This is a genomic window from Shewanella sp. KX20019, assembly GCF_016757755.1.
Lineage (GTDB): Bacteria > Pseudomonadota > Gammaproteobacteria > Enterobacterales > Shewanellaceae > Shewanella.
The window spans coordinates 4,094,672-4,152,342 of the sequence record NZ_CP068437.1; the positions used below are offsets into that span (position 1 = coordinate 4,094,672).

At 44.6% G+C, this 57,671-nt stretch carries 45 protein-coding genes and 1 riboswitch (2 of these 46 running past the window's edge); of the genes, 22 read left to right on the top strand and 23 right to left on the bottom strand.

Annotated elements, in window-relative coordinates; all coding sequences use genetic code 11:
- A protein-coding gene (locus JK628_RS17745; RefSeq protein WP_202286267.1) for a hypothetical protein crosses the window boundary here: on the top strand, positions 1 to 1,576 show its 3' portion. It extends 290 nt beyond the left edge of the window; only the last 1,576 of its 1,866 coding nucleotides appear in the window; its start codon lies beyond the left edge, outside the window; it ends in the stop codon at positions 1,574 to 1,576.
- A gap of 149 nt (positions 1,577 to 1,725) precedes the next feature.
- Here the strand turns inward: JK628_RS17745 and JK628_RS17750 are convergent, their stop codons facing one another.
- Positions 1,726 to 2,403, bottom strand: a complete 678-nt coding sequence (locus JK628_RS17750) for a TorF family putative porin (RefSeq protein ID WP_202289866.1) — start codon at positions 2,401 to 2,403, stop codon at positions 1,726 to 1,728.
- Between the two features lie 551 nt (positions 2,404 to 2,954).
- Here JK628_RS17750 and nrfD point away from each other — a divergent pair.
- From nrfD to JK628_RS17765, 3 genes are read left to right on the top strand one after another with little or no spacing between them, the layout of a single operon-like run.
- Positions 2,955 to 3,851: an NrfD/PsrC family molybdoenzyme membrane anchor subunit gene (nrfD, locus tag JK628_RS17755; RefSeq protein WP_202286268.1), complete on the top strand. Its 897-nt coding sequence runs from the start codon at positions 2,955 to 2,957 to the stop codon at positions 3,849 to 3,851.
- Positions 3,852 to 3,860: 9 nt separating this feature from the next.
- Positions 3,861 to 4,577 carry a sulfate reduction electron transfer complex DsrMKJOP subunit DsrO gene (gene dsrO / locus JK628_RS17760; protein ID WP_202286269.1) on the top strand — a complete coding sequence of 239 codons (717 nt, stop codon included), beginning with the start codon at positions 3,861 to 3,863 and terminating at the stop codon, positions 4,575 to 4,577.
- A gap of 4 nt (positions 4,578 to 4,581) precedes the next feature.
- A complete protein-coding gene (locus JK628_RS17765) occupies positions 4,582 to 7,662 on the top strand; it encodes a molybdopterin-dependent oxidoreductase (RefSeq protein ID WP_202286270.1) in 3,081 nt (1,026 codons plus the stop codon).
- A gap of 177 nt (positions 7,663 to 7,839) precedes the next feature.
- On the opposite strand, the gene JK628_RS17770 is transcribed toward JK628_RS17765, so the two are convergent.
- The 3 genes from JK628_RS17770 to JK628_RS17780 all read right to left on the bottom strand — a co-directional run bounded on the left by JK628_RS17770 (position 7,840) and on the right by JK628_RS17780 (position 11,105).
- Positions 7,840 to 8,805 carry a LysR family transcriptional regulator gene (locus JK628_RS17770; protein WP_202286271.1) on the bottom strand — a complete coding sequence of 322 codons (966 nt, stop codon included), beginning with the start codon at positions 8,803 to 8,805 and terminating at the stop codon, positions 7,840 to 7,842.
- Positions 8,806 to 9,041: 236 nt separating this feature from the next.
- Positions 9,042 to 9,845: a cobalamin-binding protein gene (locus tag JK628_RS17775; RefSeq protein WP_202289867.1), complete on the bottom strand. Its 804-nt coding sequence runs from the start codon at positions 9,843 to 9,845 to the stop codon at positions 9,042 to 9,044.
- An 834-nt stretch (positions 9,846 to 10,679) separates the two neighbouring features.
- On the bottom strand, positions 10,680 to 11,105 hold the full coding sequence (locus tag JK628_RS17780; RefSeq protein WP_202286272.1) for a hypothetical protein: 426 nt from the start codon (positions 11,103 to 11,105) through the stop codon (positions 10,680 to 10,682).
- 481 nt (positions 11,106 to 11,586) lie between these two features.
- Here JK628_RS17780 and JK628_RS17785 point away from each other — a divergent pair, with 481 nt between their 5' ends.
- Complete coding sequence (locus JK628_RS17785; RefSeq protein WP_202286273.1) at positions 11,587 to 12,549, top strand: IS30 family transposase; 963 nt, start codon at positions 11,587 to 11,589, stop codon at positions 12,547 to 12,549.
- 194 nt (positions 12,550 to 12,743) lie between these two features.
- Here the strand turns inward: JK628_RS17785 and JK628_RS17790 are convergent, their stop codons facing one another.
- The 11 genes from JK628_RS17790 to JK628_RS17840 form a co-directional block, all read right to left on the bottom strand.
- A complete protein-coding gene (locus JK628_RS17790; RefSeq protein ID WP_202289868.1) occupies positions 12,744 to 13,721 on the bottom strand; it encodes a transposase in 978 nt (325 codons plus the stop codon).
- A gap of 215 nt (positions 13,722 to 13,936) precedes the next feature.
- Positions 13,937 to 14,470, bottom strand: coding sequence for a hypothetical protein (locus JK628_RS17795; protein ID WP_202286274.1), 534 nt, complete (start codon positions 14,468 to 14,470; stop codon positions 13,937 to 13,939).
- An 8-nt stretch (positions 14,471 to 14,478) separates the two neighbouring features.
- Positions 14,479 to 15,408, bottom strand: a complete 930-nt coding sequence (locus JK628_RS23340) for an RHS repeat domain-containing protein (protein ID WP_443019972.1) — start codon at positions 15,406 to 15,408, stop codon at positions 14,479 to 14,481.
- Positions 15,409 to 15,702: 294 nt separating this feature from the next.
- Positions 15,703 to 16,344: a cob(I)yrinic acid a,c-diamide adenosyltransferase gene (gene cobO / locus JK628_RS17805; RefSeq protein ID WP_202286275.1), complete on the bottom strand. Its 642-nt coding sequence runs from the start codon at positions 16,342 to 16,344 to the stop codon at positions 15,703 to 15,705.
- A gap of 50 nt (positions 16,345 to 16,394) precedes the next feature.
- The gene (locus JK628_RS17810; protein ID WP_202289869.1) at positions 16,395 to 17,951 is read right to left on the bottom strand and encodes a cobyric acid synthase; all 1,557 of its coding nucleotides are present in this window, start codon (positions 17,949 to 17,951) and stop codon (positions 16,395 to 16,397) included.
- Positions 17,952 to 18,008: 57 nt separating this feature from the next.
- The gene (gene cobU / locus JK628_RS17815; RefSeq protein ID WP_202286276.1) at positions 18,009 to 18,560 is read right to left on the bottom strand and encodes a bifunctional adenosylcobinamide kinase/adenosylcobinamide-phosphate guanylyltransferase; all 552 of its coding nucleotides are present in this window, start codon (positions 18,558 to 18,560) and stop codon (positions 18,009 to 18,011) included.
- Positions 18,557 to 19,336 carry an adenosylcobinamide-GDP ribazoletransferase gene (locus JK628_RS17820; RefSeq protein WP_202286277.1) on the bottom strand — a complete coding sequence of 260 codons (780 nt, stop codon included), beginning with the start codon at positions 19,334 to 19,336 and terminating at the stop codon, positions 18,557 to 18,559. Before JK628_RS17820 ends, cobU begins: the two co-directional genes overlap by 4 nt.
- A 480-nt stretch (positions 19,337 to 19,816) precedes the next feature.
- Entirely contained in the window at positions 19,817 to 20,845 is a 1,029-nt protein-coding gene (cobT, locus tag JK628_RS17825) for a nicotinate-nucleotide--dimethylbenzimidazole phosphoribosyltransferase (protein ID WP_202286278.1), read from the bottom strand.
- A 53-nt stretch (positions 20,846 to 20,898) separates the two neighbouring features.
- Positions 20,899 to 21,951, bottom strand: a complete 1,053-nt coding sequence (locus JK628_RS17830; protein ID WP_202286279.1) for a FecCD family ABC transporter permease — start codon at positions 21,949 to 21,951, stop codon at positions 20,899 to 20,901.
- Positions 21,944 to 22,822: an ABC transporter ATP-binding protein gene (locus JK628_RS17835; protein WP_202286280.1), complete on the bottom strand. Its 879-nt coding sequence runs from the start codon at positions 22,820 to 22,822 to the stop codon at positions 21,944 to 21,946. The genes JK628_RS17830 and JK628_RS17835 overlap by 8 nt, the downstream gene beginning before the upstream one ends.
- A gap of 87 nt (positions 22,823 to 22,909) precedes the next feature.
- A riboswitch (cobalamin riboswitch) is annotated at positions 22,910 to 23,062 on the bottom strand.
- 138 nt (positions 23,063 to 23,200) lie between these two features.
- Positions 23,201 to 23,836, bottom strand: coding sequence for a histidine phosphatase family protein (locus JK628_RS17840; protein WP_202286281.1), 636 nt, complete (start codon positions 23,834 to 23,836; stop codon positions 23,201 to 23,203).
- Between the two features lie 233 nt (positions 23,837 to 24,069).
- Here JK628_RS17840 and metH point away from each other — a divergent pair, with 233 nt between their 5' ends.
- Both metH and JK628_RS17850 read left to right on the top strand, forming a co-directional pair.
- Positions 24,070 to 27,840, top strand: a complete 3,771-nt coding sequence (gene metH / locus JK628_RS17845) for a methionine synthase (RefSeq protein ID WP_202286282.1) — start codon at positions 24,070 to 24,072, stop codon at positions 27,838 to 27,840.
- Between the two features lie 863 nt (positions 27,841 to 28,703).
- The gene (locus JK628_RS17850; RefSeq protein ID WP_443020016.1) at positions 28,704 to 29,906 is read left to right on the top strand and encodes a dicarboxylate/amino acid:cation symporter; all 1,203 of its coding nucleotides are present in this window, start codon (positions 28,704 to 28,706) and stop codon (positions 29,904 to 29,906) included.
- Between the two features lie 87 nt (positions 29,907 to 29,993).
- Here JK628_RS17850 and JK628_RS17855 read toward each other — a convergent pair whose 3' ends face one another.
- The 3 genes from JK628_RS17855 to JK628_RS17865 all read right to left on the bottom strand — a co-directional run bounded on the left by JK628_RS17855 (position 29,994) and on the right by JK628_RS17865 (position 34,154).
- Positions 29,994 to 31,265 (bottom strand): YeeE/YedE thiosulfate transporter family protein, encoded by a 1,272-nt coding sequence (locus tag JK628_RS17855; protein ID WP_202286283.1) that lies wholly within the window; start codon positions 31,263 to 31,265, stop codon positions 29,994 to 29,996.
- Positions 31,266 to 31,590: 325 nt separating this feature from the next.
- Positions 31,591 to 32,634 (bottom strand): flavin-containing monooxygenase, encoded by a 1,044-nt coding sequence (locus tag JK628_RS17860; protein WP_237524051.1) that lies wholly within the window; start codon positions 32,632 to 32,634, stop codon positions 31,591 to 31,593.
- 500 nt (positions 32,635 to 33,134) lie between these two features.
- Positions 33,135 to 34,154, bottom strand: coding sequence for an alpha/beta hydrolase (locus tag JK628_RS17865; RefSeq protein ID WP_237524052.1), 1,020 nt, complete (start codon positions 34,152 to 34,154; stop codon positions 33,135 to 33,137).
- A 131-nt stretch (positions 34,155 to 34,285) separates the two neighbouring features.
- Here JK628_RS17865 and JK628_RS17870 point away from each other — a divergent pair, with 131 nt between their 5' ends.
- The 3 genes from JK628_RS17870 (at position 34,286) to JK628_RS17880 (ending at position 40,053) form a co-directional block, all read left to right on the top strand.
- Entirely contained in the window at positions 34,286 to 35,992 is a 1,707-nt protein-coding gene (locus tag JK628_RS17870) for a sensor domain-containing diguanylate cyclase (protein WP_202286285.1), read from the top strand.
- A 582-nt stretch (positions 35,993 to 36,574) separates the two neighbouring features.
- On the top strand, positions 36,575 to 38,710 hold the full coding sequence (locus JK628_RS17875) for a bifunctional metallophosphatase/5'-nucleotidase (RefSeq protein WP_202286286.1): 2,136 nt from the start codon (positions 36,575 to 36,577) through the stop codon (positions 38,708 to 38,710).
- 125 nt (positions 38,711 to 38,835) lie between these two features.
- Positions 38,836 to 40,053 (top strand): YibE/F family protein, encoded by a 1,218-nt coding sequence (locus tag JK628_RS17880; RefSeq protein ID WP_202286287.1) that lies wholly within the window; start codon positions 38,836 to 38,838, stop codon positions 40,051 to 40,053.
- A gap of 118 nt (positions 40,054 to 40,171) precedes the next feature.
- On the opposite strand, the gene JK628_RS17885 is transcribed toward JK628_RS17880, so the two are convergent.
- On the bottom strand, positions 40,172 to 41,053 hold the full coding sequence (locus JK628_RS17885) for a LysR family transcriptional regulator (RefSeq protein WP_202286288.1): 882 nt from the start codon (positions 41,051 to 41,053) through the stop codon (positions 40,172 to 40,174).
- Positions 41,054 to 41,147: 94 nt separating this feature from the next.
- Here JK628_RS17885 and JK628_RS17890 point away from each other — a divergent pair, with 94 nt between their 5' ends.
- The 4 genes from JK628_RS17890 to JK628_RS17905 all read left to right on the top strand — a co-directional run bounded on the left by JK628_RS17890 (position 41,148) and on the right by JK628_RS17905 (position 44,282).
- Positions 41,148 to 41,582, top strand: a complete 435-nt coding sequence (locus JK628_RS17890; RefSeq protein WP_237524053.1) for a PACE efflux transporter — start codon at positions 41,148 to 41,150, stop codon at positions 41,580 to 41,582.
- Between the two features lie 588 nt (positions 41,583 to 42,170).
- Entirely contained in the window at positions 42,171 to 42,647 is a 477-nt protein-coding gene (locus JK628_RS17895) for a type II secretion system protein (protein ID WP_272931633.1), read from the top strand.
- Positions 42,648 to 42,708: 61 nt separating this feature from the next.
- Entirely contained in the window at positions 42,709 to 43,341 is a 633-nt protein-coding gene (catB, locus tag JK628_RS17900) for a type B chloramphenicol O-acetyltransferase (protein ID WP_202286290.1), read from the top strand.
- Positions 43,342 to 43,640: 299 nt separating this feature from the next.
- Complete coding sequence (locus tag JK628_RS17905) at positions 43,641 to 44,282, top strand: DUF1707 SHOCT-like domain-containing protein (protein WP_202286291.1); 642 nt, start codon at positions 43,641 to 43,643, stop codon at positions 44,280 to 44,282.
- A 201-nt stretch (positions 44,283 to 44,483) separates the two neighbouring features.
- On the opposite strand, the gene JK628_RS17910 is transcribed toward JK628_RS17905, so the two are convergent.
- The gene (locus JK628_RS17910) at positions 44,484 to 45,647 is read right to left on the bottom strand and encodes a saccharopine dehydrogenase family protein (protein WP_202286292.1); all 1,164 of its coding nucleotides are present in this window, start codon (positions 45,645 to 45,647) and stop codon (positions 44,484 to 44,486) included.
- A 55-nt stretch (positions 45,648 to 45,702) separates the two neighbouring features.
- A complete protein-coding gene (locus JK628_RS17915) occupies positions 45,703 to 46,782 on the bottom strand; it encodes a saccharopine dehydrogenase (RefSeq protein WP_202286293.1) in 1,080 nt (359 codons plus the stop codon).
- A 165-nt stretch (positions 46,783 to 46,947) separates the two neighbouring features.
- Here JK628_RS17915 and JK628_RS17920 point away from each other — a divergent pair, with 165 nt between their 5' ends.
- The 4 genes from JK628_RS17920 to JK628_RS17935 all read left to right on the top strand — a co-directional run bounded on the left by JK628_RS17920 (position 46,948) and on the right by JK628_RS17935 (position 52,070).
- Positions 46,948 to 49,323 (top strand): aminotransferase class III-fold pyridoxal phosphate-dependent enzyme, encoded by a 2,376-nt coding sequence (locus JK628_RS17920; RefSeq protein WP_202286294.1) that lies wholly within the window; start codon positions 46,948 to 46,950, stop codon positions 49,321 to 49,323.
- A gap of 146 nt (positions 49,324 to 49,469) precedes the next feature.
- Positions 49,470 to 50,999 carry a Na+/H+ antiporter NhaC gene (gene nhaC, locus JK628_RS17925; RefSeq protein ID WP_202286295.1) on the top strand — a complete coding sequence of 510 codons (1,530 nt, stop codon included), beginning with the start codon at positions 49,470 to 49,472 and terminating at the stop codon, positions 50,997 to 50,999.
- A gap of 172 nt (positions 51,000 to 51,171) precedes the next feature.
- Positions 51,172 to 51,420, top strand: coding sequence for a YdcH family protein (locus JK628_RS17930; protein ID WP_202286296.1), 249 nt, complete (start codon positions 51,172 to 51,174; stop codon positions 51,418 to 51,420).
- 305 nt (positions 51,421 to 51,725) lie between these two features.
- Positions 51,726 to 52,070 (top strand): TM2 domain-containing protein, encoded by a 345-nt coding sequence (locus JK628_RS17935; RefSeq protein ID WP_202286297.1) that lies wholly within the window; start codon positions 51,726 to 51,728, stop codon positions 52,068 to 52,070.
- Between the two features lie 162 nt (positions 52,071 to 52,232).
- Here the strand turns inward: JK628_RS17935 and JK628_RS17940 are convergent, their stop codons facing one another.
- A complete protein-coding gene (locus JK628_RS17940) occupies positions 52,233 to 53,456 on the bottom strand; it encodes a hypothetical protein (RefSeq protein ID WP_237524054.1) in 1,224 nt (407 codons plus the stop codon).
- A 203-nt stretch (positions 53,457 to 53,659) separates the two neighbouring features.
- Here JK628_RS17940 and JK628_RS17945 point away from each other — a divergent pair, with 203 nt between their 5' ends.
- The 4 genes from JK628_RS17945 to JK628_RS17960 all read left to right on the top strand — a co-directional run bounded on the left by JK628_RS17945 (position 53,660) and on the right by JK628_RS17960 (position 57,459).
- Complete coding sequence (locus JK628_RS17945) at positions 53,660 to 54,346, top strand: response regulator transcription factor (protein ID WP_202286298.1); 687 nt, start codon at positions 53,660 to 53,662, stop codon at positions 54,344 to 54,346.
- On the top strand, positions 54,339 to 55,721 hold the full coding sequence (locus JK628_RS17950) for a sensor histidine kinase (protein WP_202286299.1): 1,383 nt from the start codon (positions 54,339 to 54,341) through the stop codon (positions 55,719 to 55,721). Before JK628_RS17945 ends, JK628_RS17950 begins: the two co-directional genes overlap by 8 nt.
- Before the next feature lie 114 nt (positions 55,722 to 55,835).
- Positions 55,836 to 56,315 (top strand): YbaK/EbsC family protein, encoded by a 480-nt coding sequence (locus JK628_RS17955; protein WP_202286300.1) that lies wholly within the window; start codon positions 55,836 to 55,838, stop codon positions 56,313 to 56,315.
- Between the two features lie 103 nt (positions 56,316 to 56,418).
- Positions 56,419 to 57,459, top strand: coding sequence for a hypothetical protein (locus JK628_RS17960; RefSeq protein WP_202286301.1), 1,041 nt, complete (start codon positions 56,419 to 56,421; stop codon positions 57,457 to 57,459).
- Between the two features lie 181 nt (positions 57,460 to 57,640).
- On the opposite strand, the gene JK628_RS17965 is transcribed toward JK628_RS17960, so the two are convergent.
- Positions 57,641 to 57,671, bottom strand: the end of a protein-coding gene (locus JK628_RS17965; protein WP_202286302.1) for a helix-turn-helix domain-containing protein. Its footprint extends 182 nt past the window's final position; the window shows 31 of its 213 coding nt (coding positions 183-213); its start codon lies beyond the right edge, outside the window — the gene reads right to left on this strand; the stop codon is at positions 57,641 to 57,643.

Genomic DNA, 57,671 nt, shown 5'->3' on the forward strand with positions numbered 1-57,671 from the left:
CAGCTCAGAGGATAGCTCTTTCGATAGCGTGACCAAAGGTGATATCATGACCTTTCTGCAGCCAACGAGCTATAACCTAAACTACAAGCTCGCCGATGCTAACGACAAGCGCATTGTGACCCACACCGAAGCCGCTACCGCAGTTATTTTTCATCGTGATTCAGGCCAAGAGTCAATTCTAAACCCAGTTTATCAGCCTGAAGAGTTTTCAAAGTTTGCCACCTTTAGCAGTACCCTTTTCTTCTCTGCCATTGCCGCAATATCAGGGCTGTTTTTCGATCTTTATAACGCTGAAGCCGCTGGTGTTATTACCGCGCTACTCACCCTCTTCGGTTCAATCTATAGAATTAGTAGCAAAACCAAGACATTTGAAGCTGAAACCGCAAGATATGATGAAATCAAACGCACCGTCAAGCGGATCCTTGGCGTGTCAAACTCAGATATGGGCTATGATCGCCGCGGTCGAAAAGCCAAAAATGATGACGTGTACTGCATTAGTTGTGAACAGCTGATCAATAGTCACTATCATTATTGTCATTGTTGTGGTCAATCCCAGCTAAATGAAGCACCCGCTATATTCATTGAAGCAGCACCAAAGCTGGTATCCACTAGCGGCATCGAAAATGAGAGTACAAGCGCTGACTCTGAAACAACGACGGCAACCACTACTGATACCGGGCTAAGCAGCGAGCAGTCCCATGCTATGACTGCGACAAGTGATAATGTCACCCCGATCACCAGTGCTCCACGCCAACGTATGACTCGCCGCGACAAGATATTACAAGTGTGTGCGCCATTTTCTACTGTCGACAATACAGAGCATCAACACAAGCACCTCTTCGCCAAGAATTATCAATGCACGTTATCGACCTCATCGAGTATTGTCCGCGTCACCGATAAAGAGGTCGGCACCAGCGTCAGCGATGATACAAATGTCACCACTAGAACAACCCGTACTGATTACAGAAATGGTTACGGCAGTGTCCGCTCCGAATATAGAACAGAGACCTCTAGTCATAGACAAAGAAACTCCAACCTCTACGGTGAACTCACTGTGGAAACGCCCGAGGGCGAAGTGCAAAGCTTTAAAGCAGCTAGGTCGCTGCTAGGCTCTGCCGACATCGGTGATTGGATCTTGCTAGGCAGCAGCAAAGTTGAAGGGACAGCTTGCCGAACTGATTATGACGAGTTCTATTATAATATCAGTAAAGATAACCTGATTGAGCCAGAGTCGATGACTAGCTGGGGACGCATATCGGGTAAAAGCCAAACTATTGTCATATTACTGTTTGCGCTAGCCATTGGCAGTACGATTTACTTCCACGATGTGATGAACCTGCTTGCGCCGCTGGTGCCTAACGACGTATGGAATCTGGTGTTTGGCCTAACCAATTCACTCTCCTTGCCGATTAGCTATACACCTATGGTGTTATTTAGCCTGTTTTTTGTGGTTGTTTTAATTATCGCCAGAATGTGCCGCAACCACACCAAGAGAAAGTTGCAATTAGCGCTAAAACCACTACATGCAACACTTGAAAAGTGCCAACAAACACGAGAGTCCTTCGATAAAATTTAACTTTTATCATAAAAAATAGCGCCTAATAAGGCGCTATTTTTTTATGTTTCATTGAATTAGATTGCAAACGCTAGCAAAAACGCAATTAACCTGAAGTAACAATACTGCTTGCCACTCTCTTTTTGGATCTGACACTCTTGCGCGAAAGGTTAAAAGCTATACGCTAAACCCACCATGTAGTGATCATCGTTAAATTCGTGATAACTAGCTTCGAGCATAAGATCAAGTTGGGCTAGTAAAGGGTAGTTATAACGCAGTGCGATATCATAAGCAGTGTCAGCAACTTCACCATTATCATCAAACTCATAGGCTTCTGCATCAGTATACAGGCCTACGTGTGCTACCAAGCTACTGTCGTTAAATAGCGCGAATGAGTAGTTCAACTCTGTATACCAAGTTTCCAAATCCTGATCGTAGTTAGCCGCTAGATTCATTGCTTGATAATCAACAGATAAAGCATATTCTACAGTGTCGCCACCATCTCCATAAGTGTACTTCATGGCATTGAAGCCAAAGCCAAGATCGTCAGTGGCCATCAGATAATAACCAGCGTAGTAGTCAATCTCGTAATCCTTAACCACAGTATCCGCGTCCTCATAGCGATAGGTCTCAAATGAGGTTCCTAGATAAAAGCCACTATCATGTTCCACCATTAGATCGGCTTGCAGCGATGGCTTATCATCACTGATGGTTTGCCCACGCCAGAGATAGTTACTTAAAGCCATCATTTTACCAGATGCTGTAAATTGACTCTCTTCAGCAGCAACTGTCTGAGTGGCACTCATCGCTATTGCCATGATGCACGATGATAATAGTAATTTCTTCATCATTAACCCTTATTTTAAATAATACTATGTTGTAATGTTTGTTTCACATCAATTGTTATCAGTACTTACCTTACAATCTTTAGATTGTTTTTATTAAATTTAATTTCAAAAACACAGATATGATTGCAACTTTATATTCATTTGTGATTGCGGTTTTTATTTTCACATTATAATAAAGGCGTTTTTTATTTTTAGAGATATGGCCTTTATTATCACCTATATATTTTTAAATTTACAAAACAGCTAACAACAAAACGCCAAACCGATAATAAACAACGACTTACATTGAAAACCTGCTTTTCATAATTCATAAAAATGTATTTACTGAATTCATAAAAAAACGATTTAAGTCTAACAAATAGATCTTAAATACGCTTTTAATAAGTTGTGTGACTTAGCAGTTCTTTATATCTATTTATGTTCTGTATTATTTACCTCAAGATCTATTTTGATTTTTCTTTCGACATCGCTTCCTCGTCTTATTCATCCAATTTATTTTAAATAGGCTGAATACTTACAATGAAGTGATAACAATATACTAAGGGGTGTTTATGCACGAAGTTCATTGGGGGTTGTTAGTCGCAGCTTATCTATTTTTAGCTGGAGCTGGAGCTGGAGCACTTTTTATTAGTGGTTGCCTTGTGCTATCGAATAAAGTTCAAGTGCCGCATCACTTAAATACGGCAAAAATAAGTGCCATTGTGGGTACCTTGTTACTAATGCTTGGCACGGGAATGATCGTATTCGATCTAACCACATTCCAATACGGGATTGCTAATATTGATGTCGTTAAGTTTTTCCGATTCTATCGCCTGTTTATGACCATTGAGCCCAGCTCAATGATGAGCATCGGTACCTGGCTACTCACCTTGGCGATTATTTTTTCCTCGCTATTTTGTTTGTCATTTAGAGCTAAAGCTGATCAGCCGAGCTATAGCCGACCGTTTGCTGCGATCAATGTAATTTTTGCTGTCTGCATCGCTTCATATACCGCATTACTTATCGGTGATATCAACCATAACTTGGTTTGGTCAAACAGTATTTTAGTGGTGATTTTTTTAATGTCGGCACTTTCTTGTGGGGCAGCTGTAGTGTTAATCATTAAAACCCGCCTGAAGATCGCCGATGTTAATCACACTTTCGCTAAATCAGATTCTGCACTGTTAGCTCTCGAGGTTCTTACGGTCTGTGTGTTCGCCTATTCAATTTACAACATCAGTATATTCAACGGGATGGACAATCTTCTTTCACTTTCAAGCACTGCTGGTGCTATTTGGTGGGTTGGTGCCATTTTGATCGGATTAATCATGCCGTTACTGCTGAACTTTACATCAATTATTAGCAAGACCGCTGTGTCTCATAGCAAAGAATACTTGTTAGCTGTGTTGATATTAATGGGTGCATTTTGCTTGCGCTATTCGGTTCTACTCGCTGGTCAGTATTATTAGGAGTCTAGGATGTTAGATAGAAGAAGAGCCCTCCGTTTTTTAGCTGGCGGCGCAATTACGACAACTGGAGTTATGTTCATGCCTGCGGGCAGTGCCATAGCCTCAGTCCGTCAACAAGGGAAAAAGCGTCTGGCCATGGTGATAGATCTTAGCCGATGCAATGGTTGTAAAGCGTGTGTTGTCTCCTGTGGCATGGAGAATGGCACCAAACCCGATGAACATCGCACCCAGGTTATTCAAACCAGTGCGGAAATTGGCGACAAACAGTTCGCATTCAATTTGCCAATCATGTGTAACAACTGTGAAGACCCCTCATGCGTGTCTGTTTGTCCGACGGGCGCGACATTCAAGCGTGAAGAAGACGGCATCGTCGTCGTCGATTCTACGCTTTGCATAGGGTGTAACTACTGTATTCAGGCGTGCCCATACGGCGGGGTTCGTTTCACTAACTCGACAACCGGTACCGTAGATAAGTGTAACTTCTGCATTCAACGTACTTCCAGAGGCTTGCTGCCTGCGTGTGTCGAAACCTGTACCGGTGGTGCACGTGTCTTTGGTGATATTAACGATGTGAATAGTGAAATATCCAAACTGCTCAGCCAGAGTAACCCTATGGTACTGCAGGCGAGCAAGCAGACTTCACCTAATGTTTTTTATATTGGCTTGACGCAAGAAGAGAGCAACACCGCGTTCAGTATACATTATCCTCAATTGTGGCAGAGGTAGCACCATGGATCGTAGAAAATTTTTAAAGGCAGGTTCAGCTGCCGCTGTAGTGACTGCTGGTACCATCAGTACTCAAGTGTTGAGCTCGGCCCGCAGTAAAACCACTGATGCCGATATTAGCAGATATGCACCCACTTCATTAACGCCTGAATATCGCTTCGATGCGGACAATAAGATGATTGAAAACCAGGATCAGCGCTTCGCTTTTTCCAAGTGTTATGGTTGCTTCAATGTCTGTGGTGCGCGGTTAAGCATTGATAATAAGAGCGACAAGGTGTTACGCGCCGTGGGTAACCCTTACACCTTGACTAATAATGCTGGGCAGCCAATGACAATGGAAACATCGCCTAAGGATGCGATGTTCCAGCTATCTGCGGCCAGTGGCCTGAGTCAAAGTAATCGGGCTACGCTGTGTGGTCGTGGTAACGCGGTTCCCGATGCCTTTGATGATAAACACCGCATTACCTCTTGTATGAAGCGAGTCGGTAATCGTGGTGAAAACAAGTGGCAAACTATCTCCTATGAACAATTGCTGCAAGAGGTCGTTGATGGCGGTGATCTCTTCGGTGAGGGTCATGTCGAAGGGTTAAAGGCGATTCATACAAACCCTGCATTGGCTAATCCGGCTTACCCTGATTTTGGTCCGGTAAAAAACCAGTTGCTAGTTTCAACCTCATCAGAACAAGGTGCGCGCGCCGATTTTATGCACCGTTTCGTTGCTGAATCATGGGGAACACCCAATATAGGCACCAAGGATTCTTACTGTGGTCACCAACAGGTTGCAGGCTGTGCTTTAGGTTGTTTTGACGCTGTCGATGAGATGGCGCTGCCTCAAGCCGATTATGAAGAATCAAAGTTTGCAATCTTCATCGGCACGAACCCTGGCACCAGCGGCAATGGTTTGAATGTAGGCTCTCGTCGTTTATCTAAGGCGCGTAGCGATCGTGACGACTTTAAATATGTGGTCATCGATCCCATTCTGCGCTCATTAACCTCGGAAACTGATACCGCAAATGGTGAGTGGCTACCGATCAAATCCGGTGGTGACACTGCGTTAATGTTCGCTATGCTGCAGTACATCATTAATCATGATCGCTACCGCAGACATTATCTGGAAGCGCCCAGTCAGGCAAGTGCCGATGCCGTCGATGAGATGAATTACACCAACGCCACCTACCTAGTGGTAAAAGATAAAAAACACCCTCTTTATAACCAGTTCCTGACCGCAGAAGCTTGTGGATTAGGCGACGCAGACGTGAAGATGGTGATAGATAAGCAAAGCGGAAAACTGGTCACGGGTGATAGTGAACAGGCGGCAACACTATTCTATAATGACAGCGTCACCCTAGATGATGGTTCACTAGTACAGGTAGAAACGGCATTTTCACTGCTCAAACAACGCGTCAACAGCCATTCCATGCAAGAGCTTTCAAAGCGCTGTGAAATACCGGTGGCGAAGATAGAAGAGTTAGCCAAGGAGTTTACCTCTCATGGTCGCAGTGTTTCTATTGAAACCAATACCGGCTGTAATGCCACCGACGGCGGTCAGTTTGCCTTTGCGATGATCATGCTAGCGACTATGGTCGGCGCGCACAATGCTAAGGGTGGCATGATGCATATGGGCGGCGTGGGCTATGCCACCATGTATGATATCTATGACGGTCCTCTATATAACTTAATGGACTTTGAACACACTGAGGTGGTCGGATTTAATGCCGAGCGTTCCGGTGATTATGAACAGAGCCATGAATACCAGCAGAAAGTAGCGCAAGGACTGGATCCATATCCGGCAAATGAGGCATGGAACAACACCTTTGTGCAAGATAACAGTGGCGAGTTACTGGTAGCTCATGCCAATAAAAACCCGTTCAACTTTAAGGCATGGATCACCTGGTCTACCAACCCAATTTACGGTTGTTCAGGTCTACAAGATCAGGTTGAAGACTCCATCAAAGACCCTAAGCAGCTGGGCTTGATCATTGCGCTCGACCCTTATATCAACGAAACCAATGTTTTTGCGGATTATATTGTCCCGGATACGCTTCAATATGAAGCATGGGCAAGTTCACGTATGTGGGGCAGCGAATATATTGGTGATGTGGCTTGTGTACCGGTTGTCGAAGCGCAAACCGCAAAAACTGCCAAGGGTGAGCATGCCAATATGGAGCAGTTTATCATTGACGTCAGTAAAGCAATCGGCTTAAAGGGGTTTGGCGATAACGCATTTACCGATGTTGCAGGTAGATCATACCCGCTAAATACACCAGCTGACTTCTATGTCCCCCTGTTTGCAAACATAGCTCATACAGGCACGGTATTACCGACGCCAACGGCAGAAGACATTAAGTTTACCAGTGTCGATCGCGCTTTGCCGATGTTCGAGGCACGCTTAAAACCGCAAGAGATAGGGCCAACAGCATTCATGCTAACTCGTGGTGGACGTTATGAGCGTGTCGATGAGCGTTATGAAGGTGAGTTTTTCAACGCGGCAATGCGTATGGATACTCAATTCCAGATCTATAACGAATCATTAGCCAGAGTAAAAGACTCCTATAGCGGAGAGTACAATGATGGTCTGCCTGTCTATGATGTTGATAGATTCTGGGATGGTTCAGCAGTTAGAGAACACTGGAATGAGACAGACTATCCATTTAATTTCTCCACTTTTAAGTTACACCTACGTAGCCCTTATTCAGTCTCTCTGCCTCGCATCACAGCATTAGGAGATACAAACTATATTCAATTACATCAGGATGATGCGGCTAAATACAACCTGAAATCAGGCGATAAGGCACAAGTGCTTTCACCTAAGGGCAAGTATTTAGAAGGGATCGTTCAGGCGGATAAAACGGTTGCGCGTAATACTATTGTTATCGGCATGGGTTATGGCCATACCGCATTCGGTGCCAGTGCGGTTGAGGTGGACGGTATGGTTCGTCCAGGAATTAAAGAACGCGGTACAGGGATCTGCCCCAATGCGTTTAACGTAGTCGACCCAACTCGTAAAGGCGCCAGTCTTTATCGTGATAGAACCTTCGGTTCAACGGCGAGACACGGTGTTCCGGTAGGGCTCAAGAAAGTATAAAAGACAGTGCGATTCAGAGTGTCCGCTTATAAGTGCTGGACAGTGCTAGAAAGAGTGACTCGTTGGGGATTTAGCTGCTAGCAAGGTTATTGCCCTTCACACCTGCTCTACAGCATATTCTAATAACCTCTATTTACCTGATTAAAGGCTAAATAGAGGTTTTTTTATGTCTCTAAATTATTGAGGCTTCATAGCTTGGTACCACTCATCGCTAATGGCATTAAACAATTGCTGTTTGAGCCAGTGATGGGTCGCAGACTGATTAATTTCAGAGTAAATCAGATAATTACCGACTGTACGGCCCACATTGATGAGGCCAAGAAGTTGTTCTGTCAACTCTTGTGGCAGAGTGCAAGTTTGTATACCCGAAATCAAATCATAGAACTCACGGGTAAATACGTTGCAGCTCATCGAAATTGAACCCGTATCGATAATATGACGACTCAGTGCGGCGATGTTGTCTGTGGCCCCTGTTATATTAAGAGTCTTGCCTTGGTTTTTTGCCATCTGCGCCAGTAGTGGTGAGCAGAGGTCATTAAAGTTATCCAGCGCAAAATAACCATACTGACATAGGTTATCGAGAGTCAGTTCATTATTAAAAACCGGATGCCCAGCCTTGGCTATTAGAAAAAGCTCTTCGGTGGGGGAGAGCATTTTGCTGATGATTTTATGATCATTAAAGTTCTCATAGACCACGGCAAAATCTATTTCACCGTGTTCAATGGCTCGGACACAGTCACTGGACAGGGTTCTTATCTCGAAGGTTAAATTTGGCGCCTGGGGTAAAATTAACTCATTCACCACTTTATTGATCACATAGGTGAATTCGTTGAAGGCATAGATTTTAAAATGCCCCTTCGCTGTCAGCGGATTAAATTGGGTATGATTATGTTTGAGATCTTTATAACCACTTAAGAGCTGCTGAATGAAAGGTAAAACCTGAATCGCTTTTTCGGTTAATACAAAACCTTGAGCTCGACGAATAAATAAAACATCCTGAAAGATGTCTCTTAGTATGCCTAGGTGCCGACTCACCGATGAAATGCTCATGCCTAGTTCGTTAGCGACTAGCCCGGCATTGAGGTGGCGACTTACTGATTCAAAAACAATTAAAGAGCGATAGTCTAATTTTGCAACATCCATCTTCATCATCTCTTAAGTGTTAAAACATTATTATCAGTAGATAGATAATAAGCTGCAAATATACTGTCCAGTTTCGCGGCATAGACAGCATTTTTGCCCACTATTAGGCCTTTTTGTAGCTCAATAGCAACGGCCAATCGATGCCACTAGCGTATAAATACCGACGCCAAATAGTGGTGGTCGATCAGCCTAAACAATATCCGCTTAAATAACGAGAGCAAGCATGACCACTATGGCTAGCGCACTTTATCAAGTGCAGCACATAAGGCTTCAACACCGAGCAAAGCTCTCGGTGCAGCACGGTGCAGTAGGTCGGCATTGAGCTGATAAATATGTTGCTGTTTCACTGCGGGGATCTCAGGCCACTGGCTCCAATCAACACCCGAAATATTGCCCTCATCTTGGCTTTGTAAGATGACATCAGGCATTTTAAGCAATACCGTCTCTAAACTCACTTGTGGATAGTCACTGGCCGCATCAACAAAAACATTATCACCATGGCACACAGCAATAATCTGTTGGATCCAACTGTTTTGCGCCACAGTCATCAATGGTGTAGACCAGAGTTGATAGAAAACGCTCACCTCGATTTTAGCTGCATTGTCAGCGCGTAACTGTGTTAACGCTTGACGATAACCTGTTGCCACCTCAAGCGCCTGCGCTTGCTTACCCGTGAGTTCACCCAGAGCCTCTAACTCATCAGCAACCGCTTCGAGGGTTTTAGGGTTACTATTAAACACCTTGAAACCTAACTCTTTGATGCGGGTGATATCTTCCGCTTTATTACCGCCTTCCCACACCACAACCAAGTCTGGGTTTAGCTCAAGTATCCGCTCAATTTGAATACCATAATAACCACCAATACGGGGGATTTGCAGCGCAGCTTCAGGAAAATCAGCATGATCAGTGGTCGCCACAATCGACTCCCCCGCCCCAATGGCATAAAGCATCTCAACCGCATGCGGCGATAAGGCAATAATACGTTTAGCAGGCGCAGTATCAACGGCCGCATACGCCACGGACACCGTTGAAAAAGACATAATTGAAACACAACATACAGCCACAACAGCTAACAAAAATTTAAACACGATATTCATAAAATCCTTTTAAAAATGGATTAACGCTAAGACGGTAAAGGCTGATTGAAAGCTGAGTTAGTGCCGGTTTAAAGCAGAGACGATATAAAGCCGATAGAAGCCGGTTTGGTTTCTGCTTTAAATCGGCTTATTCCGGCTCTTAACCGTCTTGGCTTAGGTGGAAAAGTGCCGACAATAACGCTACAACAAAGAAGGCGAATGTCGCTGCAAGCATAACCTGACATAAGCACTATTCCATTTTCAATCACTTAGCTTAAAGGTATAACCATATTCTGACATAAAATATAACCATAAGCTGACAAATTTAGATAAGCATTAGCAACCTACTAGATATAGTATGTACTTTTATTACGACAACAAATATATCTAGTGGCACTGGGCAAAATGGTGCACGCTGCTGGTGAATAGGGAGCAGTTCTACTGGCAAACAGGGTTCGAGCTACTGGTAAAAAAGCGTTATGCGGGCAGAAAAAAGTCCCTCCCTTGATATCAAGGCGGGACTTATATTTATAGATAATACTAAAGATTAATTGTGGGTGGTCATGTTTTTTTGCTATTAACGATGCCTTCCATACTTGTTGTTAACGATGGGTGGCACTATTTGTATTCTACAAACATACTATGAATAAGCAATGTGAGTGGATGGGTATCATTAAACAGGAACCAATAGGCGAATAGGTCCGAAAAAGGTTGGATGAATTGACGCAAGCCTATCACGTCTGTCAGATTTGCTAAGGTCAACAATCAAACTAGATTGATAACCTAAACTCTTGTTAGCTAATCAGGTAAATATTGCCATATCACTTTAAGTAAAACATAGTGAACTGCAGCAAATAATAGCGCCACAAGTGGCACAGTGATGTGCTGCAGCATCGCTAAAGAGCAAAAAAGGAAAATAAATAGTTTTTCTAGAACACCACTGCTATGAGCCCACCCTGCAAAATGTCCATCGGAAAACATACAAAAAACACTAAAAAAATATAAGAAACTTAATGAAATACAAACGATGTCAAGTCTGGTTGAAGTTTGTAAAATTTTTTGAGTAAGCAAATAACCAGCGTAAAGAAAAGCGATTAAATACAGTATATCTGAGTTATGTGTAGACAAATCATTAATGAACTCATTCTTACTAGCTACACTAATTACCCAAACCATCCCTAAAGACGTTATTAAATGGCATATTACCCAATATGAATTGCGCATACATCTCCCTGATTAGCTAACGCCCTAATAATCTCTGCAAATCGCATCACAGTGTTTGTGAATCTTCACAATTTAGCTTATATGGACAATAAACTCACCTAATTACACATAAATCCTAAACAACTTAGCCAGCCATTGATAATCGTGATGTCACTCAATATTTTCACTGGTCTTGCCGCAAGCCTATTACTGTTTACAGATAGGAGAGAAATGCGTGAATTTTTGTATTGGTTCAGGAAAGGTAATGTTGAAGAAATCGCTTTAGAACTAGGCGAAGCTCATCGTAACGGCTCCTTAAATGTAAAGCAGTCTCTCAGAGGGTTAAGCTGGTTGATCTCAAAACTTAATTCAACTCGCCCCATGTCGAAGGCCGCGTTCAACATGCAAGTGCACCACCTGAGTTAACTTATTGAAGAGACAGTCATCCTGAAGCTTCTGCTAATGTTTATGTGCGACCATAACACAGCAGAGGAGCTCCAAGATGACCTACAACCACCTTAGCATGTATGAAAGAAAAGCGATCTATTACCGCTTTAACTCAGGTGAGAGTTTAAGATCCATCGGACGGCTTATAGGGCGTCACCATACGACGATTAGTCGAGAGATAAGTCGAAATAAGCCTCTGACATACACTTATTATGATAATGCCGCTCAAGAAAAAGCACTGGCTAGAAGGAAAATTCCCAGGCATCAAAAAAAATACTCAAATATAAAGCTTCGCACTACAGTTATTACGCTTTTAAAGCGGGGTTGGTCTCCAGAGGCTATCTCGGGTCGACTAAAGTTAGAACACCCTGACGATCCTCTTTTTCATGTTAGCCATGAGGCCATTTATCAATGGGTTATTAAAGACTTTAAGCACTCTGGAAACCTATATTGCTACTTAGCAAAAAGGCATAAAAACAGAAGAAAGCAAAGGAAATACGGTGACTTACGTGGTCAAATAAAAGGCAGGGTCAGCATTCATGATAGGCCTCCTGTCGTAGATACCCGCAGTCGTATCGGTGATTGGGAAGGTGACTTAGTTGAAGGAAAGAAGGGCTCTGGTTACTTTGTAACACACCTAGAAAGAAAGAGTAGATACCTAATTGCAAAGAAAATTGATGACAAAAAAGCGACATCATTTAACCGTGTTTCAATTGAAGCCTTTCAAGCACAACCTGAGGCGAAAAGACTCACGCTGACACTCGATAATGGTAAAGAGTTTAGTGCGTTTAAAGAGCTTGAAAGCGCAGTAGGGATCGATATTTACTTTGCAGATCCCTATAGCTCATGGCAAAGGGGAGCTAACGAACATGCCAACGGCCTTTTAAGGAGATACTTCCCTAAAGGAACTGACTTTTCAGTAGTTACGAGCGAACAACTAGAAACCATTGTAAACTTAATAAATAACAGGCCAAGAAAGATACTGAATTACCAAACACCAGCAGAAGTATTTAGATGATTTGAAGTGGTGCACTTAGATCTTGAATTCGGGCTCAGTGTCTTTCAAATCGTCAGATGAAATGCTTTCAATATTGCGGCTGCGAAATGTTGTGAAAAAGAAGGGGATTAAGAAGATTTAGTCAGTTTTAAGATGTTGAATATTAACTCTGTGAAATAGCAAAGGTAAGTGGTCTTGAGGTGAGCTGTTGGAGTCTAGTCTACTTGCATATACTGACAACTATTTGAAAAGTGCCGTCGGCGCTTACCTAAGTGTTCACAGTAGCTATCTAACTCCTGCAACGTACCCACTGGGCCGTGAAATAGTTGCCCAAATTCAGTGATGATTTTTACCCAGTTTTTAGTTGGAATGTTTAATCTGTTAAGGATTTTCTCTGCATTAGCTGATATTGCTCCTCGTTTATCATCGCGGATAACTCTTCCTGTTTCATCTACCAATTCAAGGTAATCTTTCAGCGAGAAAGCAATGCCTTTTGGTTGGTGCACTCGCTCGTTGCCGATGAAGGGCAAGAGCTTGCTGGGTTGCTTTCCTTTTAGCGCGGCGGTGACTCTTAGTTTTAAACTGGTGAAATCGGGTTGCTCTGGTGTTTTCGCCTTCTTGGCGCGAATTGGGTTTAGTTCGACATAAGCCATACAAGCTAGTAACGCTGCTTCATCTAACAAAGCTTGGGACTTAAAGCGCCCTTCCCAAAAATGGCCAGTGCAGTTATCTTCAAGGTTGGCCTGTCTGGCAATGGGTTCATTGAGACACCTCATGAACCATGAAATATCACTGAGTCGTGAGCGGTAAATCGCTATTTGATGTTTCAATTGAGCCACTAGGTGTTCATCTATCACTTCACCTTTAGCAAACTTTTGGGTAAGTGCTGTACCGTTAAAGCACTTGTGCCACTGTTCAACAACATCCCTATCTGACCATTGATTCACCTTGTCTACATCGATATACAGCACAATATGAAGATGATTATTCATCACTGCGTAAGCTGCGACATCAATAGCAAACACCTCAGTAAGCTTCAATATTTGCGTTTCAACCCAACCTCGACGGTGGTCATAGTTTTTCCCGGTGTACTTATCATCACCACACAAAAACGCTCGCCGCACTACTCGGCTACAGCAATGGTAATAAGGCGTGTCTTCGATGCTGATTAGTGTTCTTCTTGGACGGGGCATATTGAGCTCCTGCTGATACTCATCAATCAAGCTTAGTATCAGGTCCAAAAGTGTGCCATTAACTTTGGCTGTCTATGTAGTTACTGGTCAAGTTGACAACCTACAGGCAACAAAAAGCCCCAAAAAAATAGGGCTGATTAAGAGGGAGAGTCACTAGCTATTTAAGTCTGATTGACATGTCTGCCCATATAACTTGTTTCTGAGCCCTTTATTTCTTATTCTTCTGTATCAATTGCAATACCAACCTGATTCGATGACCAATACAAAATATCAGGTGCGCCAAAGCTTGAGAACATTAATAGTCCTTTGGTTTCTGAAAAGTAAAACCTTTGCTCCACCTTAGAGTTTTCAGAAATATTCATAGAATCTATTACATATACAACTTCATCTATACCAATAAGATGTAAACGGATTCTATTTCTAACTTCAAATAAAATTTCACTATCATCAAAAAACAAACTCCACTTTTCACCTACCTCCAGCTTCTTTTTTGGCATTGAAAACTTTAGTGACGGACTATTTATACAGAAAGATAAACTGTTCAAAATGCAGTTTTTTCCAAACTCAATCACATCAAAAGTTTTTATTACATATGAATTCAAGTCTATAGTCATAGGGATCGTATTGTATTCAGCAACCGGATCAGAATAAGTCCCTACGATTCCCTGATAGGAATACCTAGCCCCCTCTGCTTTTACAGCTAATGGAGCAAACAAAACTACAATAATATATAAAATAAAAAACTTCATAACTCTTCCTAATATATGTTTTCGTAATACCAATTCGGGTAATCGTCACCCATTTTGATTTGTCTCATATGAGAATTAGCTTTCCTTTCCATTTCTATACCAGTTAGATGGTTGCTTGGTGGCCTTCCAGGAAGTGAAGGTGCCCATATATTTATCTGGATCGTGTGACCTGCTTCATGAGAAATAACTTCAAGCATTCCGGCTTTCCCACCATGGAAGGTTTGCTTGTGATATTTCCAAGTTTGAGAAGTATTACTGTTCATTATCGCAATGCCTCTACGCCCAAAAATAACGGGATTTCTAGATTTATTACCATATGGGGTGTCTTGCCCTTCTAGTACATTTGTTGCAACAGCAACCACTCCACCTTGAACATCTGGATTGCTAGGATCATAAAACCAGTCAGTTCTTTCAAACTCACCAACAGCTTCATCATTCCTCATATTAGAAATTGCGATACGGTAGTCTTCAATTAAACTATCCAACTTGTGAATGAATTCAAGTTCTTCATCACTCAAGCTTTCAACATTACCATTCGATATTTTTCCATTTTCATCTCTTGAAATACTACCTGTTTCATCTCGTTCAACAATTTGAATATGTTTTAATTTGTTCTCATGGCTACCTATCTCATTAGCCTTAACATCTGTATTCTGAGTCGATTGTGACTTATTTGCACCTGAGTCGCTCTTGTTTTTCCTCCCCATTTCAGCTCTTGCCCCAAAAGCTGCACCATGAGCTCCAGTATATACACCTTTAATCCTAGAGCCAGTCATCGTCTCATCTTCAGCCGCATACCCCGTCGGATCTGTTCCACTTAGCGGATTATTCATAATATACGAATACGGATTAACACTTTGCGTCGATGTAGGCCTCTGGATCAAGGGATCAACACTCATAAATCGGCCCATATTATAATCGTACACCCGACCGTTCATATGAATGAGCTGCTGCTCATTGAGATGTTCATGGTCAGCATTAACTATGGCTGTCTATGTAGTTCTTACTTTTAAAAATGGATTAACGCTAAGACGGTAAAGGCTGATTGAAAGCTGAGTTAGTGCCGGTTTAAAGCAGAGACGATATAAAGCCGATAGAAGCCGGTTTGGTTTCTGCTTTAAATCGGCTTCTTACCGGCTCTTCATCATCTTGGCTTATTCCGGCTCTTAACCGTCTTTGCTTAGGTGGAAAAGTGCCGACAATAACGCTACAACAAACAACACGAAGAAAGATCAGTAGTCGAAGCCGGGTTGGGCTTTGACGCCTGCCTCAAACGCATGCTTTATCGGCTGCACTTCACTGACAGTATCGGCGATCTCAATGATGGCTCGATGGCATGCTCTGCCTGTCACAATCACATGTTGCATCTTAGGCCGGTTCAGCAACGCTTTAACCACTCGATCCACATCTAAATAGTGATAGCTCACCATGTAGGTCAGCTCATCTAGCATCACTAAATCGATGCTTTCATCTTGTAACAACTTCTCTGTAGCATCCCAAGCTTTTACGGCTGCTGCAGTGTCTTTTTCTCGGTCTTGGGTTTCCCAGGTAAAGCCAGTGCCCATCACGTGAAACTCCACACCTGCGCCCTCTAATAAAGTGCGCTCTCCGCACTCCCAGTTACCTTTAATAAACTGCACTACGGCGGCTTTTTTACCATGGCCTACAGAGCGCGCTACAGTGCCAAACCCTGAGGTCGATTTACCTTTACCATTACCGGTAAGCACTAGAAGAATGCCTTTCTCCTCTTGTGCTCTGGCGATCTTAGCATCAACGCCCTCTTTCAAGCGTTGCTGACGCGCTTTATGGCGCTCAGCTTTTGTTGCTTCAGCAGATTTGTTGTCGCCAGTTTCTGGCTGATTTGAATCGCTCATTACATATCCTTGTGTATAGGGTTACTTGTGCATTTCTAATCGCACATAACTTAAATTGATTTTTTCCATATGTCAGTCAACGCGTCGATATCCAAGTGCTGCTCTAGCACGTCGGCCAAACGGTTAAGCTGTTGCTCTCGTACTTGTTCTACATCAATGCTGTTAGCATCCTCCATTCCCGCCCACTGCAGTAACAGTTGGCAAGCCTGTGGTGAATCAAATAGACCATGCATATAGGTGCCCAAAACTTGATTATCAGCAGACAAGATACCTTCGCTCTGCCAACGTTTTGCTGATGCTAGCGAGGCTTCGCTTTGTTCGGCGTCTTTTTCTCGTCGCGTTAGTGTTAGTGGCTGATCTGCCTTCATAAGCAAGTTAGAGCGGCCACAGTGAATTTCATAACCTTTAACCTCTGCTTGCTTTCCTAGCAGCGACAACACGCCCTCGACTTGTAACAGCACCTTGTTACTTGTCAGTTCAGTGACCACTGGCAATAAGCCTAAGCCTTCGGTGCTACCTGCACTATCTTCAATTCCTTGAGGGTCATCAATCACATGACCGAGCATTTGATAACCACCACAAATACCCAATACCTTACCGCCATAACGTAAATGCTTTTCGATTTCACTATCCCAGCCCTGCTGTCGAATAAAGTCGAGATCGGCGCGAACATTCTTGCTTCCAGGTATGATAATTAAATCCGCTGGCGGCAAGCTAACGTGTGTGGTGTTGCTAGCATCTTGCGACTGAGCTTGAGTTTGCAGTGATACGTAGTTGAAGTCGATCTGAGGATTGAGTCGTAATGGGTCAAAATCGGTGTGGTTACTGATGCGAGGTAATACCAGCACCAGCACTTTTAATTTTGTTTGGGCGTTTTTTTCAGGCGCTGCAATAAGTGCATCTTCGGCATCTAAATGCAGGTCGTGCAGATAGGGGAGCACGCCTAACACCGGCTTTTTGGTGTACTCTTCTAGCCAGTCTAAGCCCGGCTGCAACAGGCTAACATCTCCACGAAAACGGTTGATCACAAAGCCTTTTACCCGAGCCTGCTCCGATTCACTGAGTAGTGCTAGTGTTCCGACTAAGTGAGCAAACACACCGCCTTTGTCGATATCAGCAATGATAATCACTGGGCAATCGACCTCTTCGGCAAAGCCCATATTAGCGATATCACCTTCACGAAGATTGATCTCCGCCGGACTGCCAGCCCCTTCGACAAACAGCACCTCATAATCATGACATAAGCGCTGATATGACTGCTTAACAGCAGCCATGGCTTTGACTCGATAACCTTCGGCATTTTTGCCAAAGTAATCTTCGGCCTCCATCTTCATCAAGGCCTTACCGTGCACGATCACTTGAGAGCCAGTATCGGAGCTAGGTTTTAACAAAATAGGGTTAAAATCGATTTGAGGTTCGAGATTACAGGCAACCGCTTGCAACGCTTGTGCGCGGCCAATTTCTCCGCCATCAATGGTCACCGCGCTATTTAGCGCCATATTTTGCGGCTTAAACGGTGCCACTTTGTGGCCAGCCCTAACAAACAGGCGGCACAAACCAGCAACTAAAGTACTCTTACCTGCATCCGACGTTGTTCCTTGCACCATCAATACATTGGCTTTATTGTTATTTTTTTTATCTAGTGACGCCACAACACTTATCTCCTAGCCTTTTAAACGCTGCGGTAAACCCGCCGTTACCAAAGTCACTCTATCTGCAATAGCCGCGATGTCTTGATGCAACCAACCCGCTTCATCGACAAAGCGGCGACTTATCTCCCCCATGGGCACAATACCGCAGCCCACTTCGTTACTGACTAAGATAACCTCTGCGGGTAGCCCACTTATCACCTGTAAAAATTCTGCTTTAGTCGCTTGCCAATCGCTACTCGATTGCAACAAATGGTTGCTCAGCCACAACGTTAAGCAATCAACCAATACAATGCTATTGCCCTTTGCATTGGCTTTTAGTGCCGCAGAAAGAGCCAGTGGAGACTCAATCGTGCTCCAGGCTATGGCATCACCGTTACGCTGGGATTGATGCTGCACAATACGCTCTTTCATCTCATCATCGAGCGCCTCTGCTGTAGCAAAATAGAGACATTCAAGCTCTGTGGCATTTTCATCAGACTGACTCGCGACGAGACGCTCTATAACTTGCGATTCAGCGAAGCGGCTTTTGCCACTGCGAGCACCGCCTAATACCAAATGGATCACCAAGAGGCTCCTAAGATTAACAGCATTAGATAACACGCCAGCTCTGCCACTTGCTGAGCGGCACCTAGCGTATCGCCGGTATAGCCACCAATCTGCTTTCTAAATAATCGCGCTAAACCGAAACGCACGATAATGAGCCCGCAGACTAGCACCACTGCTTGTATGAATGTGACCAGTAACAGTAAAACAGCGCCGCTCGCCAATAAAACAGACAGCTCATTGACGCTTTGATGCATTGCCAATGGTTTACTTTTACTGCTGGCATCATCAGAAACGTACTGCTCAGAGAAAATAAAGCTGGCCGCGGCAACTCGGCTTAAAGTATGTCCGATAATGAGCGCTAAGCTGACGCTACTTGGGTCAAACAGTGCCAATTCACTCAGCAGCTGCCACTTGAGTAACAGTGCCAATACCAACGCGAGTGCACCGTAACTGCCAAGGCGAGAGTCTTTCATGATGTTGAGTTTTGCTTCAACCGTCCAGCCACCGCCTAAACCATCGGCAGTATCAGCCAAGCCATCTTCATGGAAACCACCAGTAAGTAAAACACTGGCAATCATGGCAAATACAATCGCAATCGTCGGTGACACCCAATAGAGCATCACGCTATAGACTAATGCACTAAGCGCCCCGATTAAGCTGCCAACCACACCAAAATAGCGACTGGCCTGATTTAATTTATCTGCGTCCACCTCAATCCATTTTGGCATTGGGATCCGAGTAAAAAATCCCATCGCAATAAAAAATAGATTGAGCTGTTGTTGCCAAGGTCGCATTTTAAATCTCCGTAAAAAATAACCGAATGGCTGAAAGCCGGTTAGGAGCTGGTTAGGAGCCGGGAAAGCTGAGACGGATAAAAGCCGAATAAAGCAAAGACGAATACAGCAAAAACGGACGGTCTTCGACCTAACGAAAAAGCCGAACAATCTCAGCTTCTACCGTCTCTGCCTGTACCGTCTTTAAACCGGCATTTAACCGTCTTAGTTTTTATCGGCTTTAAATCGGCATTTAACCGTCTTAGTTTTTATCGGCTTTAAATCGGCATTTAACCGTCTTAGTTTTTGTCGGCTTTAAACCGGCATTTAACCGTCTTAGTTTTTATCGGCTTTAAACCGGCATTTAACCGTCTTAGTTTTTATCGGCTTTAAATCGGCATTTAACCGTCTTAGTTTTTGTCGGCTTTAAACCGGCATTTAACCGTCTTAGTTTTGTCGGCATTTAAACCGGCATTTATCCTTCTCAGCTTGTCCCGTCTCTTAAATCTCTATCCCTGCATCTTCAAAGCTGGCCATTTCGTTGTAAAAATTCACGGCTGCTTGGATCAACGGAAAGGCTAAGGCAGCGCCCGTGCCCTCACCCAGTTTCATACCGAGTTTGAGCAAAGGCTTGGCCTGCAAATACTCCAACATCAAATAGTGGCCTTTCTCATCAGATTGATGCGAGAAGATCATATAGTCACGGCAATCGACATTGATGCTAATAGCCACTAATGCCGCTGCAGTGGCAATAAAGCCATCAATAACCACTAACATGCCGCGCTCAGCGGCGGCTAGAATAGCCCCTGTCATCTGCACAATTTCAAAGCCACCAATGCAGGCTAAAATCTGCAATGGATCGTCAAGCTCGCTATGATGCAGTAACAATGCCTGCTCAACCAGCATCTGCTTGCGTCTAAAGGTTGCAGCGTCAATGCCTGTACCGCGTCCCACGCAATCAGTCACTGGAATAGCGGTGATCACCGACATAATGGCCGCTGCAGAAGAGGTATTGCCTATGCCCATTTCACCAAGCGCGATTAAGTTACAACCATCTTTATGGTGCAGCTCAATGCGAGCCGTCACCATATCGAAGCCTTGCTTCACTGCACCCAGCGTCATAGCCGCACGTTTATGAATCGGTCCAGTCCCCGCACCTAAGCGCTGGTCGATAACACCACTTTCGCTATCAAATGGCTGCAAAACACCACAATCAATCACCTCTAGGTCTAGGCCCACTTGGCGAGTAAATACATTAATAGCCGCACCGCCTGCCATAAAGTTTCTCACCATTTGGCCAGTCACTTCACTCGGTGCAATAGAGACACCAGAGTCTGCAATACCATGGTCGGCTGCAAACACGATTAACTTAGGATTGCTAATCTTAGGTCCTTCTTTACCGAGCACTTGTGCTATCTGTAACGCTAGTGTCTCTATGTCTCCAAGTGCCCCAAGGGGTTTAGTCTTTGTATCAATTCTATGTTGAATTTCATCATCAAACTCTGAACTCAATGGCCTAATATTAAACATCTAACCTTATGCTCCCAACATCCTAAACAAGGACAATTAAAATAACGACCCGCTTAAATCCGCTTTGCACTGCGGCCGCCTAAAATAAATAAGAAAAATACGCTGCCCATCACCGAGGTGATAATCCCCACAGGTAGCTCTTGGTAACTCAACAAAGTGCGGGCGAGTACATCAACCCACACCATAAATAGGCCGCCCACAGCTGCCGTCAGCAACAGTGGGTATCTTCCAGGAAAAAGTAATCGTACTGTATGTGGCACCATCAAACCGATAAAGCCAATACCGCCACAATTTGCGACTAATATTGCCGTGATAAGTGAACACAGTAACAACATAGATAAACGTAATCGTCCAACGTTAATACCCAAGGTGTGCGCGGTCTCATCCCCAGCTCGCATGGCCACAATTTGACGTTTAAACAGCAGAATAATCAGGGTACATAACGACACTATTATCGCCGGTAATATCAACCCACTCCAGCTGGCTTTAGCAAAACTGCCTAAGCTCCAAAACAGCACAGAGGCGGCTGCTTGTGGACTTGAAAAATACAGTAACAGGCTTGCCATGGCGCCAAACATAAAGGATATCGCCACCCCTGAGAGCAACATACGCTCAACCTGAGTAGCTAAATTACGACCACATAAACTCAGTACCATTAATACCGATAGACTGGCGCCGATAAATGCCCCCAACGGCAAACTCAACCACAAAAGACTCTGACTAAAGAGAGTTAATGCCACCACAGCGCCAAATGAAGCGCCAGAGGAGATCCCAAACAGGTAAGGATCGGCTAACGGATTGCGCGTCACGGTTTGCAGTACGCTACCGGCAACAGATAAACCAGCGCCCGCTATAAAGGCCAGTATCACTCGCGGTAACCTGAGCTCCCAAATAATGCGCTCAGTCACCCCCATGGACTCACCCAGCCCCAAAAACTTGTGGCTGAAGACCTGCAAAACGTCACTACTGCTAATTGTTGCAGCACCAAAACTGGTGGCTGCAAACGGCGTGATAAGTCCAAGTAACAGCAAGCCAAAAAGTAGCAGTAGATCGAGCGGCTGTTTCCAAGGCGTGGTCTGCCCAGTGACAGATGATGTATTAGACATCTGTCGCCCCCTTTTCTGCTGCCACGGTGCAGGCCGCTGAAGTAGCATCAACAGCAGCTTGATGCACCGCCTTTTCTCGCAAGTTATAGCCATAAAAATAACTGATTAACGGGTTGCCGTGCTGCGGATGAGCTTTAACCTCGCAGCACACATCAAACACTTCAGCAATACGTTGCTCAGTCAGTACCTGTTTCGGCGTGCCTTTAGCTAAACAACGGCCTTTATCGAGCAGCAATAACTCATCACACAGCGCACTGGCAAGGTTGAGGTCATGGATTGAGGTGATCACGGTAATATTTAGCGTATGCAGCAGTTCTAGCGTTTGAATTTGATAACGAATATCGAGGTGATTGGTCGGCTCATCTAAGATCAACAGTTGCGGCCGCTGTACTATCGCACGGGCGATTAACGCCCGTTGCTTTTCGCCGCCAGACAGACTTTCATAGGCTTGATTCGCTTTATCGGCTAAGCCGACTTTAACCAGCGCCTGCGCCACCACTTGACGATCGTTTGCATTAGTAAATTCAAATGCGCCTTTGTGCGGTGTTAAGCCAAGACTGACCAGCTGAGTGGTGGTCATTTCAAAGTGATGTGGCGTATCTTGCAGTACCACGGCAATTTGCTTGGCAAATGCTTTGGCGGATAACGCCGAAATATCTTCGCCAAACAGCTGGATTTGCCCTGTTGTTGGTTTAACAAAACGATATAAGCAGCGCAGAAGGCTCGACTTACCCGCACCATTAGGGCCAATAATGCCCAGCATCTGCCCCTTAGCTAGGCTAAAGTCGATGTCTGCCAATATGGCTAGGCCATTTAACTGCCAGCCTAAACCGTTCACTGCCAGTACCGTTGTTAATGCCTGCTTAGACATTCAATAAACCATAAAACATCATTTAATAAACTCCCTTGAGACGCCCGCTCAAGTGTTATGTATTGTGAAACGTATCGCTATCAACGTTTATCTATCCAAAGTTAGGCTGGTATCTGACTTGAGAACTAAAGCCATGCTTTAGTGCCCATACAGTTGCGGGTACAGTCCGGACTCATTAGCTTTGTTTTCGCTACCGGTTCCCAATTTGTGCTGTTAAGCACCTAACTTAATGATCTATTCGACAAGTCACGATGTTCTGTCGCGTTATATTAAACGCTTGCACACCATTACAGCGCAGTTTACCACGCTAATCGCTGCGGATTATAACAACTATTGCGATCGCTATTCACTTGAGAGCCTCCTATTTATAGCCGCGTGCTATTCAAGTCCCCAATTAAGGCTTAAGTATTGTTGTTGGCCGTCATCTAATATATCAATGACCACCGTCGCGGCGTAAGGCAACTTCAATGCGCTATAGATCCCCGCGCACTGTTTTAATCCTAAAGACTTAGCCATTAAGTGTCTCATCACACCACCGTGAGTCAGTAATAAAATCACCTTACCTCGGTGCTGCTCAACCAAAGACTGCCACGCTGTATCGATTCGGTCCTCAAAGGCCTGCATCGTCTCGCCATTGGGCGGAGCATGTCGCCAAGGATCTGCCCAATAAGCATCTAACGCCTTGCCATGCTGCTGATAAAGCGCGTTAAAAGATTGGCCATCCCAGGCACCAAAATTAAGCTCCATAAACGCAGATTGCTCAACGAAATCGATATCATATTGCTCTGCAAGCGCCTTAGCAGGAATAGCGCAACGCAATAGAGAGGAACTCACCACTAAATCGGCTATCTTGTTTTGCGCTGCTAAACAGGTTTTGCTCTCTAAAAGTGTCGAAAGAGCCATATTTAGCTGCTCTTTTCCGGCAAAACTCAGCATAACGTCCGTATGACCGCGCAAAATATTTCCGCCCTCACAGGCACCGTGCCGCAGTAAGATCACTCTGGTATTCTGCATTGTAACACCTCTCACATTATATTTATCAGGTACTTAGAGGTAAATAATGTTCTATTTAAAATGAAAAAGTATCAGCTTTTAGTGCTTGCACTTTTGACATCGACTCACGTATTATGGACGTCTATACGTATGAATGTCCAAACAAATAAGATCTCATGAGTATGGCGAGATACAACGGACGACGTTTACTAAAATTTATGTTTTTGCGACCCTGTAATTGGTAGGAATATTCTATGGCAACACGTACCCCAACACATGCCCTAAGCCCAACGCCGCATACTCAAGACACTGCAACAAAAGTGCTAGCGGTACTAACCCAAAAATTACAGCATGAGATCCTTCTGCTTGATGGTGCAATGGGCACCATGATCCAAGATCGCAAATTTGAAGAGCAAGACTTTCGCGGTGAACAGTTCAAAGACTGGCATTGCGATGTAAAGGGCAATAACGACATGTTGGTGCTGACTCAACCTGCCGCGATTAAACAAATTCATAAAGATTATTTATTGGCTGGTTCCGACATCATTGAAACCAATACTTTCAATGCCACTCGTATCGCCATGGCCGACTACGACATGCAGGAGCATTCAGCCGCGATTAACCTCGAAGGTGCGCGCCTTGCTCGACAAGCTGCCAACGAAGTTGCAGCACAAACTGGCCGCAGCTGTTTTGTGGCAGGTGTACTCGGCCCCACCAACCGCACTTGCTCTATCAGTCCTGACGTGAATGACCCTGGCTTTCGTAATGTCAGTTTTGACGAACTTGTTGAAGCTTATATTGAGTCCATTAACGCACTAATAGCTGGCGGCGCCGACATCATCATGGTTGAGACCATTTTCGATACGCTTAACGCTAAAGCGGCACTGTTTGCCATTGAAACCGTATACGACAGTCAAGGTTTCCGCCTACCGATTATGATCTCCGGCACCATCACCGATGCCTCTGGCCGTACCTTAACCGGACAAACTACCGAAGCCTTCTATAACTCACTGCGCCATGTTAAGCCCTTGTCGATTGGTCTTAACTGTGCATTAGGACCAAAGGAGCTACGGCCATATGTTGAGGAGCTATCAAAAATCTCTGAGTGTTATGTGTCGGCCCACCCAAATGCAGGTCTTCCAAATGAATTTGGCGGCTACGATGAAACCCCAGAGCAGATGTCTGAGATCATCGAAGAGTGGGCTGACGAAGGTTTTTTGAATATCATTGGTGGTTGCTGTGGTAGCACCCCGCAGCATATCCGCGCTATCCGCGATGCCGTGACTCGCCATGATGCGCGCGTATTGCCCGATATTCCAGTGGCTTGCCGTTTGTCAGGGCTAGAACCACTTACCATTGATGAAAACTCACTATTTTTAAACGTCGGTGAACGTACTAACGTGACAGGTTCTGCCAAGTTTTTACGGCTGATTAAAACTGGTGAATATGAAGAAGCGCTTAGTGTCGCCCGAGATCAAGTAGAAAACGGCGCACAGATCATCGATATCAACATGGATGAAGGTATGCTCGACGGTGCCGAAACCATGCACAAGTTCCTTAACTTAATCGCCTCAGAGCCGGATATCTCACGGGTGCCGATTATGATCGACTCCTCTAAATGGGAGGTTATCGAAGCCGGGCTAAAATGTATTCAAGGTAAAGGCATCGTTAACTCCATTTCGCTCAAAGAGGGCGAAGAGAAGTTTATCGAGCAAGCCACACTGGTTAAGCGATACGGCGCCGCGGCGATTGTAATGGCGTTTGATGAACAGGGCCAAGCCGATACCAAGGCGCGTAAAATAGAAATATGCACTCGTGCTTATAACGTGCTGGTCGACAAAGTCGGTTTTCCGCCAGAAGATATTATCTTCGACCCTAATATCTTTGCCATCGCTACCGGTATTGAAGAGCATGACAACTATGCGGTCGACTTTATCGAGGCCACCCGTGAAATAAAACGCACCCTGCCCCACGCGATGATCTCTGGCGGTGTGTCGAATGTGTCGTTCTCATTCCGGGGTAACAACCCAGTGCGTGAAGCCATTCATGCCGTGTTCCTTTATCACGCGATTCAGGCGGGTATGGATATGGGTATTGTTAACGCGGGGCAATTGGCGATATATGATGATATTGATGCCGAACTTAAAGAGCGCGTTGAAGCCATTGTGCAAAACCTACCTTGCACTGCGGTTACTAGCAAAGGGGAAGAGACCAATAACACCGAACTGCTGCTTGAAGTAGCCGAGAAGTTTCGTGGTGATGGCTCTCAAGCCAATAAGAAGGAAGATTTAGAGTGGCGTAGCAAGCCGGTTAATGAGCGCTTAGCCCACGCACTGGTTAAAGGCATTACCGACTTTATCGACCAAGATACCGAAGAAGCCCGCGCGGCAGCCACTCGGCCACTGGATGTGATTGAAGGGCCGTTAATGGATGGAATGAACATTGTTGGTGACCTATTCGGCTCAGGCAAGATGTTTCTGCCACAAGTGGTAAAATCCGCTCGGGTAATGAAAAAAGCCGTGGCATACCTCAACCCCTATATTGAACTCGAAAAGACCCCCGGCCAATCCAACGGTAAGATCTTAATGGTCACGGTAAAAGGTGACGTCCACGATATCGGCAAGAACATTGTTGGTGTGGTACTGGCCTGTAACGGCTATGAGGTGATTGATCTTGGCGTGATGGTACCGGTTGAGAAGATCATCGAGGTGGCTAAAGCGGAAAATGTCGATATCATCGGCATGTCAGGGCTTATCACCCCAAGCCTTGATGAGATGGTGCATAACGTTAAGTCATTCCATAAGGCAGGCTTAACCATTCCGTCAATTATTGGCGGCGCAACCTGCTCAAAAATTCACACTGCAGTGAAAATCGCCCCGCATTCGCCGACGGGCGCAATCTATATTGCCGACGCCTCACGCGCTGTGCCTATGGTGTCGAAGCTAATTAATAATGACACTCGCCAAGCGACGATTGATGAAGCCTATGCCGAATACGATGTGATGCGTGAAAAACGCCTGTCGCAGACCAAGCGCAAAATCATCACCTCAATTGAAGCTGCGCGTGAAAACCGCTGCCAGCATGACTGGGAAAGCTACACCCCATTTGTACCAAATCAATTGGGCCGCCAAGTATTTGATGACTATCCGCTAGAGGATTTAGTCGAACGCATAGACTGGACGCCATTTTTCCGCAGCTGGGAGCTACACGGGCATTTCCCGCGTATTTTAGACGATGAAGTCGTGGGCGAAGAGGCGCGTAAGCTGTTTAATGATGGTAAAGCCATGCTTAAGAAGATCATCGATGAAAAATGGCTCACAGCTAAAGCGGTGATCGGCTTGTTCCCGGCCAATACTGTTAACCATGATGATATAGAGCTGTACACCGATGAGACGCGTAGCGAACTTGAGCTTACGACCCATCACCTGCGGATGCAGATAGAACGCGTAGGTAACGACAACTTCTGCCTAGCAGATTTTGTCGCGCCTAAAGACAGTGGCGTCGCCGATTACATGGGCGGCTTTGCCGTCACTGCGGGTCATGGCATCGACGAGCATGTTGCACGCTTTGAAGCAGACCACGATGACTATAGCGCCATTATGCTCAAATGCTTAGCCGACCGCTTAGCCGAAGCGTTTGCCGAGCGTATGCATGAGCGAGTGCGTAAAGAGTTCTGGGGTTATGCCAGTGATGAGGTACTCGATAACGAGGCACTAATTCGTGAAAAATACAAGGGTATTCGCCCTGCACCTGGTTACCCCGCTTGCCCAGATCATACCGAAAAAGGCTTGCTGTGGGACTTACTAAAGCCTGACGAGACTATCAACCTTAATATCACCGAAAGCTACGCCATGTTCCCCACCGCCGCGGTATCGGGTTGGTACTTCGCCCATCCTAAATCACGCTACTTTGGCGTGACCAATATTGGCCGTGATCAGGTTGAGGATTACGCCGAGCGTAAGGGAATGAGTATTGAGGATACTGAAAGGTGGTTGGCACCGGTTTTGGATTATGATCCAGAGTAGGCAGCCCCTGTGAAGTAAAGAGTCCAGCCCTGAGCGGGAGAGTAAACTTGTTTGCTCGGTGACCACAGGTCTAAATGAAAGAATCCAGCCTTGAGCGGGAGAGTAAACTTGTTTGCTTGGTGACCGCAGGTCTAAATGAAAGAATCCAGCCCTGAGCGGGAGAGTAAACTTGTTTACTCGGTGACCGCAGGTCTAAAGCAAAGAATCCAGCCTTGAGCGGGAGAGTAAACTTGTTTACTCGGTGACCGCAGGTCTAAAGCAAAGAGTCATCAGAAGTAATTACGCTAGTCGCAGACATTGGTCACTTTTAGGATTAAGTGGTTCCAATTGCCTGTGGCAAGCAAATGTGCAGATACTAGCGTGACACGCCGTAAGTACGCCTGACCTGCTGGGATGGAGGGAATGCCAAATTCAGTATGGAACAGAATTAGCCCTGTAGGCTCAGCCATGACAAATAGCATCTATGCCTCTCGTTCGTAAGCTTGATAACTTTGTTATCTCTTACCAGAACATGGACGCTCATTGCAGAAGCTAAAAAGACATGCCTGTTCCATCTCTTCCTTTTTATTTTTGCTTTAAAACATGCCCTACCAAGCGGTTAAATAAAAAGCGGTAACTGCATATATCGAAATAAGCGCGACTAATTCCGACTTAACTTTAACGGTTTACTACATTTTACCTATACTTTTTAAAGATAACTCAATGATAGTTTGATTTGTTTGAAGAAGGGTGAGATTAGCTCCTATTGAAGTGCTGTTTCACAGTGCCAAATATACTTGTGTGATAACTTTAGCCCCCTTCAGCAAAAGCTAATAAATCAGTTCAACAACGGAGTTAACGTGGGAATTCGAGATAAAAAATTAATGCACAACATAGGCCTTCAGGTGGTCATCGCCATGATAATTGGTGCATTAGTCGGTTTTTTCATGGGAGAAGACGCCGCCATATTTGGGCCGCTTGGCACCATATTTATTCATCTAGTTAAAATGCTCGTCATCCCCTTAGTCGTGGTCTCCATTATTGCGGGTGCAGCCAGCTTAGGTAACAGCCCCTCGGCTGGTAAGATAGGTATTGGTACCTTTACCTTCTTTATTATCACCTCGGGCATTGCCGTTACACTTGCTCTGGTCATGGGCAATATATTCAAGCCAGGAGCTGGAGTGGACTTTACTGCTCACAGCCAATCACTAACCCAAATCACCGCAGAGCAAGGAGCACTGCCTAGTGCGATGGATACTCTGATTGGCATGATCCCAACCAATGTATTCGAATCTATGACCTCGGGGAATATCTTGCAGATCTTAGTCTTCTGCATCTTCTTCGGTATCGCCTTGAGTAAAGTGAAAGGCGATGGCGCCAAACCCTTTATCAATGGCCTCAACACTGTCGTTGAAGCCTTTATATGGATGATCAACTGCGTGATGATCATCGCACCTTTAGGTGTATTCGGTCTGATGGCTGAATCAGTAGGCTCGTTTGGATTTCAGGCTTTAGAAGTGGTCTTGAAGTTATTCGTGGTGTTTGTGGTGGCGATTCTTATCTACGCCTTCATCTTCTTTCCGTTGATCGTTAAGTTTTTCTCAAACGTCCCAGCGATGAAGTTTGTCTCGGCGATGAAAAAGCCACAAGCGATGGCGCTGTCTACCGCCTCCTCTATGGCCACTTTGCCCGTCACCATGGAAACCTGTGAACAGGAGCTCAATGTTTCGAAGGCAACGGCCGCTTTTGTATTACCATTGGGTGCAACCATTAACATGACAGGTAACGCCATCTACTATGGCTTGGTCGCCATGTTCTTTGCCCAGATGTATCAAATCGACTTAACCATGACAGCCTATGTCGCCATTATCTTCACGTCGACCCTAGGTGCCATCGGTCAAGCGGGTGTACCGGGCCCCTCTTTCTTGGTCGTTGCTGTGCTGCTTGCTGCTGGGATCCCGATTGACGGGCTGCCACTGTTGTTCGCCCTAGACCGTATATTTGACATGATCCGTACCTCACTGAACATTACCGGCGACGCCGTCTGTGCTGTGGTGATGGATAAGTTCAACCCTGAGCACAAATAGCTGATGGCTTAACAGTGCAGGATCCCATCCTGCACTGGCTACATGGGTAAAGCGCTTAGTTTGGCGTCAATATGCGTAATATTGACGTTACTTCATCACCGCTTGTTGGAAACGATTACCTGCGATAGCACCGCCAATCAATACCAGTAAATACACCCATCCCGATAATGAGAAATTAGCGATAGGGGTGAACAATGCCCCCACATTACAGCCATTAGCAAAGCGAGTACCCAATCCCATTAATAATCCCCCTAGAGCAAAAAGCGCTAACTGTTTAGCTGAGTGGTTAATGGCAAATAAAAACTTAAATTTCCCCATAAACAACACCGCGATTAAGGCGCCTAAGGCGATAGCAAGGTTTTGCACCGACACACCGTGTTCAAAAAAGGGGGTGGTAAACATCGCTGCTGGTCGCTGGCTTATCTCGGTAATGGTGTTTAACTCAACCCCGAAGAACATCAAGCCCTTAGCAAACCAAATACCAAAGGGTGTCGACGCTCCCCAGCCTGAGCCAGTGCTTGCCATCATGATGCCAAAAATAACCGCTATGACTAACGCGGTAGTGCGCATTTGCCAGAGGCTGGCAAACCAATTTTGATATGTTTCGCGGCTGAATAATCTGAAGGGGGTTTCTGCACTGTCTTGATTGCTTTGGCGTTGAATATTTTGACGTACAATCTCACCAGAGACACCCAAATATGAGCCATTGCGGCGGCGATAGTTTTCATACTTTTTGGCAATAACCACCACGATTAAGGCAAATGTTAGCGTCAATAATATCGACATGAAATAACCATTAAGCGGCGTACCAGCAAACAAGTCCGGTAAGAAGACGCCTTTACCTTGATAGCTTGCAGATGAAAACCACGAATCAGTTATCCAGCTTTGACTACTTTGTAATGGAAAGCCAAAGAAGACACCAGCCCCAAAAAACAGCAATGTAGTCGCAGCTCTTGGAACATCACTAACAAACTCTACCATCACGCCTGTTGCGCAGCAGCTTGATAAGCTCATACCTGCGCCAAACATGATGCCACCGATGAGCAGTCCGGCATTAATGGGGTTAATCCATAAATCATAATGCTGGCTGTCAGAGTTAAGCAGTAAACCTGCATTGATGGCAGCTGTGACGACAAACATAAACATAAGGGTTTGTAGTAACTGCGTTGAACCACGGCGGTAGGCCCGATTAATACTGCCTGCAAAACCAATGGCTCCTTTGACTAAAGCAAAGCCTAAACTGAGGCCTAATAACATCCGCAAAAAGAGCCCATCATTAGCCAATTGCGTTGCGCCAACCACTAACGACAACAGTAAAATTATTACGGCCATCACCGCTTGATTCTTATTTATAACCACAACATCTACCAACTACATTTAGTAACAAATCACAAACATAAAACAAACAAAACGTTATATTTTTCAAACGCTTTATCGCTCCAGTCATTTAGGTTGGAGATTGTGGTGAATCAGTCTGTTTCTGTCTATCGCTATAGCTTGTTTTAGATAGACCCCTTTGTAATAACTCATGCGGTTGTGGTCATTGCAGTAATAACAGACAGTAAAAGACAGGACAGCCGTCACCTTTGGTATCACCACCACAGGGCATTTTCAGTCTGTTGATTTATGTCTAATCTTTTCCCGTGAGCGCAGCGCTCTGTGAGTAAAGCGTTCGTCTTCGCCGTTATCTGTTTTCTTGGATATGGCTCATCAGGTATTTGGCATCTTTCCATACGCCGCCGAGGGTGGCTGAACCGCGGGTGTATAGCCAAGGCAGGCCGATGAAATATAATCCATCGACATCTTTACTAACCCCGCGATAATTACTTGGGTAGTTCATTTCATCAAAAGAGATATCTTCAATCCAAAAGAAGTTGGGCTTAAAACCCGTAGCCCAAATGACATTTTTGATGCTGCTGATACTGCCTTTTTGAAACTTGATACTGCTTTCATCGGCTGACAATGTTCTGCCCATATGAATCACATTCTCTTTTGCCAACAGTGACTTTACATCAGTACCAATCACTGGCTGTACGCCGTTGCTTAACCATTTGCCTATTTTGCTAAAACGGGTAACCGATAAAAAGCCAATCTTAGTGAACCACCACCATAAGGTTTTACCTAAAAATGATTGTGGGATAGAGGCAATTTTATCGGTACCAGAGAAGTGTACCTTACGTCCGGTATCGGCAATTTCTGATAGAATTTGCACCCCAGAATCACCAGCACCAACCACCAAACAATCCCCCTCTTGCAACTGTGCAGGGCTTTTATAGTTTTCACTGTGTAGTTGGGTAATATCTGCTGCGATATCGACATGGCAAGCGGGAGTATAGGGAGTATGAAAGGGGCCAGTTGCTATAATCAGCTGCTTGGCTTGATAGCTTGCCGTGCCGCTGGTTATCTCAAAAATACCATCTACTTTCTTTACTGAGGTGATTCTTTGATTGAATTCAATCGGCATCGAAAATTTTTCAACGTAACTTTTTAAGTAGTCTGCCACTTCATATTTATTGGGATAATAGCCTTTAGGAAACGGGAACGGCATACCTGGAAGATGGTTGTATTCGGTGGGGGTGAAGAGCTTTAAAGAATCCCAGCGCTTTAGCCAAGGGGCGCCAATGTGTTCGTTGGCATCTAAAATTAAGTAGTCTTTGTTATTTTTGGATAAGTTATAAGCCATAGACAGTCCAGACTGACCTGCGCCGATAATGATAAATTCTTTCATGGTTCCCAAATGCGTACATATTGTTATTATTTTGCGCAGCATTCTAACAGATTACGACATTGAATCTGACGAATGCTAAAAATGATTAACAGTGATAGTGTAAAGTCTGCTGTATCGCTTAAGGTAAACAAGAGCTTATGCACACTTAAATATACGGAGGTTCAACCTGCGAACACACTATTAGCCCTGTCTCTTAGTTACATCTTTATGCTCTAAAATATGCACAAATCAACCATTTATTGAATAGGTACGCACCGCGCTGATCTTGCCTTAATATTTACTGCTTGTTTTACAGCCAAGATTAAGGTGTAAAGCTAACTTATCGACTATATGGATCACCTTGAAGTCCCTGTTCAGCCGTGCTTTCGGATTTGTGTAGAAGAGTCAGCTATTAGCCTGTGCAAATGCCCTCATTGGGATTAGCACCACAATTAAAAAATCGATACCGGAAGGCTGATAAGGTTTTTCAAGATAGTGGTTATTCGTCCTTCCCCCTGATTTCAATCCTGTTTTTTATCCTCTACTTCACCCTCTTTAAGCTGCTCTGATATTGAGTTACCGATATATTGATGGCTGTTTAAAAGAATAGAGAAATGATTTTCGCCAACCACTTTTTGCAGTCTGCTAAGCGCATTTCTTGGCGGATTAGCCTCGGCAAAGGCGATGACTTTCTTGGCATCGAAGGCTTCGTCTTTGTCACCTATCCATAAATCGTAACCTTGCAGCTGTGTTAGTTGTTCATCAGGCGCTGTAGGCGTCAGCGCATTAGACATATTGACAGTATTAAACGATACGATCTTGGGATTATCATCTAAGACCTGTTGCGGAAAATGATACTGCACCGCCTTTGAATGTCCCATGAGTAACCCGCCACTCATCGCATTGGTCACAAAAGATGATACGCTGACCGTGGTAAACGAAAACGGCTTGGGTTCATCGTGTTCTGTCTCCGAACGGTAGCCAAAATAGGGGGCAACAAAAAAATAACCATCAGCAGAGTAGTGTTGCTTCCAGCTTGAATAATTGAGTATTAACCCCGAACCCGATGAATGACCGGCCATATACAGTGGCAAGCTAGGGTAGCGCTGGCGTGCATATTCAATGACACTATTGATATCTTGCCACACCTGCTCCTTATCGGGTGCGTCGCCCCTAGGACCTGATGATGAGCCGTGACCACGAATATCAGGTGTGAATACCGCAATGTTAAACTCATCCCGCAATCCGGCGCCAATATGGGGGTAAATGAGGCCACTATGGGCACCAGCACCATGATAGAAGATAACTATCGCTTTCGGTTCGCTGGGTAAGTAAGCCCGTAGCGCTAGCGTTTCACCATCGCTAGCAGTGATATAGTCGAGCGCGGGGAGAGATGCTAAAGGCGCTGTTTTTATTTCACTAAGAGAGAAAAAATTGCTCGGTGCGTTATCGGCTACAACAGTAGCGCTGTCGCCTGCTAAAGCGGGACTAGCACAGTGTATAAGGCTAGCGAACATTAGCTTGAAGGTCATTTTTTTCATATTGTTTTCCTGAACAAAGAAATATAACGGCCCCACCCTGTCAATGAAACTTCGTTTGTCTTTAAACACTATTTTGTACTTGTGCATCTATGTTAATGTTACCGCATAAACAATTGCAACAAATGGATAACATGAAAATCAACAGTGTCTCGGCATTAATGTTGCTTTGGATGGTGACTTTTTCAAGCTTTGCTGAGTTTGAAACCCAGCTTACAGACACCATCGATGTTGCCATCCAAGACATCAAAATTTGGCGTAAAATCGATATTGAGCCAGACTCACCTCCAGCATCGCTTGCTGCGCTTAAACATTTATATCGTGCATCAGCCTCTAGCAATACCTCATTGGTTAACCATTCTGGTGCCTATGTCGCCCGACTAAAACTAAATAGTTCAGCCCCACAGGAAGCTAGCTGGTTTGTTAGAATAAATGCCAACTTTGTTGATCAGGGCCTTAGCTTTTGGGAGTCAGAACAATACGTCAATAAGCATCCGATTAACTTTTCACAACATGGAGATATAAACACTCCTAAGTTAATGCATACCCAAGCTTTTGGATTACACTTACAACAACAAGAAAGTGGCTACCTTTGGCTTTATATTAAAGCTGAGCATTATGCGCTGCCACTAACGGTTGAGATCATTAACAGCGCCCGTTTTTACCACAAGCAGTTTATCACCAATACGGTGACACTCTTTTCTATTGCGGCTATGCTCACACTGGCCGCTATTGCTTTAATCCTATATATCAAAACACGTTTAACAGTCACTCTTGCCTGCTCTGCTTATATTGGCTTACACGGTTTTGGTTGGGCAGCAGCCTCTGGATTAATCGATGATATTTTTAATATCCAGAGTATTAACACCACTTATCTTGGCATGATGCTGTTTCCATTTGCCATCGCTTCGGCCAGCCAATTTACTAAGTTATTATTCGACTTAGATCCTTTACATACCCGACTGGCGAAATTCTTTAATGGGCTGTCTATTGTTTGCCTGATTGCGGGTTTGCTGATGCCTCTATTAGCCTTTTCAACCTCTTTTGTTATTTCCCATATTATTGCGCTAATCTGGGTGCCGCTTGCCATTATTGTCGGTTGGAAAATGCTGTCCCATAGTAATTTCAGGGCCAAGTATTATCTGTTCGGCAATCTTCTATATGGCCTGTCTATGCTTTACTATATTTTGTCTCATAGCGCCGTGTTTACCGAACAACAACATGCCGAGCTTGTCGTTATGTTGGCGTTAACCGGTGATTGCTTTTTCATACTGCTCTCGCTAGCCGCTTGGTTACAACAAAAAAAGCAGGATTACTCTCGCAGCTACTATCAGGCTAGAATCGATCCCTTAACTCATATAGGCAACCGCTATGCTCTAAGTGAAGCGTTAACCAAAGTCGATGACAAATACATTATTGCCTTTATCGATTATGACGGGATTAAACAGGTTAACGATAAGCTCGGTCATAATCAGGGCGACGCCTTATTGCGCTATGGTGCTAAAACCATGGCAAATGCCCTTGATAGTAACGGTGAAGTATTTCGTACTGGCGGTGATGAGTTTGTTTGGCTACTCAACAGCCAATTGTTTAGCCATTTCCCGGAAGCGAGAAAGGAAATTGAGCTGATGATGGTTCAATGCCAAAGTGCAATACAGTCGAAATGGCCACAATCAGGGATAAGCTATGGAGTCGCCCACGCAGAGGAAAGCATCAATCAATCTGAATGCCTTGCCCTCGCCGATAAACGTATGTACCAACACAAGCGCAGCAAAGATAAACATCCGGTAGCCGATAACATAACGGATAAAAATACAGAATCGTCAACTTCAGCCAGCTAAGCATAAATTGCTGAGCCGCGATATGTATCTATATACCGACAATTTTAGCGACCAATATATTCCCCATTAATGAACAACACATCCCGCAATCAATATTAGCCATTCAAAATGATCACCTAATTACAATTAACATAAAACATTTCCAATACAACTCAAATCCAGCTTATATCTAGCTTGCAAATATTCAGTATCAGTTATTCAGTAGAAAAACACGTTCTTTTATAACTTAGATGTCTCATTTTGTAACGTATTATGTGTGAACCTGATCACCGCTATTAATATTAAAGCCGATACAATTCATAACAGTTAATTAAAAGTTACTACAAAGTAGCTAATTAACCATTTAGTAATTTACTAAAAACCTAGGGCGCTTTATTAAAATTTATGACACAACATAGTGTAGCGGACTATTTAGACATTCCTTATTAATAGAATGTTTATATATTTTACCAATAGTACTTTACCTAAACTTTAATAATTTATTGAGATTGGTTCTTAATCACAACATTAAAGCTAGTCACAACTCGCCTTAGTCAATATAGGTGCAAATAATGCACCGTTAAAATTAATACGGGGTTGAACATGAAAAAAACTACTCGCAGCGTACTGTGTTTAGCGGTACTCGCGGCTTTAGCTGGTTGCAACGATGATGAGACAATTATTAATACCGACAGTGGCTATGCACCTGTGGTCACGCAAGGTAAAACACTCACCAATACGCCAGACATCATCATAAAGAGTCAAAACGAAGTCGATGAAGTCACCATCACTATCGGCGCAACATCGGATCTCCATGGCCGTATCTTTGGCTATGACTACGCACTCGATGCGGTAGATTCTGATGCTGGTTTAACACGTATATCTACCTTGCTTGAAACTGCAAAAGCAAACAATCCAAACATGATTTTGATTGATATCGGTGACACCGTTCAAGGCAACTCGGCGCAACTGTTTAACGATGATCCAACTCATCCTGTGGTATCTACCTTAAACTCACTTGATTTCGATCTCTGGGTTCCAGGTAACCATGAATTTAACTTTGAACGCAGCTTTATCGATCGCAACCTGAATCACTTCAATGGTGCGGTAGTATCAAACAATATCAAGTGGGAAGAGAACGACGCTAACTACATTCGTGCTTTCCAGGTTTTCGAAGTCGATGGTGCTAAAGTGGCAGTCGTCGGTGTGAGCCCATCAAATATCCCCAACTGGGAAGCTTCTGCACCAGGACACTTTGCCGGTCTTAAGTTTGATGAAGAGCTAGCATCTACTCGTACAGCAGTCGATGAGCTAATCGAAAAACACCATCCAGATGTCATCATTGGTGCATTCCATTTAGGGCGTAGCGCTGAAGGTGGATCGGGGGTTTACAAGATTGCCGCTGAAATGGCTGATAAATTTGATGTCATCCTAGCCGGCCACGAACACGCGACTTATATCGAAAGCATTAACAAAGCGGTTGAAGGTGAAGAGATTACTTCAACCGATATCTCTATTGAAGGTGGTGATACTGCTGAAGATAAGACTGTTTCAGGCACTTATAACGAAGCCAATCGCGCTCAGAGTGTGAAGATCATCGAACCCGGCAAATGGGGTTGGGCGCTAGCTCAGGCAGAGATTAAGCTTAAAAAGAACAGCGATGACAAGTGGGAGATGGTTGATACAACACTGAGCAACATCACCTCTAAAGATATCGTAGAAAGCCCTATTACAAGCTCACAGTTCCAATATGTTCATGACATGTCTAAGGCCGATGCTCAACTGGTTCTGGGTTTAGTCGGCGGTGACTTCACCCCGGGTACTGGCGCCGACGAAGCAGTACATGAAGATTTCAATCAAGAAGCGGGTCGTCTCTATTCAACGATTCATACCGCTAAAGTCATGGATACACCCTTGATGGATTTCATCAATCAGATCCAACTTGAGAAGTCTGCAGCAGTAGTTTCAGCGGCCTCTCTGTTCTCTGATAGCTCTAACCTCATTGATGGTCAAGAGTACGCCAAGAAAGACTCCACTAACCTATACAAATATGACAATACCCTTATCGGTATCAATATGACCGGTGCCAATCTTAAGCGTTATATGGAGTGGTCTTACACCTACTTTAACACCTATAAAGACGGTGACATTACCGTGTCGTTTACCAAAGGTGCTAAAGCGTACATGTATGATCAGTTCGACGGTAAGATTGACTTTGTTGTCGATTTAACTGGCGATTCACTGACTATGGATGAAAACAATACGGTCACCAATGAAGGTAACCGTATCGAGATCATTGAAATTGATGGTAAGCCATTTGATGCAACCGCCACATATAAGGTTGCCTTAAATAGCTATCGCTGGGGCTCAAATATTAAGAAGTTTGGCTGGGCAACTGCTGAAGATGTTTATTATGACTCGGTCAACGAGCCTGTTTACGCTATTCGTGACATGCTGACTGAATATGTAGCAGACAACAAAGGCGTTAATGCTAGCGATTTCACCAACCCTAACTGGGAAATTAAACAGTACCAGGATAATGGCGCTATCACCTTGCTACGCACAGACAATGGCGCTGGTCAGGCATTGTGGAATAGGCTGATTAGCAAAGAAATTTGTGTCAACATCGACCCGGATAACCCTAAGTACCCAGGGATTTTAGACGCGGTAAATGTCAATGATGTGAGCTCATACTCTGTCAATCCGACTCAAGATTATGCCGGTTGTGTCACTGAATAGATAACACTCTATAAAGGCCTGGAAACAGGCCTTTTCTATTGAGGCTAGTCTGTAGTGATCAAAACTAACCGATCTGTTAGCCAAGCTTAAGATACTTTTTTACTCACTTTAGTTATAGATAACCTATGTTAAAAGAATATCGCTTTACCCTATTTATCGCCCTAGTCTCGACTTTGATTTTCTATATATCTCCCAGCTTGAGCGACAGCTTAAAACCGAAGACAGCGCTACAGCAGGAGTTTGTCGAAGCGCGCGTAGTCTCTGTTATCTCCAATAATCTGGCGCCCGATGCTAGAGTGCCATCGATACTGACAGGCCTACAAGTGATCACAGCTGAGATTTTAGAGGGAGATGAAAGCGGTAAAGTGGTTGAAGTACAAAATCCCCTTAGCAGGCAACATAATGTGCTGGTCGGCGAAGGCGACATCTTCATTATGATGATAAGAGATACCCCAAACGGCACGGTATATTGGGCTTACAACCACAAACGCTCGACCGCTATCTATTGGATGTGCTTTGCCTTCCTATTATTGCTGCTCTCTTTTGGCAAGAGAGAGGGGTTGAACTCTGTGGTCTCGCTCTACTTTACCGCGGCACTGATCATCGGCGTGTTAATCCCAGCTATTTTTGCGGGATGGAGCCCCGTGCTTGTCACCATCATTCTGATGGGATTAAAGATTGTAGTTAATTTTATTCTAGTATCTGGCTATAACCGCAAGAGCTTTTGCGCCATGGGCGGCACCTTGCTAGGTGTCATAGCGGCCGGCATAATGGCGCAGGTATTCGGTGAGTTTGCCAACCTTTCGGGGATCTATTTAGATAAAGGCGAAGACGTTATCTATTTGGCGACCCAACCGATTCAGATCCGCTGGCTAATGTTTGTCGCCATCATGATTTCGGCCCTAGGCGCAGTGATGGATGTAGCCATATCGATTGCATCTGCCTACAATGAACTGAAAATTACCGATCCTAAGCTCAGTCCAACGCAGCTGATGAAAGCCAGCATGAATATCGGACGAGATATCATGGGCACCATGACCAACACATTAATATTGGCCTTTGCCGGTAGCTCTTTAACCACCATTATGATGGTTTGGGGTCTGGACATGCCACTGACTCAGTTTATCAATACCCCGATTATCGCCCTGAGCATCATTCATGCGCTGGCGGGCAGTGTCGGCATCGTACTCACTATTCCGCTTACGGCTTGGCTCGCGCGCTATATGCTCAATGAGCCCAACCCCATTGCTGAAGCATCTCAATCAACAACAGATAAAGCAACCACTGAACCATCACTGACAAATCAGCCTGCTACGGCTAGTTCGATCACTGTCGATATTTAACAGAGCGATCTGCAGGACTCTATTGGGCAGTCGATAAGTTAGACTTGATTCGGATATTTGATATGGCAAAGTAAAGGTTAGCAGAGCAAGCTTTTGCTCCTACCAGCTTAGAGTAGCCCTACTCATCATCTAACAAGTTGACGAGCGTATCAGCCAGCCACAATAAGGCTGGCCCCTTGGCCTTTTGTTTTGCCATTACACGATCAATTGGCACTCGCCACGGCTTGTGGTCAAAGCTAAGCGTCATTCGAACCATGTCGCCATGGCGCTGGTATTTCTCTGCCATATGTGCAGGAATATAACCCCACCCTAGCCCCTCTTTTACCATGGCATTAACGGCATTAAAGCTATTTCCCCACCAGATATGTGAAGAGATACTAGGGCAATGTGCCAATTCCTGCCCATCAAGACCACGGATCAACAATTGACGATGCGGGATCAAATCAGCAACTGTGACTAAATCCATTTTTGCCAATGGGTGCGCTGGACTGACTACGCCGTTAAACGGCAAGCTACCGACGTAACATAAATCCACATCTTGGGGAAACTCACTGCTGGCAAACATCAAGCCTAAATCAGCGCGGCCAGTATGTACCAGGTTTAATACGTCAGGTGTTGATACGGCGTAAAGCTCCAACAGGGTACCAGGGAAACGCGTTGCAAACGTATTGAGTATGCTCGTTGTTACTGGAAGTAACGCATCATCCACCGCCATTTTTATCTGGGTTTCATGGGATAAATTTAACGCATTGCTCACTAAATCCAACTCATAAGTCTGCTGTAAAATAGCTTGAGCAAACGGCAGTAATCGTTCCCCATGGGCGGTTAATGAAGGTTTTCGGCTGGTACGGTCAAACAGTGTGGTGTTGAGCTCAATTTCAAGGTTAGCGATCCCCTGACTCACCGCCGACTGCACCTTGCCCAACCGACGAGCACAGGCGGAAAATGAGCCCGATTGCGCCGTTTCAACAAACATTCTTAGCTGTTCTAAGTTATACATATCACTTTTCCTGATAGTAACTAACTATCTTCTTTCGCCAATATTGATGATTATAGCAATCAAGACGCACTGAACAACACAAATGAGACCGACCATGAACACCAAAGAACGAATTTTTCACAGCATATTATTTGAAGCGATAGCGTTAATATTTGTGATCACCGCAGCGACCGTCTTTACCGATGCAGGCGCAAAGTCGGCCACCGGATTAGCGGTCGGACTGTCGTTAATCGCTATGTGCTGGAATTACGTATACAACCTGGGATTTGACCGCGTATTTGGCGATAACCGCATTGAGCGTTCATTTAAAATGCGTATCGGCCACGGACTCGGTTTTGAGCTGGGTATGGTTTTCACCACACTCCCATTGATGATGTGGGTGCTACAACTAGACTTTGTCACCGTATTTATTATGGATATCGGCGTGGTTATTTTCTTCTTGGTGTATGCCATTATCTACAACTGGGCTTATGACCTGCTCCGCGAACGTATCATCTCTAGCAGTTGCAACTCTTTAAAACCAAGCTGAAGTAACGTTTATCCACGAGAAGCTTGTCACACTTGTTGTAAACATATTAGATTGAAAACTCAATGACTTATACCTATGTTAACGTTACGAACTTATTGAGGCATCGAACTCGTAATACACTGATAGATAACAAGGCAAGTCTAGCAATGAATATCGCAAACAGCAGCAGGCCACAATCTCGCAACTCAGGCTTCACTCTAATATCAATTCCACTAAAGATGTGATCAATTCAGAGCTTTCTCAGGGCTTTCAATTCAAGGCGCATTGTGGAAGAAATGGTTATTCCCTTTTAAGACAATGTAACGCAGCAGTGAATGTCCTGAGAAGCTCACTGCGTGCGGCTGATGTTTAAGGCATGGGAAAACCCCTTAATACAGCGCATGTGGCTTTCGATATACGACCGAATAGTCTATTTTGTTCCATACAAAATAAGACATTTCCACCCTCCTTGGCGGTCAGATTCAGGAGGTAGAGTGAAGCAGGATGCCAGAGCCGAGAATAACTATTAGCTACAGCCCACGTGCTTGTCTAAAGTGATTTAAATTCCCGCTGAATGAGCAACTATTTAATGGAATTGGTATAATAGAGTTGGTCGTTGTTGTTATTATCTTAGGCATTTTGGCTGTTACGGCTTTACCTAAATTTATCAATTTAAGCTCAGACGCAAACATTGCTGTGATTAAAGGATCTAAAGGTTCGATACACACCGCAGTTTCGCTATTTAAAGCTAAAACCATGACTTCTGGTAATGGCTTTACAGATGTGGTCGAGTTCTCGGGCATTAAAGGCAGTAACTACCAGCCATGGGCGGCAACGGAAAATGGTTATTCATCGGATTACTCTTCACCACCAGAAATATTTGAGGGCGCAGGCTTAGATGTTAACGACTGGGCTTACCGTATTTATGTATCAAACAGTAGCTATGCTGTTATTGCTGCACCTAGAAGTGTGCTAGATAAGAGTGAACCGAGTGCGGCCGAGGTTAAAGCGACTAACTGCTATTTTCAGTATCACTGGCAAACCGCTGGAGAACCAACAATAACAACAGTAATGACGGACTGCTAGAAGAGTAAAATTCTGAGTTAACAGCTATTATCAGCTAAGCGCTTCATAGAGGATATTGAGTTTGAACAATTATTTTGACAGCCCCTTTGTCGGAAAGTCACTGCAAGATCAAGTGACAAATCCTAATATCATTGTGGGAAAACACAGCTACTACTCAGGCTACTATCACAACCATAGTTTCGATGATTGTGCGCGTTACTTGCTGGCCGATAGAACCGATGTCGATAAGCTCGTTATTGGTAGCTTCTGCTCAATTGGTTCAGGTGCGGTATTTATGATGGCAGGTAACCAAGGGCACCAAAATAATTGGGTTAGTACTTTTCCATTTTTCTACCAAGAAGATGAGCACTTTGCTGACGCTAAAGATGGCTTTGAGCGTGCTGGTGATACCGTTATTGGCAATGACGTGTGGATTGGTACTGAAGCGATGATTATGAGTGGCGTTAACATTGGTGACGGTGCCGTTATTGCCAGTCGCGCCTTAGTGACTAAAGATGTCGCACCCTACTCTATTGTTGGTTCAAATCCGGCAAAACATATTCGTTTTCGTTTTTCTGAAACAGAAATATCGCAGTTGCTCGAAATGAAATGGTGGCAGTGGAGCGATGAGCAACTACAACAAGCAATGGCACTGATGTGCTCATCAAATATTAGTGGTCTATACGCTTATTGGCAGGGGTTAAGCCAAGAGTAGGCTCCCTCTTTCTTCATTATATGGGTAGCGGTGACTTAGCTTTCTCAATGTTTGACTTCACTTCTCTCCACCCGCTATGCGCACGGTTAAAACAACCACATTTTAGTGCTATGGTTAACTATATAGGCTGTTTTAAACATCGCGCAATCGCAACAAAACCATAACATTCTGATTCAAAAGATATTTAGCTAAACGGCACAGAAAATGCTTATTCTATAACCATTAATATCTCAAATAATGGGTTTAGCCATTTTATTGCAGTATCGCTAAACCTCGATATAAAGCCAAAGGAGCGGCAGATGTCAGTCACGTTAGAAGATAGACCCATAGAGCAGGTTCGTGAACAGGTTATTGATAAACTCATCGTTAACTATAGCCACGGGATAATATCCGCAGAAGCGTTTGAGCGTCGCCTCGACGATGCGATGGCCAGTGAATCCCATCAAGAGTTACTCGACTTAGTTGCCGACTTATCCCTATCTACAGATGACGAATACAGCAGCAAAAAAGATCAGCAATTTACGCCTAATTACGCCAGCAAAGAGGCTGATGACACATTAGTCATCAGCTGTATTCTTGGCAATAATGAGCGCAGCGGACAGTGGCTTGTTCCAAGTGAGATCAAGCTTAATAATGTGCTGGGTGAAACCGTTCTTGATTTTACCGATGCTATTTTTCAACATCAAAACATCACCATTAAACTCAACTGTGTTCTGGGTAGTGCTAAAGTATTTATTCCCGAAAATGTCAATGTGATCTGTAAAACCTACTGCGCCGGAAGTAGTATTGAAAACTGCGCACCGTCAATGGCAAACCGCCAAGCACCGGTTATCACCATAGAGGGTAAAGTGGTGCTTGGTAGCCTTTCAGTATCGGTGAAGCGCACCATCAAAGAGAAGTTTATCGCCTTCGCCAATCAGCTTAAAAATACTTTCAATTAACCGACATAAACAAACGCTCTAACGACATATGCAGGCTCTTGTCGGTGTGCGCTTTTAACGAGTGAACCGACATTTAAAGGCGCATCAACTGGCCCCGTTTATCAATGGGTAATAACCCTTGGGTGGCGCATAAAAAAGGCTCATCATTGCTGCTGAGCCTTTACTCTGTAGTCACTACCAGCTAAGAATTCGTTAAGAAAGTTAACCGACTAACTGATGGCGAAATACTTTCTCATTCATCTTGTCTAATTCATTCAGCCATTTACCTACGGTTTCTTCATCATGAGGAGCCGGCGAAACACCCAACGCCAGATCGCCTGCAATGAGTGATTCAATAGCGACAGCCACTGTCAAAGAAACCAGACGAGCCATGGCGGAGCCACGCTCATCACCCACGGCATCGATACCATAACTTGAGTGCCAGATCGTTTGCTCACCTTGAGGGTCTTTAACTTCGAGTTCAACAGAAAGTACCACACGGTCGGCTTCACCCACATCGTATTGGTGCTTGTCCCACAGCTCGTCACTTAGCTTGGTCAAACGCGCAAGCCCGGCATCGCCAACGGCAGCATCGACCTCGGTAAATAACCCGCTCCAAGCAGTTGACCAACCATTAAGTCTTAGCGTACCACGAACAAACTCTTGAATATTCCAGTCATCACCAAAGCCATATTGCTGCTGAAATGGCAGTGAATCACGGTTAGGATATGCCTGAAAAGTCTCAAGGCTTGCGTCACTCATGCGCATATCGAAAGCTGATAGTGCTAACCACGGTTTTTCAGTCTGCTTAACTTCACCATCTTGAGTCCACTGCGCTGGGGACTTAAGCGCTTTTAATACGCCAAGTGGTGACCAAGAAAATTTATACTTAAATTCGTTAGCCACTTTTGGGAAGCCACCGCAATAGGAGCGGAAGCTATGTTGATTGGCCTTATCAAATTTATCCGATGCCTGATATTTGGCTATCAAGGCGTGAGCGAGCAGATGATCAAGCCCTGGATCTAGCCCCACTTCATTTACGAAGCACAAGTTTAACGATTTGGCCTTTGCATCCAGCGCCAGCATCTCGGGCGAGACGTAACTACTCGAAACAAAATGCGCATTTTGACCAAGGCATAATTCGGCCACATGTACATGCAGGGTCGCAGGCAGCATTGAAATAACCACATCGCCGGGATTAATCTCAGCTTCTAAACTGAGCCACTCTAGTTGCTTAGTCGGAATATTAATGCCTAAGTGGCTCACTGCTTGCTCAGCTTTAGCTAAGGTACGGTTCCACAGAATAAGTTTTTGACCCGATTGAGCGACTTTTTTAATTCCCGGAAGTGAAGAGAGTCCGGCGCCTAGCCAATGGATAGTTTTCATTTTTGTAATCTCTTTAATGTTAATCAATGTGTATGTGATTTATCGGCTTAGCTTGTTATACCTGACCGAGTTTGTCAGCGAAGATGTGATTAGCTCTCTGCCAAACGCCCTGGGTGAGGTCATCGAGCTGCAGCAGGTGTGGTAGCAACTGTTGGCAAAAATCCTCGCTACTCTCAACAGGTAGCAGCGAAGGTAAGTGGTCGATGGCGATCAAGTCGACAGGATTTTCTCCGTCGACTATACGCAGGCATGGCTCATCAAAGGTGGTACAGCTAGAATAGATCGGCAAAGGGTTGTATGTGCCATATGGATCGCAACTCACATCGCAAATGATAGCCAGTCGACGTGGGTCAATGTCATTTACGTTCAACATTGGCAGGGTAATAAAGGGTGGCAGGGCTTGCTGTACGAAAACGCAATTAACCAGCACATCAAAATCTAAAATATCCTCGAAAGGGCCACCTATTTGAGTCTCTGCAATATCCCATTCGGTCACATCTGCACCGACACATTTGGCCATCTCGACAGCGCCACGACCACTTCTGCCTTTTGCACCGATCACCAATACCTTAGGCGCCTGAGACAGCTGACTTATGGCACTTGTCACATCATCGACCAATGCCTGTTTGCTTGGCATAGATGTCAGTTTAGGCAACACAGGGCCATCAACTTGTTGGCGGCGACCAAATGCTTTGAGAGCCACTGCCGCACCAGCAAAGCCCGCCCAATAACCAAATGCAGCCACGCGGCGCTGCTTGTCATCCACTAAATATTCAAGATCGTATAGCGTACCGTCACCCGATTTAAATCGACGAAGCACTTCTTGCCAGCCCTGTTGCTCCTTATATACATGAGCAAAATGGATATGACGATGCGTCAGTGGCCAACTCGCTTCACTGAGCTCTTTTAGCCCTAGGATGATGGTGTCACTAGGGGCACTTTGCCAACTATGAGCCGGTTTAATGTCGCAGCCTATCTCTTTGTATGCTTGAGCCGGAATAGCACTCAGCGTCGACTCTTCGACAGTGATCTTAAAGCCTGCCTGCAATAATTGCTCGGCAACGCTAGGGGTCAAGGCAATGCGTTCCTCTAAGGGCTTAGTTTCTGCACGCAACCAAATATGGACTTTTGTCATACCGCTAGATCTCCTGCAAGCCTACCCGCCTGCTAAGGTTTACACACTCAAAAGTGAATGGGTGATAAATTGCTATTGAAAAGTAGTTAGTGTATACAATATTCAGCGACACACAAGCTTAACATACCGACTACAACTACAATACAATTAGGTTCTGGGAGCATAATGGCAATGGAAGCGCTACAAACGAAGGTCGTCGAATATTCTCCAAACAGCGTGAAACTGCTGGCGCAGAAACATTTTAAGATAGCTGTCGAGGTTAAGGTTCTGCCTGGTTATGATGATCTCAATTTTCTGCTTAGCGATAGTGCCGGCAAGCGTTTTATCCTTAAAATTGCCAATGCAGATGAATCACTAGCCGAGTTAGATATGCAAAATGCAGCAATGAACTACCTCGACCAACAAAACTTTCAGCCCTACCAGCTACCTAAAGTGATTAAGAATCAATCTGGTCATGAAATCACGCCTCTGCAGGATAAACACGGCAGGCCGAGACAGATGCGCTTGCTGAGCTATGTGGCCGGGACTTTCTATAGCGAACACAAGCTACTCAATACACACCACCATCAACAACTTGGCGTCTTGCTGGCTAAACTAGATTTGAGTTTGCAGGGCTTCTCCCATAGAGCGGCATCACGCCATTTTGACTGGGATCTTAAACATGCTGAGTCGGTGATCCGCGCTAAGGTAGATTTGATTTCAGAGCAGTCTCGACGAAAGCAAGTACTGACTATTCTGTCGTTGTTTGAGCAGCAAGTGAGCCCCTTTAAAGCTGAGTTGCCACAGGGCGTGATCCACAACGACGTGAATGATTATAATCTACTGCTCAGTAGTGCAGATGAGGATGCTGAGGTTGTCGGTCTGATCGATTTCGGTGATATGGTGCATAGCTATCAGGTCAATGAACTCGCTATCGCCTGCGCTTACGCCATTCTTGGCACAGACACGCCGCTGAAAATAATTAAAGCCATTACCCTCTCCTATCACCAATATCGGCCGCTAAATGGCGCTGAGATCTGGGTCTTATTACCTTTAATAGCAGCTCGACTTGCGGTCAGTGTATGTAACTCCGCTGAGGCTATTCTGGCTGAGCCAGATAATGATTACCTCATGGTAAGCGCTAAACCTGCATGGGCCGCTATCGCTACACTGCTTAAATTGGATGCGAAAAGTACTAGTTTCGAGTTGCAACGGCTGTGTTTTTCATCAAAGAGCCCATCGCCCATTACTGCGGATAATACTCAGTTTGAACGACATCAAGATATTGTCAGCCAACGAGAGCAGCGACTATTCAAGACCTTGAGCGTCTCATATCAACAGCCGTTGATCATTGAACGCGGCCAGGGACAGTTTCTACTTGATGAAAACAACATCGCCTACTTAGATATGGTCAACAACGTCTGCCATGTTGGTCACTGTCATCCCGCCGTTGTAGCGGCGGGTCAAACGCAAATGGCTAAGCTAAATACCAATACCCGTTATCTCAATGACAATATTATTCAGTACAGCCAAGCCTTGCTCAAGACCTTTCCAGAGAGCTTATCGGTAGTCATGTTTGTTAATTCAGGCAGTGAAGCCAACGAGCTTGCTATGAGGTTAATGCGCTGCAAGACACAATCGGATGAGTTATTGGTGGTTGACGGCGCCTACCACGGCAATACTAATAAGGCGATCGAGATAAGTCCCTATAAGTTTAATGGTCCAGGTGGTGAAGGGGCCGGGGCACATATTCATGTAGTGCCCATGCCTGACCCTTACCGAGGTGAACATAAGGGCATGTCTGTCACAACGGGTCTGGCGTACGCCCGCCCAGTAGAACAGGCGATCGCACAGCTGCAACAAAGCGGCAAGCCTCTTGGAGGATATATCTGTGAGTCTTTGCAGGGAGTCGGTGGCAATCTAATCATGCCAAATGGTTACCTTAAAGCCGTTTATAGCGCGGTACGTAAGGCTGGTGGTATCTGCATTGCCGATGAAGTTCAGGTTGGCTTTGGTCGAGTCGGTACGCATTGGTGGGCATTCGAAACTCAAGATGTGGTACCAGATATCGTCACTTTAGGTAAGCCTATCGGTAATGGTCATCCCATGGCAGCAGTAGTCACAACCAAAGAGATTGCTGATGCGTTTGTAACTGGTATGGAGTACTTCAATACCTTCGGCGGTAACCCCGTTTCATGTGCCATAGGAAAAGCGGTATTAAATGCCATCGATGATGAAAACATGATGCAAAATGCCCAGCATACTGGCGACTATATGCAAAGATGTTTAGAGATATTAAAGCAGCAGTTCGACATCATTGGTGATATTAGAGGCTTGGGCCTCTTTATTGGTGTTGAGCTAGTAGAGGACGAGCAATTAACTCCCGCAACAGAAAAAGCAAAGCTATTAGTTGAATGGTTCAAATCGCGTCATATCTTACTGAGTCTCGACGGTCCTTTCAGTAATGTACTTAAAATTAAGCCACCGATGGTATTTAACCAAGGCAATGTGGATTACTTCATTGAGCAACTGACGCAGGGGTTGTCTCAAATAAGTAAATAATCACTATAGGCCTAGGCCCTTTTGTTTAGTTTATAAGGCCTTAGGCAAACGTTGCTCAAGGATATACGGCCACTGCAATGTAACTACTTAAAAATGGTTGTTGCAGTTAAGGAAGCGCCGACACTAAAAATAATAAGGAACATATTATGACCTCGAATCAAGCACCTTCAGAGCAAGATCACAATAAGACTCTCAAGGCCAAACAAGATGAGCAGACTAAGAGGATCCCTAGCCTGTTTGATGCGCTTATTCCAGTGTTTGCACTTGTGTCCATGTTGTCAGCCGCGGTTTACCTCTATTCGTCCGATAGCTCCTACGGGGCTAATCAGATAGCCCTTATATTGGCGGCATGCATCGCACTCATCGTTGGTGTCAAAAATGGCTATAGCTGGAAGGAGATGGAGGCTGGTATCGTTAAAAGTGTCGCCGTATCAGTCGGGGCGCTACTCATTCTATTCTCTGTTGGTTCTTTAATTGGCACCTGGATACTCGCTGGCACTGTACCGACGATGATCTACTACGGTATGTTACTACTCAATCCCGAATATTTTTATGCCGCCGCCTGTCTATTATGTGCCGTTATTGCCATTAGTATTGGTAGCTCTTGGACCGTAGCTGGCACACTTGGTATTGCGTTAGTGGGCGTTGCGGCTGCCATGGGGTTAAGCGTAGAGATCACCGCCGGCGCTATCATCAGTGGCGCCTATTTTGGCGATAAAATGTCGCCGATGTCCGATACTACCAACCTTGCCCCAGCGGTAGCTGGCACAGATCTATTCAGCCATATCAGGCACATGGTATGGACCACGATTCCTAGTATTATCATCGCGCTGATAGGGTTTCTAATCCTAGGCTTTACGAGTACTTCGAGCGGAGAAGCTGGTGACTTGCAAGAGAGTATGTTGCTATTGCAGCAGCAGTTTAATCCTGGACTTCACCTCTTGTTACCACTGCTGGTGGTTTTAGTATTAGCTTATAAGAAGATGCCTGCGTTTCCCACGGTCATTCTTGGTACCATCGCAGGCGCTATCTGCGCTGCACTGTTTCAGTTTGATGGCATCATCACCTTTGCCAATGATGATAGTCTGCCGCCATTGGTCGCTATGGTCAAAGGGATCTGGACCGCCATGTTTAATGGCTACACTGCGAACACTGGCGATGAAGTGCTCGATAGTTTACTCAGTCGAGGTGGCATGAGCCAGATGACCAATACGGTCTGGTTGATCCTTTGCGCAATGGCATTTGGTGGCATTATGGAGGTCACTGGTCTACTTCAACGTATTTTGCAGAGCATGTTGAGCTTAGTCACCTCTAGTGGTAGCTTGATAATTACCACTTTAGCGACCTGTATTGGTGCAAACCTCATTACCGGCGATCAGTTTATTGCCATCATTTTGCCTGGTCGTATGTTAAAAGCTGAATACACCAAGCGCGGGCTTGCAGCGAAAAATCTGAGTCGAGCATTGGAAGACTCCGCCACCATCACCAGTCCACTCGTCCCCTGGAATACCTGTGGTGCTTACATGGCCAGTACATTGGGAGTGGCTACTATTGCTTATCTACCGTACGCCTTCTTCAACTTAGTTTGTCCATTAGTCAGTGGCACTTATGCCTACTTTAATTTCAAGATAGAGAAACTGGAAGACCTACCCGAGTTCATTGAGGCTAAAGCATAGGCTACATACAGGGGCTAAATGACATTCCCTCCAAAAATAGCGAGCATATTTGCTCGCTATTTTTGTTAACTAGATCGCTAAAATAACCAAATCTAACCTTTGCTAAAATCCATAATGGTGTAATGTTGGTACAACAACGTTATAAATTTCTGTTCACCGTTCAGGGGTACCTATGCTAAATGAGAATCACGCACTTATTTTCGATTTCCCAGAATTTAAACAAGACATTGTTTATTTGAACCATAAAGACGAAGAATTTCAAGGACTATCCAAGCAGTACCACTTATTAGATTACGAAATTCGTCAGCTAGAAATTGACGGTAGTCCGACCGATGACGAACACATGCATCAGCTCAAAGTGCAGCGGGCGAATTTAAAAGACATCTTATTTCAAAAATTGAAAGATCATCACGCCGAATAAGCTTGTAAGGGGACGGGAAGCAACCGCCCCCTTTTGCCTCACCCCATTATAAAAATAATGCCACGCCGACAACGCTATCACAGCTAAAGCTGCGAGCCCCTCTAGCGACTCAAATAACAAACTGTATTTCCGTTAGTTCAAGAGTGTTGTTGAGGCATGCCCCTACCTCACATATTGCTAGCCGTTATGTGACTGACCGATTAAGTTTTCAGCTTTATTTTATTAATGTGATCTACACACCTATATTTCAGCGCACACATGTACGCATAATAAGCCATTAGCGATATTGACTATTGGAGTTTGCAATGCAACACCTTGATTGCCCACAGTGCAGCAAAAAGATCGACCTTAATCTAGTGACCTGCCCCCAATGTCACGCAGTTCAAGGGTTAGAAGCCTTCTCTGGCGTCGATCCTAACATCCGCATTAAAAACCAAAAACTGGCAATATGGTTTGGATTTTTATTCGGTGGGTTAGGCTTACATAAGTTCTATTTAGGTCAACACCTGAAGGGCAGCTTGTACTTAGTCTTTAGCTGGACGTTAGTGCCGATAGTGGTCGGCTGGGTCGATGCTGTGCGTACCTTGAAAATGAGTCCCTTTAATTTTCAACAACGTTATTGCCGTAGAGAGAGTCAGCACTACATTTAACGAGTAACATTTAGTCTAAAAAGTACAATGTTTTCTATGCTGTATTGATGTCTCTAATGATCTTCGAACAGCATATAGACTAAACATATAAGCTTTAGTCACTGACAAAGAAGCCGCTCAGACAAGCGGCTTAAATATTAAAACGATCATATCAGCAAGTGTTTACAACGCAGTACTACTGTCGCTAAACAACGCCTTTTCAATGCCATTCAGGGTATTAATGCCATCTCGATGACTCACCATATCGGTAATAATCGTGGCTCCGTTGTCTTGCTTTTCAATACTGTACTGCGATGAACTACCGCTAAATTTAACGCCGTTGTTACCACTATTACCGGTGATATTGTTATCTAGTTGATTAACGACCACATTGCTATCTAGGTTGCCTGTTAACGTCACATCCTTAAGGTATTGCGAATGGTGGGTATAACCGATGTCACGATTAAACTTCAGGCTAAAATCACCCATAAAGCTCGCATCAATTCTGGCATTATAGGTCAGGTACGAATGAAAGAATTTATTGTGCATCAACTCAGCACCTAATGGATCTTCACTACTGATTTCAGCGCGTGTTTTGGCTGTATATCCGCCCCACATACTGTGAGTTTCGCTGCCAGTCCATGCCCCCCACAAACCATAATAAGCATCGATAACTGACGCGAGATATTCTTGAGTTAAACTATTTTCAGCAGTGAGTTCAGTGATCCAATTTGCATCCCCACCCCACAGCTTGTCATTTAACGCAGTGATTTGAGCGGCTCTAATTTCAGCTTGATAGCCAGGCAGGGCGCCTATGAACTCACTATTTTGGTCTACCCCGATCCCATAATCATGCATCATATGCAGGATCTCTTCAAAACTCGCATCACGATGCTCTTCATAGCTTTGATTGATATACCAAGTGCCACCTTCAACTTGAATTTCATTTTGATATAGCGGTTGTCCGCCTAGCTCTGTAGCTGCGTTGCTACCATCATCACTGCCATTGAGGAGTATTAGAATAGCACCATTATCTGCCATCCTATTGGCCACAACAGATTTGTCACTACCATATTCAGAGCCTGGTAAATTGGTCAGATAATGGGTCAAAATAGCGCGGGAGCGCACTATCTGATTATCACTAATCAAGTCTTGCGCAATAATATGGATAGGCTTGCCATTGGGCGCTTTAATTTGTGTATAACGATTAAATTTAAGTGCTGCGCTATAGGTCGTCGACAATGTTGCAGGTACAGCCTCTATATCGAGTGCCTTTATTTCTGCTGACAGTCCAACTCCTGAATTATTGTTGCCACCGGAAGGCGTGCTCGAAGAGTCAGAATTACAGGCCACTAAGGCCATTAAACTTGCTGTTACAACCCCAACCAATATTACTTTAGCCACCATAATCTACTCCTAATACCTCTTTGATTTGAGCTGTAAAATTAACATGACCATCAAGCTCGTAGGGTAAGAGAAAGTAAGTAAATTACACGCTATGTAAGCACATGTAAGCGAACTGTATTTAGTGACAACATCCTGTAAAATCAAACTCGTCAGCGAAGCATTTCTATCATACATTGGTAGAGTTAATATTAAGGTAAACAGTTGTGAGTAAAGCAAATATACTCATTGTTGAAGATGATAAAGAGATCTCTCGTCTCACCGCAATGTATCTTGAAGCTGAAGGTTACAGTAGCCACATTATCAATGATGGCTTACAAGCAGTAACCGCAGTACGGCTAGAGCAGCCAGAGTTAGTCATTCTAGATTTAATGCTGCCAGGCTTAGACGGTGTATCAGTTTGTAAACAGCTGCGCAAATTCTATCAAGAACCTATATTGGTGTTAACCGCCTGCAGCGATGACATCAGCGAGGTAAGCTTGCTAAAACTTGGTGCGGACGATTATCTCACTAAACCTGTTCGCCCCCATGTCATGCTGGCCAGAATTGAAGCCTTGCTCAGGCGCAGCCACCCCGTGACACCAAGCCAAAACCAGTTACAAGTTGGCCTGTTCAATATTGATACCAATAAACAAGTTGTTAGCTACGACAATCTAACACTTGTGCTCACTACCGCCGAGTACGATATGTTACTGCTGCTTGCTTCTCATGCTGGCACCATCGTTTCTAGAGAAGATTGTTGCCGCGCGTTAAGAGGCATAGATTATGATTTTAATGACCGTTCAGTTGATATGCGGATCTCAGGACTAAGAAAAAAACTCAATGATGACACGCCCCCCTACAAAACCATATTAACGATACGTAACAAAGGATACATGTTGATCAATGGCTAACTATCTTCCACCTCTTTTTACTCGCCTTTACTTGAGTTTGCTGACGGCACTGTTTGCCAGCATTATCTTAACTCTGTACTTAAGTGAACAGTTTTTAGAGCAAAGTGATGTGGTCGATTTTTATGATGATAGCTATCAAACTTTTATTGAAGTCACCTCTGACATCCAACGCACCCACTTGTCTGCGGAGCAATATATTAATAACTCTCAAGGGCTGCATCCTCAATTCGATATGACTTGGAAAGCAAACTGGAATGCCGACCGAGACTGCTCAAGCTGCGAGTTTTTGAGTAATATTGCAGGGGTATCGATATATCAATTGGCGGATGAGCAGCTGCTGGCTGTTTATCCGCTTTACCAAACTAACGGCAGTATTTTGATTGCGGATCGTCTGCCTAGCAGTTTTCTTGTTGATGCTCCCTATCGTCAACAGAGCAGCAGTTTGATTGAATTATTGCGCGATGATCCCGCAGAATTTATCCCCTATTTACTGTTACTCGTGGTGATTATCACTATAGGCACTACGCTATACTTTTCAGTGCATCGATTACAGACGCAGATAAATCAACTTGTCGATACCAATAAACAGTTTGGTAAAGGCAATCTCCATATTAGGGCCAATCAAAGCTACTCCGAGCCAGTGAATGAGTTAGCAGACAGTTTTAACCGAATGGCAGATGCCATCACTGAAACGGTAAAAGAGAATCAAGTGTTTGCTCAAGCTGTTCCCCATGAAATGCGCACGCCATTGAGTCGAATTCAACTCGCAACCGGATTACTGCGCCAACGCAGCCAGCAAAACGAAGCGCTAGAACTACTGGATGATATCGACAGCTATATCGATGATATTGAGAAGTTAACTCGCCAAGTGCTGACCTTCTCAAAGCTTAATGCAACATCAAATCAAGGTGATAGCCAAAACAAGCAGCTCATAAAGCTTGATGAATATTTGCAGAGTCGAGTAAAACAATTAACCACTGATAATGGAATCATCGTAAATTTAAATCTGCAACCATTTCAGTTTGAATGTGATCCAGCCTACTTACGGCTGATGTTTGATAATCTGTTTAAAAATGCACTAATGTATGCCAGCACTCAAGTAGAGGTCTCAACCAGTTTTAGCCACAACAGGCTCATTATCAGTGTGGACGATGATGGCCCCGGCATTGATAGTCAACAATTTGAAACCATCTTTCTGCCCTTTGCACGCTTGGATAGGAGCCGCAGCCAACAAACTGGCGGTTTAGGGCTTGGCTTGGCTATTGCCAAAGCAGCTGCAAGACGCATACAGGGGAAGTTAACAGTCAGTCGCGGCCATTTAGGCGGTGCTAATTTTAGCTGCCAGCTCTTCTATCACGACCATCAACAAGATTAACTAAACTTCCTCAGAGCTAACCAACCGCTAGGGAATGACTGCTTCCCAGCACAATATCAAAGCGCATGGACTATAATTAGGGCTAATGTCACGTCGGTGAAAAGAGGCAATATTATGACTATTTCAAACCGATTAAATAAGTACCTTGTGGAAAATGAGGTCAAGTATGATCTTGTCTCTCACCCCCACAGTGTAAGCTCACTAAACTCAGCCATTGGGGCTCATGTGCCTGCAACCCAGGTCGCTAAGGCTGTGATTTTAGAAGATCATGAAGGCCGAAAAATAATGGCAGTACTACCCGCCAATCACAAAGTTAGTTTACGTTCGCTCGGAGACAAGCTAAATCGGGATCTGCACCTACTCAAGGAGCAGCAGATCTACCCAATGTTTAATGATTGCGAGAATGGAGCTATCCCCTCCCTTGGTGCAGTTTATAACTTAGAAGCCGTTTATGATGACCTATTAGTCAACGCCAAGGAGATCTACTTCGAAGCGGGCGACCACAGCAGCCTGGTGCACATGAGCCGACAGTCTTTTATTCGACTCATCAAGGATGCTAAACACTTACGATTTAGCTACCAAAGTGTCCATTAACGCCCAGCTGTATTTATTCATGCTCAAGCTTCTCAATGCCTATAGCGACCAATGAATACCTACCTGTAAATGCTGACCAGCTTCTTAGATAAGGACTATTGTTATGCAGCGTTCACGTCCAAGTACATTTTCGCTCATAGTGGCAATACTGTTTGCCCTCATTATTAGTAATGCCAACGCCAATTCAGTGAAAAAATTGTCTATCTCTGCGCCGAATGGCTTTAGCAAAGCACCAACAATTACCGTCTACTCAAGTACAGGCGAAAAGTGGGATAAGATTGATAAAACCAAGATCAGTCGGTTCTCAATCAACTTGAATGCAGAGTGTAAGTATGAAGGTAAGGGCAATAAAGCCTATAAAGGCAGGATGAGCGTATCAGGATTTTCTCTAGTCGGTGATAGCGCAGAGCCTGCTAACTTCTTAATCCCGCATAGCAAAGAGGCTTCAGGTCAGTACAGCTACACCAACGGCCAGAATCTTAGTCCTAGTGCCGTATGCAATAATGAATTAAACAAACGGCTATCCTCTGAACCAACACTCAGTAAGTACCATCTGTTGGCGAAAGGCTTCAAGGTTAATTATCCAGCGGCTTTTACTGTCGGCTATCATTTAACCTGTAAACCCACCGGTCTTGGCTTTACAGATACCTCGTCAAAAAGTACCCAAGTGAACGCAAAGATAGCCTGCCTCTCCTCTGCCCTTGCCGAGACTAAAATACCCAAGCCCAAGCCTAAAAAAGCCACCATGGTGCAGCTCCCCCTAATCAAGAACGTTAGCTTCAAGGCGAAGCCTAGCACCTATAAAGGGAGTTGCCCTACGGGCGTCGAGTTCAATGGCAGCATAGTCAGTAATAACGCTGGCTCGGTGAAATATCGATACGTGAGTCATGACGCAAAAATATCGCCAACCTTCACACTCAAGTTCACAAAAGCAGGTACGCTTGCCGTCAGAAGTTGGCACCGTACAGTTTCAAAACCAGAAGCGAGTCAGACGTTAGCTGTTAATGGTTCCAGCACGAATAACGCCATTCAGGGTTGGTATCGTTTAGAGGTATTATCGCCGCAGCCTAAAACCGCGGTAACGGCTAAATATAAAGTCGAATGTGTAACACCGACACCGGCACGAGCGCAGATAAAGAATTGATAGCCAATGGGTTTATCCTCGCTCTACCTGAAGCTGCAGGATTTAGCTAGAACCGGGGAAATAGACAGTCGATGTAGAAGTTGGACACTTGAGCTATTCTCATCGTCTGAATGTCAAAGAGTTTAGTCGCTGAGACTTCATTCGTTGAGCGAAATAAAAGGCAAGTTAAAGCAGGTTGACGTTATACAGGATCATCCTGATAGCGCAATATA

What these genes read in the sequence shown, in the direction of transcription:
- cobT (WP_202286278.1), bottom strand. Translation starts at nt 20,845, where the DNA reads ATGTTTAATATTAGGCCATTGAGTTCAGAGTTTGATGATGAAATTCAA.
- JK628_RS17780 (WP_202286272.1), bottom strand. Translation starts at nt 11,105, where the DNA reads ATGCGCAATTCATATTGGGTAATATGCCATTTAATAACGTCTTTAGGG.
- JK628_RS17795 (WP_202286274.1), bottom strand. Translation starts at nt 14,470, where the DNA reads ATGAAGTTTTTTATTTTATATATTATTGTAGTTTTGTTTGCTCCATTA.
- cobO (WP_202286275.1), bottom strand. Translation starts at nt 16,344, where the DNA reads ATGAGCGATTCAAATCAGCCAGAAACTGGCGACAACAAATCTGCTGAA.
- JK628_RS17770 (WP_202286271.1), bottom strand. Translation starts at nt 8,805, where the DNA reads ATGGATGTTGCAAAATTAGACTATCGCTCTTTAATTGTTTTTGAATCA.
- JK628_RS17835 (WP_202286280.1), bottom strand. Translation starts at nt 22,822, where the DNA reads ATGTCTAAGCAGGCATTAACAACGGTACTGGCAGTGAACGGTTTAGGC.
- nhaC (WP_202286295.1), top strand. Translation starts at nt 49,470, where the DNA reads ATGACCTCGAATCAAGCACCTTCAGAGCAAGATCACAATAAGACTCTC.
- JK628_RS17920 (WP_202286294.1), top strand. Translation starts at nt 46,948, where the DNA reads ATGGCAATGGAAGCGCTACAAACGAAGGTCGTCGAATATTCTCCAAAC.
- JK628_RS17880 (WP_202286287.1), top strand. Translation starts at nt 38,836, where the DNA reads ATGTTAAAAGAATATCGCTTTACCCTATTTATCGCCCTAGTCTCGACT.
- dsrO (WP_202286269.1), top strand. Translation starts at nt 3,861, where the DNA reads ATGTTAGATAGAAGAAGAGCCCTCCGTTTTTTAGCTGGCGGCGCAATT.
- JK628_RS17840 (WP_202286281.1), bottom strand. Translation starts at nt 23,836, where the DNA reads ATGCAGAATACCAGAGTGATCTTACTGCGGCACGGTGCCTGTGAGGGC.
- JK628_RS17850 (WP_443020016.1), top strand. Translation starts at nt 28,704, where the DNA reads ATGCACAACATAGGCCTTCAGGTGGTCATCGCCATGATAATTGGTGCA.
- JK628_RS17790 (WP_202289868.1), bottom strand. Translation starts at nt 13,721, where the DNA reads ATGCCCCGTCCAAGAAGAACACTAATCAGCATCGAAGACACGCCTTAT.
- JK628_RS17930 (WP_202286296.1), top strand. Translation starts at nt 51,172, where the DNA reads ATGCTAAATGAGAATCACGCACTTATTTTCGATTTCCCAGAATTTAAA.
- JK628_RS17785 (WP_202286273.1), top strand. Translation starts at nt 11,587, where the DNA reads ATGACCTACAACCACCTTAGCATGTATGAAAGAAAAGCGATCTATTAC.
- JK628_RS17765 (WP_202286270.1), top strand. Translation starts at nt 4,582, where the DNA reads ATGGATCGTAGAAAATTTTTAAAGGCAGGTTCAGCTGCCGCTGTAGTG.
- JK628_RS17875 (WP_202286286.1), top strand. Translation starts at nt 36,575, where the DNA reads ATGAAAAAAACTACTCGCAGCGTACTGTGTTTAGCGGTACTCGCGGCT.
- JK628_RS17885 (WP_202286288.1), bottom strand. Translation starts at nt 41,053, where the DNA reads ATGTATAACTTAGAACAGCTAAGAATGTTTGTTGAAACGGCGCAATCG.
- JK628_RS17960 (WP_202286301.1), top strand. Translation starts at nt 56,419, where the DNA reads ATGCAGCGTTCACGTCCAAGTACATTTTCGCTCATAGTGGCAATACTG.
- JK628_RS17750 (WP_202289866.1), bottom strand. Translation starts at nt 2,403, where the DNA reads ATGAAGAAATTACTATTATCATCGTGCATCATGGCAATAGCGATGAGT.
- JK628_RS17940 (WP_237524054.1), bottom strand. Translation starts at nt 53,456, where the DNA reads ATGGTGGCTAAAGTAATATTGGTTGGGGTTGTAACAGCAAGTTTAATG.
- JK628_RS23340 (WP_443019972.1), bottom strand. Translation starts at nt 15,408, where the DNA reads ATGAACGGTCGGGTGTACGATTATAATATGGGCCGATTTATGAGTGTT.
- JK628_RS17860 (WP_237524051.1), bottom strand. Translation starts at nt 32,634, where the DNA reads ATGAAAGAATTTATCATTATCGGCGCAGGTCAGTCTGGACTGTCTATG.
- JK628_RS17865 (WP_237524052.1), bottom strand. Translation starts at nt 34,154, where the DNA reads ATGAAAAAAATGACCTTCAAGCTAATGTTCGCTAGCCTTATACACTGT.
- JK628_RS17830 (WP_202286279.1), bottom strand. Translation starts at nt 21,951, where the DNA reads ATGTCTAATACATCATCTGTCACTGGGCAGACCACGCCTTGGAAACAG.
- JK628_RS17810 (WP_202289869.1), bottom strand. Translation starts at nt 17,951, where the DNA reads ATGGTGCAAGGAACAACGTCGGATGCAGGTAAGAGTACTTTAGTTGCT.
- metH (WP_202286282.1), top strand. Translation starts at nt 24,070, where the DNA reads ATGGCAACACGTACCCCAACACATGCCCTAAGCCCAACGCCGCATACT.
- JK628_RS17775 (WP_202289867.1), bottom strand. Translation starts at nt 9,845, where the DNA reads ATGTCTTTTTCAACGGTGTCCGTGGCGTATGCGGCCGTTGATACTGCG.
- JK628_RS17905 (WP_202286291.1), top strand. Translation starts at nt 43,641, where the DNA reads ATGTCAGTCACGTTAGAAGATAGACCCATAGAGCAGGTTCGTGAACAG.
- nrfD (WP_202286268.1), top strand. Translation starts at nt 2,955, where the DNA reads ATGCACGAAGTTCATTGGGGGTTGTTAGTCGCAGCTTATCTATTTTTA.
- JK628_RS17955 (WP_202286300.1), top strand. Translation starts at nt 55,836, where the DNA reads ATGACTATTTCAAACCGATTAAATAAGTACCTTGTGGAAAATGAGGTC.
- JK628_RS17935 (WP_202286297.1), top strand. Translation starts at nt 51,726, where the DNA reads ATGCAACACCTTGATTGCCCACAGTGCAGCAAAAAGATCGACCTTAAT.
- JK628_RS17915 (WP_202286293.1), bottom strand. Translation starts at nt 46,782, where the DNA reads ATGACAAAAGTCCATATTTGGTTGCGTGCAGAAACTAAGCCCTTAGAG.
- JK628_RS17820 (WP_202286277.1), bottom strand. Translation starts at nt 19,336, where the DNA reads ATGCGACCTTGGCAACAACAGCTCAATCTATTTTTTATTGCGATGGGA.
- JK628_RS17950 (WP_202286299.1), top strand. Translation starts at nt 54,339, where the DNA reads ATGGCTAACTATCTTCCACCTCTTTTTACTCGCCTTTACTTGAGTTTG.
- JK628_RS17910 (WP_202286292.1), bottom strand. Translation starts at nt 45,647, where the DNA reads ATGAAAACTATCCATTGGCTAGGCGCCGGACTCTCTTCACTTCCGGGA.
- JK628_RS17870 (WP_202286285.1), top strand. Translation starts at nt 34,286, where the DNA reads ATGAAAATCAACAGTGTCTCGGCATTAATGTTGCTTTGGATGGTGACT.
- JK628_RS17890 (WP_237524053.1), top strand. Translation starts at nt 41,148, where the DNA reads ATGAACACCAAAGAACGAATTTTTCACAGCATATTATTTGAAGCGATA.